The sequence below is a fragment of the Dawidia cretensis genome, assembly GCF_018598175.1.
Classification (GTDB): Bacteria; Bacteroidota; Bacteroidia; order Cytophagales; family Cyclobacteriaceae; genus Ohtaekwangia; species Ohtaekwangia cretensis.
In genome coordinates this window covers 1-47,389 of record NZ_JAHESE010000043.1, presented here as the reverse complement: position 1 = coordinate 47,389, position 47,389 = coordinate 1, and the positions used below count along the sequence as shown (strand labels likewise).

The following is a 47,389-nucleotide window of genomic DNA, read 5'->3' as shown; positions in this document are numbered from 1 at the left end:
CACATAGATCCGGCCGCGCGCATCGATGGCTACGCTTCGCACTTTTGTGCCGTTCCGCACTCCGTACGTCTGCCACTGGTCGCCGTCAAATTCCAGCAGGCCGAAGTTGTTGGCGATGTAGATCAGACCAAACCGGTTTTGGGCAATCGCCCAGTTCTGGATCCCGCCCCGGTAATCCCCCGGCTGAAAGTTGCGGGTGAATGGCAGACCAGAGAAAGGCGACTGCGCCTGGGGGTGTGCCGTGTGTGCCAATAATATAAAGAGAAGCCAGGCAAAGGCTTTCCATCCGCCGATTGCGGTGCTTTTTTGGACGCTGATGAGGTTAGGTCTCATAGGAGTAGTAGTCAAAGCTACTTCCAAAAACGTTTGAAATCCATCGAAAATTAATGTTTGTACTTACCTGATGTAGTTTTGATGTAGTCGAAAAAGGGGGGTGATGTAGTTATGTTGGGGTATTTAAATTGAACGCAAACGGTTGTTTTACAATGTTTGTAGCACGCATTCAAACGTTTCCGGTCCCAATTCGGCAGCGGTGCACCTAGTACTAAACCAAACAACAATTAACGCATGAAAGCAAATTTACTGGCGCTCTTAATGATGCTGTCGCTGGTTGGTTATGGGCAGAGTCCCGTAGGCGGCCGGGTGGTAGACGAAAATGACCAGCCGCTGCCGGGGGTGAACGTCCTTATAAAAGGGACAACCCTCGGTACGGTCACAGATGCCGGCGGCGAATTCCGCATTGATAACGCTCCGGCGGATGCAACACTACAGATCAGTTTTATCGGGTACACGTCCCAGGAAGTGACCGTCGGTACCAAGACCATGGTCACTGTCAAGCTCCTGCCTGACCTCACAAACCTGGATGAAATCGTCGTCGTCGGGTACGGCACGACTACCCAAAAGGAACTGACGGGCTCCGTGTCGGTAGTAAACGGCAAAGACCTTGCGGCCCTGAATCCACAACGCATCGAACAGGCCCTGCAGGGCCAGGTAGCAGGGGTACAGATTTCAGCAGTCTCCGGTTCGCCCGGTGGTTCGTTGAACATCCGTATTCGCGGCCTTTCCACAAACGGCGACAACGCTCCACTCATTTTGGTGGACGGCGTGCCGTACTCTGACGACGGCTTGGCAGCATTGAATCCTTCCGACGTCGAGTCGATCAACGTATTGAAAGATGCCACCGCCGCAATCTACGGTGTGCGTGCGGCGAACGGCGTGATCATCATTACCACCAAGCAAGGTAAGCGCAACGCCAAACCGGTACTCGAATTCGGCGGATACTATGGTATTCAGCAAACGTCCCGTAAACTGGACCTGCTCAACGCCAATGAGTTTGGTGTATTGAAAAATGAAGCCTACGCTTCAGGTGGACAAACGCCTCCCTACGCCAATCCCAGTATGGGGAGAGGTACAAATTGGCAAAAAGAAGTTTTTCAATCCGCGCCGATTCAAAATTACAACCTCTCCATGACCGGGGGCAGTGAGAAAAGCTCATACTCCATCGGTGGTTCATACCTTGATCAGGAAGGCATCGTCGGCGGCGACAAGTCTGGTTATCGCCGCTACAACGCGCGTATCAACTTCACCACCGAGCTGGCTCCACGGATCACCTTGCAGAGCGTGTTGCTGTATACAAACGAACGTCGCAGCACATTGAACGAAAACGGCATCTCTTCGGTGTTGTTCAATACCATCAATGCAAACCCCGCTTCGGCGCCCTTCAATCCCGACGGTACGTATGCCTACCTGGAAGATGTAAGCGAAGTGATCAACCCGCTCGCACAGATCGCCAACACGTTTAACAGGACCCGCGTCAATAAACTGGTCGGAAAACAGGAGCTTACCTATAAGATCAACGATCATTTTGAGCTGTCAGGCCGTGCCGGCTACAACTATGCCATCGTAGACGAGAAAATCTTTAATCCCCTGACATATTACGGGGCGGGCAAAGCCATGAACACGGCGCTTAACGAAAACCTCGACCCGAACATGCGCGAGCTGGCAGACAGTGTCTTCGTTCCGGTGTATAGCAATGTCGAGCAAAAACGCACAACATATTTCAACTACAACCTCGAGGCGTTCGTGAACTATAATCGCACCTTCAACGGCATACACAAGGTAAAGGCGACGCTGGGCACATCCATCTTTGCCGAGGTCAGTGAAGGCCTCACAGGTACGGGGTACAACGTTCCGTACGATTCCTGGGAATTTGCCGACATCTCCGCGACAGAGGCTGCGAACTTTCTCAACAACACGTCGTCATCGCAGGCCCGCAGCCGCATGCAGTCTTTCTTCGCGCGCGCCGAATACGGGTATGGATCAAAATACCTCGTCTCTGCCATTCTCCGCCGCGATGCCTCTACGCGCTTCGGTAAGAACTACCGCTTCGGATATTTCCCGTCTATTTCCGCGGCCTGGGTGGCATCGGAAGAGTCATTCTTTCAAGTCGACCAGATCCAGTTCCTGAAAGTGCGCGCCAGCTATGGCGTGTCAGGCAACGACCGCATCGGTGACTATAAATACCGCTCCCTGCTCGATGGCGAAGGGGTATATCCGTTCAACGACCTGCTGGGCAACGGCGTTGCCGTCGGAACCATCAGCAACCCCGACCTGAAGTGGGAAACCACGGAGCAGGCAAACTTCGGGATCGACATGGGCCTGTTCAATGACAAACTCAGCGTCACGATGGATTATTATATCAAGACCACGCGGGACCTCCTCTTTCAACCCGACATCTCCGCCATCGTCGGCGGATACGGCGCCGGCAGCCGTCCGCCGGTTGTTAACGCTGGCGACGTCCGCAACCGCGGCCTGGAGCTGCACATCGACTACCGCACGCAACTGACAAAAGACGTCAGCGTTTCCGTGGGATATAACCTGACGACCATCCACAACGAGGTCATTTCGATGCCCGTAGAGTTTCTCGAATCAGGCAACTTCAGCGTAGGCGGCGAAACCGCCACACGCATGCAGGTGGGATATCCCATCGGATATTTCTTCGGCTATAAAACCGACGGCATCTACCAGAACGCAGAAGAGATTGCAGGTCGCGGCATAACGCAGCCCGGTGCTAATCCCGGTGATCTGCGATTCGTGGATAGTGACAAGTCTGGTACCATCACATTCGGCGATGACGGCGACAAGACCATGATCGGTTCGCCCATTCCCGATGTCATCATGGGCTTGAACCTCGGTGTGAACTTCAAAGGCATCGACCTGTCGGGTATGTTTTATGCATCCTTGGGCAACGAAATCCTCCGGAATTACGAGCGTCAGGTACCGCTGTCAAACCAGCTGCGCTATAACCTCGGACGCTGGACCGGCGCTGGCTCCACAAACGAATATCCGCGCCTCACCACCGCTGCTTCCAACAACGGCGTCATCTCCGACTTTTTCGTCGAAGACGGCTCATTCCTCCGACTTAAAAACGTCCAGCTGGGCTATACGCTCCCGGCGGGTGTCGTCAACCGCATCGGTGCCACGCGCCTGCGGGTATATGTGGCGGCAAACAACTTGTTTACCTTGACGAAATACCAGGGCTATGATCCCGACTTCTCGACCGACAACCCGCTCACCTCGGGCATCGACTACGGATTCTATCCGCAAGCGAAGACATTCATGGCCGGCCTTAACCTTAACTTCTAAGTAGCATGAAGCATATATTTAAAGTAGGAACGTTGATCATCTGCGGGCTGTTCGCCGCCGTAAGCTGCGATGATTTTGTCGACATCGACCCGCGCTATACGCAGGACGGTGATAACTATTTCCTCAACCCCAACGACTACCAGCGTGCGCTCATCGGCGCCTACGACCTGATGCAGACGTCATACCTCGACCTCTGGATCGGCGAGGTCGCCTCCGACAACTCCATCGCCGGCGGCGAAAGCGTCACGGACACCCAGGGCCTGCACCAAATCGATGCTATGACCCACGGCGGCGTCAACAACGAGTTACGCGGCCTCTGGCGCTTTATGTATTCCGGCGTAGCGCGCGTCAATTTTATCTTTGTAAACAAGGACAACATTGAGTTCGCCGACAAAGCGCGCATCATGGCGGAAGCCTCCTTCTTACGCGCCTATTACTATTTCGAGCTCGTTAAATTCTTCGGCGGTGTGCCCTTGGTCATAGACAGGAACCTCGCGCCAAGGGATGTGTCGTCTATCCCGCGCGCCAGCGCACAGGAAGTATATGCGCAGATTGAAAGCGACCTGCAGGTCGCAACCGAAGTGCTGGAGTGGACCGTGCCCGTGAAAGGACGGATCACCAAAGGCGCAGCCCTTGCATTGCTGGGCAAAGTATACCTCTATCAGAATAAATTCGCAGAGTCCGCCACCGTGCTCGACCGCGTTATTACAGAGGGACCCTACGACCTTTTCGATAATTTCGAAACCATGTTCCGGGTAGCCAACGAAAGCAGTGCCGAAACAGTATTCGACATTCAGTACGTGGGCAGCGAGGGGGGTAGCTATGGATGCCTGGTTTGCCTCGAAGGTTTTGCCGCCGTCGGCTTCCACGGCATCCGCGGCTATAAGGGCCCGATCTATGGCGACGGTAACAGCTACAACCTGCCGACACAAGACCTCGTCGATGCGTTTGAAGATAACGATCCACGCCTCGGCTTCTCCGTACTCGACATCGAAGCATTCAAAGCAGAACAAACCGAAACCGTAGAATATGTACAGGGCGTCGGCGGACATACCGGCTACTACAATAGAAAATACCTCAAGCGCCTCGACGAGCTCGGCCCCGGCGACAACGACCTTACCAGCCCCGTCAACCACAAGGTTATCCGCTTTGCCGACGTACTGCTTATGGCTGCCGAAGCGCATAACCGCAAGCCTTCCGCCGACAATGCAACGGCCCTGGCCTACCTCAACCGCGTGCGTACACGCCCGAGCGTAAACATGCCGGCATTGAACGTCACCGGCACAGCGCTGACCGAGGCCATCTATCACGAACGCCGCGTAGAGTTTGCAGGCGAAGGCCTCCGCTTCTTTGACCTCGTTCGTACCGGCAAAGCCACCGACGAAATCGAAGGCTTCGTCGCGGGCAAACACGAGCTGTTTCCCATTCCCCAAGACGAGATCGACCTGGCCGGGGCAGGCTGGCTGCAAAACCCTCTATACTAATTCACCTGTTACAGAATGATCACTATGAAAAAGATATTTTTTAACATCGGCCTGCTATGCTTTGGCCTGCTGGCCCTGCTGGCGGCATGTCAGGATGACGACTTCTCGTTGAGTGCTCCGGCAACCGAAGCCGACGCAGCATTTACGTTTACACCGTCGAGCCAGACACCGAACATCATCAACTTCGCCAGCCCTTCGGATGGGTTTATCAAGCGCTGGAGCTTTGGCAACGGCGGCACCTCTGTCGGCGACAACGTCGTGGGACGATATCCCTTCAAGGGCACATACGAAGTGACACTGGTCGTCTATATGCCCGGCGGCAGCGCCACCACAACGCAAACCATCACCATCGCCAACGACGACCTCACCCTCGTCGACATCGACGAGTATAAATTCCTCAGCGGTGGTCTCGATGCGCCCGATGGCAAGACCTGGGTCGTAGACAAGGAAATGCTGGGCCATCTCGGCATAGGCCCTGCAACAGGAACCTGGCCCGAGTGGTATCAGGCCGGACCCAACGAAAAGGCAAATCGTGGCCTCTACGATGATGAGCTGACCTTCCAACTGGCCGGATCGAAGTTTACCTATAACACCGGCGAGCCGGGAACAGTATACGTGAATGCTTCGTACGGTGGTGATTTCCCCGGCGCGCCCAAAGAGCCGGACGGAAATGACTATATCGCACCCTATACCCCACCGGCAAATCAAACCTGGTCGTTGTCGCAGGATGGCGACAAGTGGTTCCTCACTATCAGCAACGGTGGGTTTATGGGCTACTATTCAGGCGCCGCGCCCGTATATGAAATCCTGCTCTTGACGCCCGACGAAATGCAGGTACGCTCCGTACAGGGTGGTGTGCCGGGCAACGTGTGGTACCAGCGCTTCATCCGCAAAGGCTTCGTCCGTCAGCCACCCGAACCCGAGCCTGAACCCGAATATAAGATCGAAGACATCTATGAAAACTTCGATGGCGCAAGCAATGTTACCTTCGTACCCAACTCGGGTGGTAGCGTAGTCACCTACGATAACCCCGCACCGGTGCCGGTCAATGAAACAGCCAAAGTAGGGAAGTATGTAAAAGCGCCCGGTGGCGGCGGTGCATTCTCTAACGTACAGATTCAACTGCCTTATAAAATGGACCTGCGCCAGCGCCACGTCTTCAAGCTGAAAGTATTCTTGCCGGGCTATAACGATTATATCACCGACAACGGCGCCGAAGCCTGGCAAAGCTACCGAACGCTGCAACACCAGGTGTCGCTCAAACTCCAGGACCGTACGCTCGGCGGCAATGCCTACACCACGCAGGTAGAAGTAGCGCAGCGTACCCTTGAAACCGACAAATGGCTCGAGTTGACCTTCGACTTTGATGCGGCTGCGAATCGTACCGACTTTGATACCATCGTCATCCAGGTCGGTGGCGAGGCGATCTATACCGGTGGCATCTTCTTCATCGACGATTTGGCCCTGCAACCAGCCGTACAATAACACGAGAACCACTGCGGCCGGGGGCCTTGATCAACAAAGCCCCCGGCGTGGTGTTAAGTACATAATCTTACGACACATGAAAAAGCATATAGCGTTCGCACTTTTCTCTTTTGCCCTGTTGGGCCTCGCCGCTTCCTGCAGCGATGACGAAGCCAGCGCCACATTGACGCTGCCGTCCAACCTCGAAGCCGCCGTCACCGTAGACGCCAAGGCCCCGTCCAAAGTATCGGTGGTGGCAACAGCCAAAGATGTTAATTTTTATACCGTCTATTTCGGCGATTCCGATACCGAAACACCTACACGCACAGCCGATGGAAAAGCCTCACATACCTATGCAAAGCTCGGAACCTATACCGTCCGCGTACAGGCCCACACCACCGTCATGGACTACGTCACTGTCGAAAAGGCCGTAGAAGTAAAAGAATTCCTCATCCCCACCTCCGGCCATCAAACCCCTGAAAGCTATGACGGCATGACCCTCGTATGGCGCGATGAGTTCAACGGCACTACCCTGAACGCCGCCGACTGGACCCACGAACTGGGCAACGGCGTGGATGGCTGGGGCAACAACGAGCTCCAATACTATCGTCCCGAAAACACCCAGGTGAAGGAAGGCGTGCTCATCATTACTGCCAAAAAAGAATCTCAACAAGGTTATGACTACACGTCGTCACGCATCGTCACCGCGGCGAAAAAAGAATTCCGTTACGGCCGTATCGACATCCGTGCCGTACTGCCGCAAGGCAAAGGCATCTGGCCCGCCCTGTGGATGCTCGGCGCGAATTACCAAACCGATCCCTGGCCCAAATGCGGCGAGATCGACATCATGGAGTTGGTGGGTGGCGGTGATGGCGATAAAACCGTTCACGGCACCGCACACTGGGAAGCCGGCGACGGTAGCAAAGCCGATTACACTGGCAGCACCTCCCTGGAAAGCGGTACCTTCGGCGATGAGTTCCACGTGTTCTCGATCGAGTGGACGCCCGAGGCCATTACCTGGTATGTCGACGATGAGCAGTTTCACGTCATTAATATCGAACCCGAAGACCTGAATGAATTCCAGAAAGAGTTTTTCTTCATCTTCAACGTGGCCGTCGGTGGCAACTGGCCCGGCTCACCCGATGCCAACACCATGTTCCCGCAACGCATGATGGTAGACTATGTGCGTGTATTTCAGCAAATGCCTTAATCCGTTAAGGCCTTAACCCTCAGAAAAAGAATATGTATTCTACGTGGAAGATAATGCTTTGTGCGCTGCTGCTAATAAGTGCGTGCAGAGAGAAAACAACCCGCGCATTGGTGTGGTCGGACGAATTCGACACCACGGGCGTGCCCGACACCACCCGCTGGGGCTACGACCTGGGCAACGCCAACGGTTGGGGTAACAACGAAAAACAATACTATACCCGCGACGCGCGCAACGCACGTGTGGAGAACGGCAAACTCATCATCGAAGCCCACCAGGACTCCGTCGAGGGCGTGCCATACTCGTCTGCCCGGTTGATCTCCAAAACGAAAGGAGACTGGACCCATGGGCGCATTGAAGTCAGCGCCCGCCTGCCTCGTGGCCGGGGCACATGGCCTGCCATCTGGATGCTGCCCACCGATTGGAAATACGGCGGATGGCCCGCCAGCGGCGAGATCGACATCATGGAGCACGTAGGCTATGACCCGGCTGTGATCCACGGCACCATCCATTGCGAATTATACAATCATGGTAAACAAACGCAAAAGGAGGGCACGATCACCATCGCCGATGCGCAGGATACCTTCCACCGCTACGCCATCGACTGGGCCAAAGACAAGATCGACTTCTACGTAGACGATACGTTGTACCACACCGTCGCGCGCGAACCCAAGGACGACTACAAAGGCTGGCCCTTCGAGGAGCGGTTCCACCTACTCATGAACCTGGCTGTTGGCGGCAACTGGGGCGGCAAAGAAGGCATCGACACCACTATCTGGCCCCAACGCATGGAAGTCGACTACGTCCGCATCTACCAATAAACAGTGTGAGTGTGGAGAGCGAGAGCGGCCTGTACGCATGTGGCGAACCCGATTAAATTAACCGTCCAATCAATACCCAAATGCAAAGAGCCAGGGAAACCTGGCTCTTTCTCGTTAATACAAGTGATATCTAATCAAGAACGATTAATCGCCGCAAGCTTATTCCGCTCATCCTGCAGCTCCCGCGAAAGCTTCGTCTGCTTGTCCATCGCCTTACGCTTGTAGTCTTCATATTCGTTGGTGACCATATTAACCGCCAGCTTTTTCTCTTGTAATGTTTTGGTCATCAGCTTCATACGGCCAATGACGGTGCCCACGACGACCGCCAGGGCGCCGAGCAGCACCGCAATCAATGTCAGGAAGGTACCTTTCTCCATATCGATCCCCAGCACGCTAATGTGTGTACTATCATACAGGATCTCTGTCATCGAAGCCTCTTTTTGCTTCAGGTTATCCTGCACGCCTCCCAATTGCCCGTTCAGGGCAGCAATATCTTGTTTCGCTTTGCGGATCGCGGCATCTTTCGCGGCGATCGAGTCGCGAATGATCTTCCACACACCATCCAGCACAGTTTCTTTAATCACCTTATACTCGCGGTAATTTTGCGATTTCGTTTTCATGATTGTGAAGCGCTCACGCAACGTGTAGCTGCCCTGGTCTTCATCAATCTGTTCGACCACGGGGGCCTGGCGGGGTTTGGTAACCGTGGTGGCTGCCGTGGTGGCAGGTGGTGGCGTGGTTTGCGCCGGTGTGGTGGCCGGCGTCGTTTGTTCGGTGGTGGCAGGGGTGTCCTGCGCGAAAGCATACTGCAAGGCCAGCAGGCACACTACCAGGGCTACAAAATTTTTCATAAGTGGTCTTTTCAGTTGTCGTGATCGTGGCGCAACATACGACACTCACGTTTTTTTTACTAACACATTTTTTTTAAGCCGTAAATTCAGTCGTTTAACGCTACACAGGGTCGATAAAACCGAAATCCGGTCATTGGGCGCATGTGCCAACGGCACACCGACCCAATTATTGTTTTTCTCTTAGAATCTTTGCATTGTCTACCGGACCACGCTAATCTTGAAAGGGATCTCGCGCAGCGGTTTATCCGTGCTGTACACTTTTTCGTTCGCAATCTTGTCCACCACTTCGATGCCTTCGATCAGCTCCCCAAACACCGTGTACTTCATGTCCAGCGTCATGTAACCGCCGTTGGCGGCGTAGGTCTCTTTCTGCTCCGAGGTAAGGGTAAGCCCCAGGTTGCGGGCCTCCATGTCGACATCCTCGGGCAGGTAACGGCCACCGTGCACAATAAAAAACTCGGCCGCCGACGACTCCAGGTCCGGATTGTTCTCGTCCACACGGGCCATCGACAGCGCGCCTTTCTTGTGAATATACTTCGGGTTAAACTCCGATGGAATGCGGTAGCCCAGGCTCTTCTTCAGGTCGCCGCCCTGGATCATAAACTCATAGACGATGCGATAAAAATCGGCATCCTCATAATATCCCTCTTTGATCAGCTTGATGAAGTTCGCGCGGTGCAAGGGCGTATCTTCGTAGAGCCGCAGGCGCATGTTGCCATGCTTCGTTTCTATCAGGACTTCCGTCTCGGGATTCTCTTTCCCATAGCGGGTTAACACGTCCCGCAGGTTGGCGGACGTAATGACTTCTCCCTCTTTTTTGCCGCATGAAAACAGTAACAGCAGGCAAAGGATATAATACAGTCTGATCATGGGGTTAATATAGTAAAAGTACCGAATACGACGTTTTCCGAACGGGGTATTTGGTTGGGCCATGAACCATGCTTATTATTAGGGATGGAAATGCTGGTACCTCCGCCCCCGGGGCGCGTATTGGTGTCTCTGGTTTACCGAACCTAACCGTATGGAAGAAACAAAACAGGAGTTCAAGCCCCGCCTGGGGTTGTTGGATGCCACGATGATTGTGGCAGGGTCGATGATCGGCTCAGGGATTTTTATTGTTAGCTCAGAGATTGCACGCAGCGTCGGCGGCGCCGGCTACCTGGTAGGAATGTGGGTGCTGACCGGTGTCATTACCGTGATTGCCGCCGTAAGCTATGGCGAGCTGTCTGCCATGTTTCCCCGCGCCGGCGGCATGTATGTATACCTGCGCGAAGCCTACGGACCCCTCATCGGCTTCTTATACGGATGGACATTTTTTACCATTATCCATACAGGCACTATCGCGGCCGTTGGTGTGGCCTTCGCCAAGTTCACCGCCTACCTGCTGCCCGCCGTGGGCGAGGAGAACATACTCTTCACCGCCGGCGATTTTCAGTTAAAAGCCTCCCAGCTGGTGGCGATCGGGGTCATTGTATTATTGACCTGGATTAATAGCCGGGGTGTAAAAGAAGGCGCTTTCCTCCAAACATTCCTGACCATCGTCAAGATCCTGTCGCTGGCAGGGTTGATTGTGTGTGGCTTTATATGGGGAGCCGACAGCGCCGTGTGGAATGCGAACTGGCAAAATGCCTGGTCGTTACATTCTTTGTCAATCGGTAACACCGACGGGATTGTCACGACCGCCCTCACCGGCCTTGCTTTTTTTGGCGCCATGGCTGTGGCCATGAAAGGTGCCCTCTTCTCGAGCGACTCGTGGCACTCCATCACGTCCATCGCTGGTGAAGTAAAAAATCCCCAACGCAACATCGGCCTGAGCCTGCTGCTGGGCACGCTTATCGTGACCGTTATTTATGTCCTCACTAACCTTATGTACCTGGCTGTGATTCCATTACCGGAAATAGCCTTTGCCAAGAGTGATCGGGTAGGGGTGGTAGCCGCCGAGTATATCTTCGGCGCAAGCGGTACGACAGTCATCGCCATCATGATCATGATCTCAACCTTTGGATGTAACAACGGCCTGATCCTCTCCGGGGCGCGCGTATTTTATACCATGGCCACCGACCAGCTCTTCTTCAAGAAAGCCGGCGTCCTCAACAAAGCCAGCGTCCCCGCCAACAGCCTCTGGATGCAGTGCACCTGGGCCTCGTTACTCTGCCTCACCGGCAAATACAACGATTTATTGGCACTGGTAATCTTCGGCGTATTGATCTTTTATGTATTAACCATCCTGGGCATCTACATCCTGCGCAAAAGCCGTCCCGACATGCCCCGTCCCTACAAAGCCTTTGGCTACCCGGTCTTACCGGCACTATACATCCTTGTAGCCTCCGCATTGGCCATACTACTTCTGATATTCGAAAGCCAATATACGCTACCCGGCCTAATCGTAATCCTTCTGGGGATCCCGGTCTACTATATGGCTATGCGAAAAGCAGCGTGAGTGTGAAGCGTGAGAGCGAAGAAGATCATTCGTATTCGCTCTCACACTCCAGTTCAAAAGTGCGCTCGGACTCCAATCCCCGCATGCAAAATCTGCCAAATATTGAGATGCCCTGTGTTCTGCACATAACTCACAAACTTAATCTCGTTCGTCCCCAACTCATAGTATAGCGAAGCCATTTTCACACTCTTCCACCGCGGCGTCGTACGACGAATATTTCCACCAATAAAAATATTCACCCGCACCGCCTCACTCCACCAGTAATACCCACTTGGATACCACCCAGGCAAATCCGATGAATACTGCCGCCCCAGCGTATAATTAAAAAACGTACCGATCGTCAACGGCCGCAGTTCCGTTCGCTCGTTAAGCCGCACCTTCCAGGGCGCCGCCGTAAATTTCAGCGTCAGCGTTTCCAGGCTTTCGCCACCTGCCTGTGAAGGCAGCACATATCCAAACAGCAAGTCGACATACGCTCTATCATGAAAGACGGAGTATCCCGCGCCTACCGAAACAAACCCGATACTACCCGCGTACTGGGCCACGGCCACATCGGGCACATACCATTTGCGGGCAGACTGTTGTGTGCTGTCCTGCGCAGAAGCTGACGGCCCGCCCACGAGGACGAACGCAGCAAAAAGAACTATAGAGAGGTGGCGCATCATTAATAGAATATCTTTTTAAAATCCACCTGATCGTCCCAGAGTTTTATCAGCAGGTACATCCGCTCGTTCATACTGGTCGAGACTAAATAGCGGATATGCCCTTCGTTGTACGTGGTATCGCGGAAGGAGTGCTGATGGCCGTGCAGCGATAAGTTCACCTTGCCCGAACTGTACAATGTTTCGTTGTACTTAGCCGCCAGTTTTTTGTCAAAGTCGTCATCAAAAGGTGGCACGTGCGAGATCACCACCGCGCGTTGGAAGTCATCACCTTCCAACTGCTCTTGCAACCAGTCCAGGTCTGGAACCTTGCCGTTAAAGGCATACTCGCGCGAGTTGGTGTTTAATAAAATAAACTTGAAGTCGCGGTACAAGAACGAGTCGTTGAGCAAGCCATACATCTTCTTATACACTTTCTCACCGTTGCCCGACAGGTCGTGGTTGCCGATCACCGCCAGGTACGGTTTGTTGAGCTTGCGCATAATGTCGTGGATCCACTCGAACTCGTCGCGTACGCCGAAGTCGGTAATGTCGCCGTCGAGCATCACAAAGTCGGCCTTCTGTTTGTTCGCGCTCGACACAAAGTCTTCAACCTCGTCGTAAAAACGTTGCGTGTCGCCCATTAAAATAAGGGTGAGCGTGTCCGTAGCAGGGGTTGTTTGCTGAATTCGGGCAATGGCCCTGGCATTCAGATTTGTTTCACTGTCAGGTATTCTGACTTCGTAAGGATGGTATTCAAAGAGGTCGCACCCGGCAAACAGGAGTGCCACGACCCCAGCATAAAAATATCGCATACACAGTTCTCCTTCTCACCGTTCTTCGCGGCGTTTAATTGTTTATAGCCACAGGGCATGAGGGGGTCTTGCCAAAGTGGTACGTGTAAATCGGGGCCAAAGATGCGTAGTTCTCTGAAATCTTTGATATGATCGGCAAAAAACTGATTAACTTGCGACACTGTTGCCCTCTACACATTCCCGGAGCCACCCTACGTACTGATATAAAACGTTTGTGATGCGTATCATCACATGACAGGAATGAACTGCAACCGTTTGTACCTCGGACGCGTACTGGCCGTGCTCGGGCTGTGCGTTTCCCTGGTTCGTTGTACGCCTTCGGCCGACCAGGCTTCTGCGGACGTGAACCTCGACTCGCTGCTGCTCGATGCCGTACGAAAGACAGAAGAGCTTAAGTTCGAAACCGCCCATGCCGAACTGGCGGAGCTGGAAATCCTCGCACGCGAACGCGGGGATGAGCTCAAACAAATCCAGGCCCTCATCAACATGGGCATTCTGTACCTGAAGTACAACGAACACGACGAGGCGCTTCGTTACCTCTTTCAATCGTTGGAGCTCGCCCAGCAATACAAACGCGAAGAGATCCTCAACACCATCTACAACGACATTGGCGTCGTATATTCTACGAACGATGCCACACCGCAAGCCATCGACTACTATAAGAAGGCATTGGCCATCAGCGAAAAGCAAGGCAACCGCCATCGCATCGCCCTGAACCTGCTCAACCTCGGCACCGAAATGCACAAGCTGGGCGACGACCGCGGTGCCCTGCAGAACCTGCATAAGGCCGAGCGTTTATTCCGCGACGACCGCGACACGGCCAACGTAGCGGTTACCGTCAACAACATCGGCGATATTGCCTACTCGGCCAAAAACTATGACAGCGCCCTGTTGCGGTATCGCCAGGCACACGAAATGTCGGTGGGCATTCGCAATCAATTCTACCAGGCCGGCTATCTGCTGTCACTCGGCAGAACATATTATTATTTCGGTCAATACGACTCTGCCGCTGCCTATATCGCCAGAAGCATCGAAGGCTTCGAACGCATGAAGGACACGGAGAACATCATCGACAGCTACCGTTGGCTCTCCAGAATTTATACAGTCCGGGGCAACATGGAACGTGCGCTTTACTTCTCCAACCTCACCCTTGCCTGGAAAGACACCTTGTCGGAAGAGAAGACAATCAAGTGGACATCGGAAGCGCAGATGAAATATGAATACGGCAAAATGGAGACCGCCGTAGAATTATTACAAGAGGAAGCCGGCCGCCAGCGCCAGTTCTGGATCGGCGTAACGCTCATCGGCATTGTCATCGGCCTGCTCGTTATTTCCGTCCTGCGCACAAAGTACATCAACCTCCAGCAGCGCAACGTAATCCTACAGAAGGAACAAGAAGTAGACCGCCTTACCCTCGAAAAGAACCGCGTTGAACGCGATCAGCTGGAACGCGACATGATCGCCACCGAGCGCCTCAACGCCCTCGAACAAGAACGCCTGCGCCAGGAATTAACCTTTAAGGACCGGGAGCTTGCCTCCAAAGCGCTACACCTTGTTAATAAGAACGAAACCTTCGCGTCCATCCACAAACTGCTGGCCACCATCGAGCTAAAAGACAATCCTATCGCCAAAACCCAACTCGACAAAGCCAAAAAGATCATCCGCGGCAACGACAACAGCGATCAGGAATGGGAGGCCTTCAAGCTCCACTTCCAGGAAGTTCACCCCCAGTTCTTCCACCAGCTCCAGGAGGCCTATCCGGATTTGTCCGCCAATGACCTCCGCCTCAGCGCCTATCTATTAATAGACCTGAACTCCAAAGAGATCGCCCAAATCTTCAACATCTCCCCCGAATCGGTAAGAAAGAAAAAGCAACGCCTTCGCGAAAAGCTAAACCTTGAAAAAGAAGAGGACATCAAAATCCTCCTCAGCCGCTACAAAAAAACAGAGCGAGTATGAGTGTGGGAGCGAACACAAATTCCCCAACGAAAATTTGCCATTTAAGCCACCCCACAACACATCCTTTAGCCCTGATCGACAAAAAACATACAACGTTTGCACTAGCCCTGCCCCCTCACGCCAGCTCAATTTTGGTTTTCCAACGGACACGGTAGAAAATTACCCTCGTCACTCCCCAAGCCGCATTTTCTCTCAAGAACACCCGCAAATACCTCCCGTTTATTTTTTTTATCGCACGTGTCACTCTTTGTCACGGTCGTTTTCCACCGGTTTGGGGGATCACAGGGTACATTTGGCCAAGAGCCTAAGTCAAATCAGTTTATCACTTTAACCGAAAACCTAATGAAGAAACTTCTACTGATGGTCCTGGTAAGCATCTCGTGCTTATCGTTGTTGCAGGCCCAGCCGAACCTTTCCATTGTGTCGCCGACCGGCATGAACGAGCCGCCCTACGAGGTAGCCGCCGGCACCGAGGTGACCTTGCGATGGTCAGAGCAGCAGGGCGCAGCGCCGCACAGATTTTTCACGTTTGCCGAAGATCCCGAAACGGGTGGATGGACGCCAGGCCCGAACCCCGCCTGGCAGTCGCTCTACAACTTCACCAACAACGGCGACGGAACCTACAATTTTAAGATCCAGATCAACGAGCCCATTTATGTATGGGCGGGCATGAGCACCGGTGGCGGCGGTGGTTTTATCTACTGGCAATACACCGATGTCTTTCGCATTGAAATCGCGTCTGGCGTAATCATCACCTCGACCGACGGCTGGGTGTGCCCCGAGCCCGCCAACAGAGAACGGTTGCAGATCACAGGATCGTACACCAGCTACCAGTGGTATCTCGATGGCGAAGCCATCCCTGGTGCCACCAGCGCAACATACGATGCCGCCGAACCCGGACAATATAAAGTACAGGTGCCGAAGAACGGCAACCTCGTTTTCTCCAACACTTTGCGCGTGAGCGAAGCCGGTGTAGCCCTCACGGGCGTGCTGGGCTCCGCCAACAAGCTCACCATGTCTGCCACCGACGGCCTGACATCATACCAATGGCTGAGTGGCACCAGCGAGGCAGCGCTGAACCTGATCGGGGCGGCCACAAACCGCACCCACCAGGTAACGGTCAATACTACAAAAACATACTATGCCGTGCGCGCCGTGCAGGCCGGCTGTGCAGTGCAATCTTCCGCACGTCCCGCGAGTACAGCCATCTTTGCTGTACCGGTCCTGACGAGCAACGCCGAAGAACAGGAAAATGAGCACGGCGTGGTGTGCAAGGGCAACATCGTGAAACTGTCTGTACAAGACAACTATACGAGCTATAAGTGGTACCGTGACGGCGAGTTATGGTTTGAAGGAACGGCTGAAAACTATGTAAGTGAGACCAGTGTATATGGCGTGGAAGGGTCGGTGCCCGAGTGGCCCGAGATCTGGCGCGCGGCCGAACCCAAAGATGTATTCTTCTATGAGCCCCAACACCCTGAGCTGTTTGGCGTAGCTAACTTTTCTTCGCATTGCCCCGGTGAGGAGCTCTCGCTTACACTGTCGGACAATGGCTATAAATATACCTGGACCAAGCAGGTGTTTGGTCAGGAACCGGAGATTGTCGCACCCGACGAAAGCTTTACCTACAGCTTTGTGTTCGAAGGTGAAATGCAAATTCTGGTAAAAGCAGAAGATGAATTGCAGGGCTGCGAGTCGCAGACACAAGTATACCTGCAATCATACGCCGGCCAGCAGTTTTCACTGTCCGTGGGCAACAACGACATTGAATATCTATGCGGCAGCCAAACGCAAGAGATCTTCCCGTCAGAAGATATGAGCGAGACTCATGACCGCTTTCAGTGGTACACACTCACGAATGGCGTATACCGTGCCCTGAGCGGCCGGACGAGCCAGCGCATCACCGTCAACACTGCTGGCAACTATGTGCTGCGTGCACACCCTATCGCCTGTGCCGACGACCTGATCGTCGAGTCGTTCCCGATGGAGATTCGTGACAACGCCTCACGCCCGCTCTATATTGAGACCGACCACAGCACACTCTGCGAAGGCGAAAAAGCAACCCTGTCGATTTCCGGCAGCGGCTGGAAAAACATTCAGTGGTTTGAAAAGACCATCGTAAACTCGGGCCCGACAGGCCACCACGTGGTATATATACCCTTGTCGGGATCAGGTTCGGGTACGACCACGCAGGTGGGCAAATTCACCACCTACCAGGTAAAGGCCAATCACGAGTCTTGTCCCTCAGGCGCAAAAGCCACCAGCGAGCCTCTGCAGATCAAGCCTACCGTCAATCCCGAGCTGACAATAGAGCCCGCTGTGAGGGTCAGTCGCTGGGTGCTCGCGCCGTACGACTCCATCGCAGATGTGATATTCTGTGGAATCTCCGATATAACTGTCAGCGCACCCGAAGGCTACGGCGGCTATACGTGGTTCAAAGGTCGCTATGATGGCGGCGGCAATTATGCTTTGGGCGAAGCGGTAGCAGGAGAGACCACAAACAAATTTACCTTTCTGCCCGAGCTTAACTGGCTCACAGCACGTGTAGTGGGAGAGAACGGCTGTGTAGGCTATTCTGTGCCGCTCCTGATCGATACCTATGTCCACAGCTCGCCCGCCGTGGCTGAGCAAGGCAACGGCGAGTTTTGCGCCGAAGGTGACTCGGTATGGCTGGCCAATGCGTTCGCCGGCAACTGGGTACGCTTCGAGTGGTTTAAAGATGGTGAACTGGTACCCAATTCCGACAACGACACCATCTGGGTAAAAGAACCGGGTGGATACAACGTCACCGGTTTCCCCGAAGAGTGCCCGACCGTCGGCTATAACTCCGGAACTCCCGCACGCATCCGCATGATGCCAAGTCCCTTCGTGATCGAAACAGACACGGCATACCTGCCCGGCGTCGAGGGTTTTGCCGGCGAGATCTATGACATCCACTGGTTTGTAGATGACGAGCAGTACGAGATACCGGAGGGCCAGCAAGCGTTCATCTATAAAAATGCGCTGGTGCCGGGCAATCATACGCTCAGGGTGGAGATCACCAACCCCACCGAATGTACACGCACATCCGATCCATACTCGACCGCCATCACCGGCATCGAGCCGGGTGAGCTCGCCGGCAGCGTCCGCGTATACCCGAACCCCACCACCGGGCGGATAAGTTTACACGGCATACACCCGCAGGCGGTAGCACAGATCAGGGTCTACAACGCACAGGGCATCGTTGTACAGCAAGCGGCCTCGTTGCCGACAGATGGTCTGCTTGACCTGACGTCCAGCCCAGCCGGTGTATACATTGTAGACGTGAAGCTCAAGGATGGTAGCTCGGTGAAGACCCGCGTCGCACGTCAATAATTCCTAACCTCAAACGAATCAACATGAAGTCTTTTCATAGCCTATATTTTATAACCCTGCTCGCCGCCGCCATTGTCCTGGGTGCTTGCGGCAGCGATGACTCCGGCGATGCCGGCTCGGTCGAAAAGGAAAAGCTCGCGCTGCTCACGCACACGTGGACAGTCGAGAGCGTCACACAAAGCGACAACCGCACGGCGGAGTTCCAGAACCCCGACTTTACGATTACGCTCGGCGGCGAATTCCGTGCCGACAGCCCCAAGGGAGCGTATACCTATGCCGTAGCGGGAACCCAGCCGGCCCTCAAGCCCTGGGCGACCAGCGGTACCTGGACCTTCGGCAGCGATGCGTCTAAAACACTCGTACGCGACGATGGTGTCAACGTAGCCTACACGCTCGATGGCAGCACGCTCACGCTGACGTTTACCTGCGCGACGTGCGATGAAGACAATGCGAAGAAAGGCTCGGCCGAAGGTCCCTGGATCTTTGTGCTGAAGGCTGACTAATCGTCACGTCTATATCCTTAAACATTAACCGCTTCTCCTGCCTCGTGCAGGAGAAGTACTCATTACCCTAGTATCAAATCTTTTTACAACATGAAAAAAACAGCATGTGGGCAGGCTTTATTGCGTCTGGCCCGGGGTGCCGTGCGGGGAACATTTGTGTTTGGGCTATTGTCCATCGCACTACCCCAAGGCACACAGGCGGCCATCGATAGTCACCCGGTCGTACAAGGCACGCCCATCAAAGGCCGTGTCATCGGCGCCGACAAACAAGGGTTGCCCGGCGTCAGTGTTTCCGTCAAGGGAACAACCGTCGGAACCATCACCGACGTTGATGGCAAGTACCAGCTCCAGGCCGCGCCCGACGCTATCCTGGTGTTCTCGTTCATCGGCTACAAGCCGATGGAAGTACCGGCGTCAAACCGCTCGGCAATCGACATTACATTAGAGGAAGATATCACCCACCTGAACGAAGTAACGGTCGTGTCTACCGGCTATCAGGAAGTGGATAAGCGGTTGTTTACAGGCTCCGTGGTGAATTTATCTGCGAACGATGTGAAGACCGATGGTACCACCGACGTGAGCCGGATGCTGCAAGGAAAGGCGGCGGGCGTGTCGGTTCAAAACGTGTCGGGAACCTTCGGCGCAGCACCCAAGATCCGTGTGCGGGGTGCTACCTCCATTACCGGCGACAACAAACCCCTGTGGGTAGTCGATGGCGTTGTGCTGGAAGACGTCGTGAACGTCTCCGCCGATCAATTAACGACCGGGGATCCCAATACACTCATTGGCTCCTCTGTCGCGGGTCTGAACAGCGACGACATCGAAAGCTTTACCATTCTGAAGGATGCATCGGCCACAGCGTTGTACGGTGCACGGGCAAAAGATGGCGTCATTGTTATCAAGACAAAGAAAGGCCGTATCGGCAAACCCGTGGTAACCTATACCGGCAATTTCTCGACATACCTCAAGCCGACGTACGACTCCTACAACATCCTCAACTCGTCCGACCAGATGGCGGTATACCGCGAGCTCGACCGCAAGGGTCTGCTCAACCACTCCGACGCATCGCGTGGCGCGAACGGTGGGGTGTTCCGCAAGATGTACGACCTGATCAATACCGACTTCAACGAAGACGACGGCACGTGGGCGTTGCCCAACACACCGGAGGCGCGCAACGCATTCCTGCGCCGGTATGCTATGGCCAACACCGATTGGTTCGACCTGCTGTTTAAGAACTCGTTTGTACAAGAGCACTCCGTGGGGGTATCCTCCGGTACAGAGACGTCGCAGCTCTATGTCTCGTCCAGCTTTTACAACGACAATGGCTGGACGTTGGCCGACAACGTGAAGCGTTACACCATCAACGCCCGCGGTACCTTCAAGATTTCGGACAAGCTCAGCCTCGGCATCCTGGCTGCCGGCGCCGTACGCGACCAGCGTGTGCCCGGTACCATCGCGCGCCAGACCAACGCCGTGCAAGGCAGCTTTAACCGCGACTTCGACATCAACCCCTTCAGCTATGCGCTCAACACCAGCCGTACGCTGACCGCTTTTGATGAAACGGGCAAACGCGAATACTTCACACGCAACTACGCGCCCTTCAACATCCTGAACGAGATCGACAACAACTACATCGCCCTCAACCAGCTTGACCTCAAGCTGCAGGGCGAAGCAAGCTATGCCATCCTGTCCAACCTCAAATACGACTTCACCGGCGCCTACCGCCAGGTGCGCACCAGCACCGAGCACAATGTCACCGAGGCGTCCAACATGGCCGACGCCTACCGCGCCGCCAATTCCCAGGTCGTAAAACAGGGCAACAAATTTTTATACTATAATCCCGACTTTCCGAATGCCGACCCTGTCATCGTGCTGCCCGAAGGTGGTTTCTACAACCGCACCGACGACCAGATGGTGAGCTACTACTTCAAGAACCAGCTTAGCTGGAATTATACCCTGAACACCGACCATGTTGTCCACGCCGTGGCCGGCCAGGAAGTACGCCAGGTAGATCGTCAGAGCGCGTTCAACAACGGCTATGGCTACCAGTTCAGCAAAGGCGGCGTGGCTTTCACAGACTACCGCATTATCAAGCAATTGCTGGAAGGCAACTTTAGTTACTTCGGCATGAACAACACGCACGACCGGTACGCCAGCTTCTATGCCTCGGGCAACTACGCCTACAAAGGCAAATACATCCTCAATGCCACTGGCCGCATGGACGGCTCGAACCGCCTGGGCGAATCGACCACGGCGCGCTGGCTGCCGACCTGGAACATCAGCGGCGCCTGGAACATCGACAGCGAGCGCTTCATGGAGAACATCCGGTATGTAGACTTCCTCACGTTGCGCGCCGGTTACGGCCTGACCGCCAATGCGGGCAACGCCACCAACTCGTCCGTGGTATACCGCAGCGGCACAACGCCGCGTCCGTCGCTCGACGAGAACGAGTCACAGATCATCATCGAAGGACTCGAAAACTCCGACCTCACGTGGGAGAAGCAATACGAGCTGAACGTCGGCGTGAACACCGGCTTCCTGAACAAATACACCGTCACGCTCGACTACTACCGTCGTAATCACTTCGACCTGATTGGCATCATCAAGACGCCCGGTGTCGGAGGTGAAGCCTATAAGGCCGTGAATTATGCCGACATGAAATCACACGGTGTAGATCTCTCGATCGGGGCGCCGGTATATGTACGCGGCAACGTGAACTGGTCCACATCGTTTATCTTCAGCCACAACAAGAGCGAGATCACCAACCTGAAGAACCAGCCACGCATCATCGACATGGTGTTCCCCGACGGCGGTGCCGTGGAGGGTTACCCGGTACGGGGCCTCTTTTCCATCGACTTCCAGGGCCTGGATCCCAAAACCGGCGTGCCGTTGTTTATCAACCACGACGGCCAGGTAAGCTCGGATGTATACATGCAGAGCCTCGGGACCCAATACCTGAAGTATGAAGGATCCGTAGACCCTACGATAACCGGTGGCTGGTCGAACACCGTGCGGTACAAAAACTTTACGCTGAATGTCTTCCTGACCTACCAGGCAGGAAACAAGATCCGCCTGAATCCGGCCTTTCAGAGCTCGTACAGCGACCTGGATGCCATGCCCCGCGAGTTCCTCGACCGTTGGGTGATGCGCGGCGACGAGCGTTACACCGAGATCCCGTCCATACCCGATGGGATCACCCTCGGCTCACTCGGTTCGGTATATCCCTATAACAGCTACAACTATTCCACGGCCCGCGTCGCCGACGGCTCGTTCGTACGCTTGCGTACCGTATCGCTGGGCTACAACCTGCCGTCGCGCATGCTGAACGGCACGGGCTTCGAAACGGCCTCGTTGACGCTCACCGGCACCAACCTCTGGTTGCTCTATGCCGATCGCGAGCTGTATGGACAAGACCCCGAGTTCTTTGGTTCGGGCGGTGTAGCCATGCCGGTAGCCAAACAGATTACAGCCTCTGTCAAACTGAGTTTTTAAATCCTTGCCATGAAGATCATGAATTATACAATGCGCTATATACAAAGAGGAGAGAAGGTCTCGATCCGCCCCGCCATATGGCTGGTGGTGATGGGCCTGCTGAGCGGCTGCGGTGACTTTCTGTCCGAGTCGCCCGACAACCGCGCCACGCTCGATTCCCAGGAGAAACTGGCCGAGCTGCTGGTAACAGCCTATCCCGAAACAAACTACGCCATGTTTTGCGAAGCCATGTCCGACAACATTGAAGACAACCCTGCGGCACCGCAAGATCCGCGCAACGCCGATCCATACTTCTGGCGTGACGGTACCTCTACCGATCAGGACACGCCGGAAGACTACTGGAACGGCTGCTACAAAGCGATCGCTTCCGCCAACCACGCATTGGAGTTCATCAACAACAGCGGTACCCCCGAGTTGTACGCGGCACAAAAAGGCGAGGCCCTTGTAGCCCGTGCATACGCGCACTTTATGATCGTAACGCTGTTTGCCAAAACGTATAACCCCAATACCGCAGCGGCTGATCCCGGCATCCCGTACGTCACCGATCCGGAAAAGCAATCGTTTAAAAACTATGAGCGGAAGACCGTCCAGTATGTATACGACATGATTGAGCAAGACCTGACCGAAGGCCTTCCGCTAATCGACGACAAGGCGTATACCAAGGGAGAAAGCGCGACCGGTGTCGTGAAGTACCACTTCACACAAATGGCGGCACACGCCTTTGCCTCGCGTTTTTACCTCTTTAAACGCAACTATGCAAAGGTCATCGAGCACGCCGACGCGGCCATCCCGGCGGCGGAGATCCGCTCTTACCTCCGCCCATGGAATACCGTCTATAAAAGCTACTCGGCCACCGAGCTGCTGATCAATTACACCAAAGCCACGGAGACTGCCAACATCTTGCTGTGCGAGACGCTGTCGGACTGGACACGTTCGTTCTCCACATTACGCTATGCCACGGGCGCGCCGCGCTACCAGGAGATTTTCAATGAAAACCCTGCCGGCGGTGAGTATGCGTATTCCGTGTTCTACCGGTCATTCGGTGTATACTTCGTCAACAAATTCCGCGAGCATTTTGTGCAGGTCGGCGTCAATGCCAATACCGGCTATGTGTATACCATCATGCCGTTGTTTACGGCCGAAGAGGTGCTGTTCAACCGGGCGGAGGCGTATGCCATGCAGAAGAACCTGGGCACTGCTGTTCAGGAGCTCGACATATGGGCCAGCACCCGCATTGTGGACTACAGTCCGCGCTACCAGATGTTGCCGGAGTGGATCGCCGACTATTACTACGGCTATGCCAAAAGCAATCAGGATGCCGTCATCATGGCAATCCTCGCATTCCGTCGGGTGGAGTTCCTGCACGAAGGCATGCGCTGGTTCGACATCGTGCGCCACAACCTGCCGGTGACACACGTAACCAACGATGGGAAAGTCCTGGAGTTGAAAGCCAACGATCCACGCCGTGTGCTGCAGTTGCCGCGCGAGGCGGTAACAACCGGTGGCCTCAGTCCCAATGCCCGCTAATCATTAATCATGACAGACTTTATGTATATGCGCTATACAAAATTTATACTTCCGATGATCGTGGCGCTGCTGACCGCAGTGTCCTGTAACGATCCCTACAACGACCAGCTTCGCGAGCCTGAGCTGGTAGACGGCGACCCGTCCGATAAGACTGCCCTCGACCACTGGCTGTTCGACACATTCACGGGGCCGTACAATATTGAAGTAAAATACAAATGGGATGCCTCCGAATCCGACATCTATAAAACGCTGGTGCCCCCGCGGGAAAACAAAGTACAGGAGGTAATGGACGTAGTCGACCAGGTGTGGATCGAGCCCTTCGTGGACATTGCCGGCGCCAACTTCATCAAGAAGCTTTGCCCCAAGCAATTTGTATTGGTGGGCAGCGCCCGGTATAACTTTGACGGTACCATTACACTGGGTACAGCCGAAGGTGGCCGCAAAGTAGTGCTGTATGTCATCAACGACTTTGTGAAGACCGACGCCTTCGAAGTAAAGCAGATGATGCATACCATCGAGCACGAGTTTACGCACATCCTGAACCAGAACGTCTCCTTTCAGCCCGAGTTCAAGGTAGTAACACCCGGTGCCTACACGGCCGCCTGGAACACCGTGCCGCTGGCAGATGCCCGCGCAGCAGGGTTTATCACCAGCTACGCCATGGCTTCGCCCGACGAGGACTTCGCCGAGATGACTTCCATGATGCTCATCGAAGGCCGCGACGCCTATGAGAACATCCTTAGCTGCGAAACCACCGCGGCATCGTACGAAGCACTTCGCCGCAAAGAGAAGCTGGTGGTAGAATACTTCCAGAAAGCGTTTAAGATCGACTTCTACGAGCTGCAAACAAAAGTGCAAGCGGCTATTACTGCCATTGCGCCCGATAATGGTAATCCCGGCGGCGAACAGCCGCCAGCGTTATTGGACGTGTGGGGCTACGGCAAACAGTATGGTACATTTACCGTGGACCTGATGACCATGATCGAGTCGGCTGAGATCACGAACCGCTATGCTGTCGACAACGACATTTTACATCGGTACAACCTGGCACTGGACTACAACTTCCGCCTGACCTTCCTGGAAGCCAATCAAATCATGTTAACCTTGTATTACTATACCACCGACTCGGAGGTACGCGAATACAAGACCGCCAACTTTGTATACGAGCTGCACGAAGATCCCGTGGACGATGCCATCGGCGAATATAGCCTGGGGCAGCCCGCCATGGACGATGCCGCCCGCGAGCTGGTAGAGAAATATGGTGCCGTCTGGATCCCCGGTTACTTTGTCGGTCCCTGCTTTTTTGATTGGGCAACCACCTGCTCCGGTTATCGCTACGCGGCCCTGTACCCGGTCTATGCGCCGAATAGCTATTGCCTCGGTGTATTAAAACCTTAACCTGTAGCCGAAACGTATGAACATGAAAACACTAAAAAGATATACGCTGGTGCTGCTGGCATCGGCAGTCACCCTCTTCTCCTGCGAGAAGGACTACGACCGTGTCTTTAGCGAGACCGCCGAAGCACGCTTGCAGAAAGCGCTCGACGAATACAACGCCCAGCTACAGGACGCTCCCTATGGCTGGAAGGCGTCGCTGATCACGGGCACGGGCATTGAATACTTTTATTACCTCGACTTTGCGACCGACGGCAAAGTAAGCATGCTGTCAGACTTCAACGTCAATACCGCGGGGACCGAGCAGGTCGCCACGTGGGAGCTGAAGGCCCTGCAAACGGCTACGCTTAGCTTCCCGACATACTCTTACATCCACATGCCCGCCGATCCCAAAGGCTCGGTAAACGGGGGGGGCGATGGAGTGGGGCAACAGTCAGACGTAGAGTTTGCCTTCGCGCGCGCCACTGCCGACAGCATCCTGCTCGAAGGCCTGCAACGCGGCTCACACCTGACGCTCGTGCAGGCAACTGCCGAAGAAAAAGAACTCGTCCGCAAAGGTCGCATCAAAGACATACTCGATTACGGCCTCAGCGGCGATGGACTGGAACTGACGCTTTCGGGCGACCGCACCATCACCTTTGTCCTGAATCCCGACGCGAAGACGCTGACTGCCCAGTATATCTCCGACGACGGCCTGCAAGTTGAAGTAACGCCGCGTGCATACTCTGTCTCGATGCAGGGCATCTTATTAAACAACCCCATCCGCGCCTATGGCGAAACCATCCAGGAGTTGTTGTGGGATGATAACGTCAAACGCTACTATGCAAAGGTTGGCAATGCATCTGTGCCCGTCGTCCAGAATCCCAACCTGCACTTTTTCCGCCCAGTCATACCCATTCAGGATATACTGGGTGCCGACTATTTTGCCGTACTGGTACCCTACGGATCGGTCAATAAACCAATAAAGGGACAGTCGCCGCTCTTTACAGAATTGTATCAGGCTGCTGCTGCCGAGCTGCAAACCTGGGAAGTCCCCATCGAGCTCTACGACATGTTCGTAGCGTTTGACATAAATACCAACACCATGTACCTGGTCGTGCGCGTCGTCCAAAGCAACACCTTGTTTACGGCCCAGTATAACTACCGTTATACGCTGTCAGGCGAGGGCGTCTACACGTTTGGGTCCGGCACTGCCGTCGACGACAACGCAAAAGCGCTTGCTGCGATCATGAGCAACATCTTTGTATACATCAACGGCGATAGTTTTAAAGCAGAATTTGTCGGTGGCACCGAAGCCCTCACGGGCGGCTTCTTCAGCCAGGAGCACCCCGAGTTCTCCTTCTCCGGCATCCTGACAAACTAAAGAACCTCATAACACGTTAGGTTGAGGATTAAGTGCATTCCTGCTCCCGGTGCGTTGACCCGCACCGGGGCAGGTTTTAAAACAGAGTGAGTGTGAGCGCGAGAGCGAACATACTCGCTCTGGTTTTATCTTCGCTCTCACACTCACCCTCACCCTGATTCACGCGTCCTCCCAAAATCCTTCGGATGACAATGAAACATCTCATTAAACGACTTATAGAAATAAGACCGGCTATTAAACCCCGTCTCATAAATAACCTCCGAAACACTCATCGTCCCGTCTTTCAATAAATCCGCTGCTTTTCGCAACCGGTACTGCTTGATCAGCCCATGCGGTGTCTGACTCGTTAATGCTTTCACTTTCTTATACAGCGAAGCCTTGCTCATCCCAATCTCATCGGACATAACATCCGCCGTAAATTCCGGATCATTCAAATGTCGCTGAATACACGCCGTAATCTTCCCAAAGAACTCATCATCCTTCTCACCAATCCCCGTAGACAGCTGCCCCAATTCTACCTCCGCCAAATTTGCGAATCGTTTCCGCGCCTGCTCCCGCGTTTTGATCAATTTCTCAATGCGAATAAACAAATGCTCTGGGTGGAATGGCTTTGGTATATACGAGTCCGCGCCAACCTGCAAACCTTCAATGCGGTCCTCGATCTCGCCTTTGGCCGTTAAGAGTATAACCGGAATGTGCGATGTCTGAATATTATCCTTGATGTTGCGACATAGGGCCAGCCCGTCCATCTCCGGCATCAGCACATCGCTTATGACGAGGTCCACCTTCTCTTCCTCCAGCAAATGCAACGCTTCGCGGCCCTGGGTGGCCGTGAGCACATGATACTTATCCGCGAGAATGTTTTGCAGTAAGATGACGATCTGCGGGTTGTCGTCCACGACCAGGATCGAGTAGGGGCGTGCCTCCGTGTCAGGTTCCTGCGGCTCCCGGGGTGCTTCTACAGGGCGATAGCCAAACTCCTGCGATACCGTTTCGGCCAGGTTCGTCACCGGCAGGAAAATGTTGTTATCGTCGGGCACCTGGTAGGCCTCCCGTGCAATGGGCAGTGTGATCGTAAACACAGAGCCCTTGCCGGGTTGCGAGCGAAGCAAGAGCTGTCCCTGGTGGATCTGCACCAGGCTGCGGGTAAGCGACAGGCCAATGCCTGTGCTCTTGGAAATGCCCGGATCGACGCTCACCGCGCCCGGATTCTGATAAAACGCATCAAATATTTTCTCTTGTGCATCCGGTGCAATGCCGATGCCGGAATCCTCGACAATAAACTGAGCCTGTCCGTCATGCTCGTGTAAGCGGACCGTCACCGCGCCGCCTTTGACGTTGTATTTAATCGCGTTAGAGACCAGGTTGATCAGGATCTTTTCCAGCTTGCGTGCATCGATCCAACCGTGCATCGCTTCGGCTGCCGGTATAAATTCCAGGTTTACGTCGTGGTCTAATGCGTGCTGGTCGAACGAAGCCACGATCTCCTGCGTGAACGCCACGAGCTCTGCCGGGGCGACGTTAACTTTTTCCTTACCGCTCTCGATCTTCCGGAATTGAATCAGCTCGTCGATGAGCTTTTGCAGCCGCAGGGAGTTGTTGTAGATTGTATTCAGCTGGTTCTTTTCCTGCACGGACGATGCTTTTTTAATCAACGTGATCACTGGCCCGAATATCAGCGTAAGCGGTGTGCGAAACTCGTGCGCGATGTTTGTGAAGAACCGAAGCTTGTAGTCGTTAAGCTCCTTCTCCTGCTGCAGGCGGAAATGGTGCATGGCGGCGGCTCGCTTCTCCCGGGCACGCCGGCGGATATACAGCACAATGCCCGCCTGTACGCCGGCCAGTAACAGGAAATATACCGCATATGCCCAGTTTGTTTTCCAGAACGGTGGAGCAATGGTAATGGCGATGCTCTTGGGCGCCGGACTCCACACACCGTTCTCGTTGGTGTAGTTAATTACAAGTGTATACTGTCCGGGCGGGATGTTCGTCAGGTTGATGACCGACTGCTGGTGAATGAGGTTCCAGTCTTTGTCGAAGTTCTCCAGCCGGTATTTATACTGGGTTCGTTGTTTGTTCCAGTAGTCCAACGTGGTGAAGTGAAAGCTCAGAAAGTTTTGGTCGTAATCGAGGTCGATGGCCGCGGTGTGGTCGATGTGTTTGCGGAGCACGGCATTGCTGTCGCCGGGCATAACCGGTACGTTGCGGAGCAGGAACTCGGCTAATGTCAAACGCGGAAAATACCGGATCGTATCGAGACGCGCGGGTTGGATGATGTCCAGGCCGTTGATGCCCCCGAAGTAAAGCGCCTCTGCGCCCGCCGCGTGGAAGGAAGCGCCGTCGGTGTACTCGTGGTTTTGCAACCCGTCGTTGGCATCGAAACTTTTGAACGAGCCCCGCACAGGGTCGAATAACACCAGGCCATTGTTGGTCGAGAGCCAGATCGCGCCGCTATAGTCTTCCTGGATACCGTGAATGGTATTGCTCGGCAAGCCGTCGTGTTGCGTGTAGTGCAGGTTGTGATACGGGCGGCGGTGCAACGAAATGCGGTTTAGGCCGCCGCTGGTGCCAATCCACAGCTCTTCTTTGCTGCCCAGAAAAAGGCTTAGCACGTCGTCGTTGCTCAGGCGATTGGGTGTACCCGAACCGGTATGGATATGTTCCTCGATCTTATCCGCCAGCGAATTGTACCGGTATACACCGGCTCCCCGCGTACCAAACCACAGAATATTAGGCGTCTCTTCCACGACGGTATACACGACGTTGCTATTAATAGTAGCCTCGTCGCCCGCGGCGTTGCCATAGGTGATCTGGCGGTGCGACTCCAGCCGGTAGGTGCCCCGTGGCGTGGCGGTAACGACGAGCTGGATCACGCCGTGGCCGCTGGTGCCGAGCCATAGCGCGCCATACGCGTCGATGCAGATGGCGTAGACGTTGCCAAAGGTCAGCCCAGTGTTGTTCTCGAAGTCTCGTGGAAAATGGCGGATGCGGCCGGTGCGTTTTTCCAGCATGTCGATGCCTTCGCCATCCGTGCCGATCCACAGGTTGCCGGTGCGATCCTTGCGTAACGACAATACCGTGTTGTTGCTCAGGCCGCGGGCCGTATTTAATACCGTCGTTTCCGGTTGGTCGGGGCGAAGGATGTTAAGCCCACCACTACGTGTGCCGACATACAACGTGCCGTCGGTATCGTGAAATACCGAGCGCACGATACTGTTCGATAAATTGCCGCCGCCGGCGGGGCCGGCTACGATGGACCGGAATGGATTGTTGCGCGTCAGAAACTTAAACAGACCGTCGCCGTCCGTGCCGATCCAGAGAAGGTCCTGCCGCGTTTCGGTAATCGTCAGGATCTTGCGCTGGGCTTGTGCAAACTGCGAAAAGTAAGCCGCCATATTCTCGGTGGTAAAAACACCGGTAGGAGAGGCGGTGACCCGGTATACGTCACCGGCTTCCGTGCCGATCCACACTGCCGTGTGGTCTTTGTTTTCGGAAATAGACGAAACAGGAAAAGCCGACAGCGGCAGCGCGTGCGGCTCACTCGCCAGGTCGGATAGATTGATCAGGAACACGCCACCTTCGCGTGTAGACAATCCGAGGTAAAATGTATTGTGCAGGCGAAAGAAACGGTGCAGGCGAATCGCGCCGGGGGCGGCCAGTGTTTTACTAAAGACAGGTTTGTTGTTGAGCGTACAAATGAGCTTTCCATCAGTACCCAGTAAATACATTAGCCCCTGATGGCTGCCCATGCCCGCAACATTCTTCAACCACTGGGAATCGATATCACGGAAGGCCACCGGTACAAAGGCATTTTGCGCGGCAGCGTACCGGCTGATGCCCTGACCGATAAAAGTCGTCCACACCGCTGAATCGGGCCCCAGGCACGCGCGCAGGCTGTATTCCTGGAAAGGCAACCCGTTCAGGCTGGTTTGATAGGATTGGAAGGTGTCGGTATCGCCATTGTACTTGTTAATACCCTTGTGCGTAACCACCCACAGGTTCCCATCCTTGTCCTCCAGGAAATCCCGGACAATATTGTTACTGATCGTGCCTTTATTAAAGGAATCGGGTTTGTAGATCTTAATGGTGGTGCCGTCGTAGCGGTTTAAGCCATCCCAGGTGCCGAACCAGACGTAATCGCTCCGGTCCATATAAATAGAGGTAATGGCGCTGTTGGAAAGACCATCGCGCTTGTCGATGTGCTGGTACGGCCAGGGGTTGGCATAGCCGGTCGCCGCGGCCAGCGAGAGAAATGCAAAAGCCAGGTACTTGATCATAATCCGCGATCCCTCGTCGATCAATCGTTTGCAAACAAACCTAAGCAATCCCGCGATCACAAACCGGACAATGTTGTCCACCCGGTACTTTTTTGTCCACCCGGTTCTCGGATCACGCTTTTTTTCCAACCTGGCGTACGGAATAAAAAAGATAGTGGACGCCCTGCACACGATTTCTGGGAACATTTGCAAACGTTTTCTGCATCCACGGATCGGGAGGCGACTAAACCAACTATGTGCAGAAGATGGACATCGCGAAGAGACTTTCACAAAATCCGCTGCTCCGGCCCCAGGACCTGAAGCCCAGCATGGCGGGGATGAGGATAGAGTGCCTGCTCAATCCAGGCGTATTTACATACGAAGGGAAATTGTGGCTGTTGTTGCGGGTGGCGGAAATGCCTGTACAAGAATTCGGCAAAGTAAGCTTCCCGGTGTACAATGCCGACGGACGCATCGAAATCCGCACGTTCGACAAGTCCGACCCCGCGCTGGATTTCTCAGACCCCCGCGTTATCCACTACCAGGGCAAGGACTATCTCACCACCCTTTCACACCTGCGCCTGGTGTGCAGCGACGATGGCGTGCGGTTCTACGAGCCCGAAGGCTATGCGCCGATCTTCGGCGAAGGCCCGCTGGAAGCGTATGGTATCGAAGACTGTCGTGTAACGCGCATCGGCCAGACCTATCACCTCACGTATACTGAAGTCTCTTCCCTGGGTGTTGGGGTCGGTCTGATGCAAACACAAGATTGGAAACATTTCGACCGCCGGGGTATGATCTTTCCGCCGCACAATAAAGACTGCGCCATTTTCGAAGACAAGATCGGCGACAAGTATTACGCATTGCACCGCCCCAGCAGTCCACAGCTCGGCGGCAACTATATCTGGCTGGCGGAGTCGCCCGATCTCATTCACTGGGGCAACCACCGGTGTATCGCCACCACCCGTCCGAGCCTGTGGGACAGCGCGCGGGTAGGAGCGGGCGCGGCGCCGATCAAAACCGAGGACGGCTGGCTGGAAATATATCACGGGGCCAACAGTGAGCACCGCTACTGCCTGGGCGCACTGCTGCTGGACCTGGAAGATCCTTCGCGTGTATTGGCCCGCAGCGAACAGCCGCTGGTGGAGCCGACGGCCCCCTACGAGCGCACCGGCTTCTTTGGCAATGTGGTGTTTACCAATGGCCACCACGTGGAAGGCGACACGATCTATCTATACTATGGCGCCAGCGACGAGGTGATCTGCGGCGCCACTTTGTCGATCTCCTCGATTCTGGATACGCTAAAACAAACGAGTTATCATGGAAAAAATATCCTCTGAGATAGAGCTGCCCGGCGTCGCGGTGCCGGCACAGCGCCGCGTGAGCCTGGTAGAGTTGATCCTGCACCCCGGCAACGAATATCGATTCTTTCTCAGCATGCCGCGCGACATGCGCGTACTGCTCGTCACCAACATGATCTATGCCTTTGTGCTGCCGGTCATCGAGATCTTTGTCGGCGCCTATATCATGCGGAGCTCCAACGACCCGACTATCGTGGCGTTGTACCAGCTCACGGTATACGCCGGCATCCCGCTCACCTTTCTCGTCAACGGTTTTCTGTTGAACCGCGTAAAGATTGCCTACCTGTACAGCTTCGGCATGTTGCTGAGTGGGTTGTCGATGCTCGTCATGATGACATTGGAAAACCTGTCGCCCGCAGGCGTGGGCCTGGCCGGAATCCTGATGGGCTGCTCCTTCGGTTTCTTCTGGGCCAACCGCGACTATCTCGCGCTTGCCACGACGAACGATGGCAATCGCAATTATTATTATGGACTGGAAACGTTTTTTTATACGCTCACCTTCATCCTAGTACCTTTCGCCGTCGGCGCATACATCGCACACGCCGAGCGCGCAGCATGGTTCAACGGTAACATCACCCGTGCCTACCAGGTCGTAACAATCGTGGTATTTATCCTCACGATCCTTTCCAGTGCCGTCATTCAGCGGGAGAAATTTCGCACCCCGACGCAGCCGCGCTTTTTATACTTCCGCTTTCACCTGCTGTGGAAGAAGATGCTGGGCCTCGCGAGCCTGAAAGGCCTGGTACAGGGGTATCTGGTCACTGCGCCCGCCATCCTGGTCATGCGGCTTGTCGGCAACGAAGGCTCGCTCGGCACCGTGCAGGCCATCAGTGGCGTGGTCACAGCGTTTATGCTGTATTTCCTCGGTCGCTTTACCGGTCCAAAACATCGCATCTTTATACTGACCATCGGGCTGGCGATATTTTTCGTGGGTACCCTCGCCAACGGCTTGCTCTTCTCCGCCCTCGGAGTGATCCTCTTTGTGCTCTGCAAGGTATTGTTCCAGCCGCTGCACGACATCGCCTACTTCCCCATCCAAATGCGCGTCATCGACGTCGTGTCGAAGATCGAAGGGCGTAACGAGTTCGCCTACATCTTTAATCATGAGTTCGGTCTTTTTCTGGGGCGTCTCTTCGGCCTGGGACTGTTCATCGTACTGGCCTCGTACGTTTCCGAAGAATTTGCACTGAAATACTCGCTCATCGTCATCGCCGTCATGCAGTTGGCCTCCATACCAGTGGCGCGCCATATAATTCGTGAATGTAATCGCTTAGACAAATGATTCGTTATACACTGCTTTTTGTTGTTGTCCTGCTCCTGGCCGCGTGCGGTCCCAGGCATACACCTGTTCCGCAACAGTCCGTGACGCGCATTGCCGCCATGCCCGACCGGCCGGAGCCCTATAAAATGCTGGACTGGTATGAGAAGGCGCACAACTTCGACCAGTACGTTTTTAACCGTACGCTCCAAGGGCAGTATCTGCCGTTTATCTGGATCGACAGCGCGCGTCATAACCTGAAGCAGACCGCTTTTGGCATGTTTACCGTGATCGGCGACGTACGCCAGGGACCCCGTGGTAACGCCGAGTTTCACGAAGCTCTCAACACCATGGGTGCGATCCTCGGCGCCGGCCTGGTAGGGATCGATAAGACAAAGCAAGACGGTATGAACTACGTGCGGATGTTGCAGGCCTACTTTAACAACGACAACGGCTGGAATATCATGATGAACAACACCAACCCCGCCGTGGCGATGTTGGGTGGAGGATACGGCCGCGATTGGTGGTACGACGTATTTCCCAACATGCTGTATTATGCCGTGTGTGACCAGTTTCCCAACGTACCCCGTGCCGACAGCCTGCAACACATCATTGCCGAGCAGTTCTATAAAGCGGACTCCGTCCTGCACGGCAACTACGACTATTCATACTTCGACTATGCCAAGATGACCGGCATGCGCAATCACATACCGTACCAGCAGGACGCTGCCGCGGGCCATGCCTATGTATTATACTGCGCCTATCAAAAGTTTGGCGACCCACGCTACCTGGCAGGCGCCAGGTCAGCCATGGATGCGCTGGTGAAACTACCCGAGAGCCGCTTCTACGAAATTTTTATGCCGTTTGGCGCCTACGTCGCGGCCAGGCTCAACGCCGAGCACGGTACGCAGTACGACGTCGGCAAAATACTCGACTGGACCTTCGACGGTTGCGTCGCCGACAACGGCCGCAAGGGCTGGGGCGTCGTGGCGGAACGCTGGGGTAACTATGATGTGCACGGGTTGCAGGGAAACATCATCGATGGCGGTGGTTATGCGTTTCTGATGAACTCCTTTGCCATGGCCTGGCCGTTGGTGCCGTTGACAAAGTATGACAGCCGGTATGCCACTGCGATTGGCAAGTGGATGCTCAACACCGCCAACGCCGCGCGCCTGTGCTATCCATACGAGATCGACGACGCGCACCAGTGGCTGCCCGGCCAAAAAGATATATCAAAAAATGTCATTGCCTACGAAGGCATTCGCAAAGCCGATGACTATGGCAACGAGCGCCTCAAGGATGTACAGCCCGTAGCACTTGGCGACGGTCCCAAATGGATAAAAGGACAACCGGAAGTGTCCATGCTGAGCCTGTATAGCTCAGCACAGGTAGGCATCTATGGCGCCATCATCCGCAAGACGAACGTGGATGGCATTTTACAATTGGATTGTAATGCTACAGATTTCTACCAGCAAGATGGCTACCCCACATACCTGTATTACAATCCATACGATTCGGCAAAAGACGTCGTGTTTTATTACGATAAACGCGAGCCCGTAGACCTGTACGACGCGCTGACGCAAGAGGTGCTGGCGGCCAACATACAGGCAGACCAAATCTTTGCTATACCCCCGAAGGCGGCCCGGCTCATTGTGGTACTGCCGGCGGGTAGCAAGGTACAGCAGGATGGAAGTATATACTCGGTGGGCAAACAGCCCGTCGCCTATACAGCGCCCGATCATCAACAACCTTAACCCATGCTTACTCTATATTTTATGCGGAATAAATATTGGTTACTTTTTCTGGCAATGTTTACGGGTATAGTCTGCAGTTACGCGCAGACGACACTTCGCGGAACGGTGCGGAGCGAGCAAAATGAGTCGCTGCCCGGTGTAAGTGTCTATATACGCGGTACCAGCACCGGCAGCTTTACCGATGCCACGGGCGCGTTTGCAATATCGTTACCGGCAGGGCTGCAAGATTCTACACTGGTGTTCTCACTCGTGGGATATGCCACCAACGAAGTGTTTATCGGCAGCCGGACGCAATTCGAGGTGGTCTTAGCCGACGACACGCGGACGCTTTCTGAAGTGGTCGTGACGGGCTATATGGTCGAAGAACGGCAGAAGATCACCGGCGCCGTAAATACAGTTGCCGGCGATCTGATCGGCAGGCTGCCGGTGCCCGGGATAGACCAGGCCTTGCAGGGACGTGCGCCCGGTGTTGTTGTATCGCAGAATACGGGCGCGCCCGGTGAAGGTGTGTCGGTACGCATTCGGGGTACCGGCTCGATCAATAGCAGTAATTCGCCGCTGTATATCGTAGACGGTGTCCCGACAATGGACATCAGTGCGCTGTCGTCGCAGGATGTCGAAAACATCTCGGTACTGAAAGATGCGGGTGCTGCGTCCGTATATGGTTCGCGTGCCACCAACGGTGTGGTGATCATTACCACCAAAGCCGGAACGTCTAAAGACGCCCGTATCCAGGTAAGTAGTCAGGTGGGCTTCCAGGAACCCAGCCGCCTGATCGACATGGCCAACACGCGGGATTACGTCACCCTGTACAACGAGGCCGCTACTAATGACAACGCCACCAAAACAAACCCGCTCTTCTTCCGGAAATTGATACCGGAAGAGATGGTCTCGACCTTGCCGGATGTAGACCAGGTCGATGCCATTCTGCGCAAAGGTGTGATCCAATCGCACAGTATTTCTGCTTCAGGTAAAGATGGGAAGACAAGCTACTTCATATCCGGTAACTACTTCGGTCAGGAGGGCATCATCAAAGGAAGCGACTATGACCGCATTTCCGGCCGCATCAATTTGAATACCGAGGTGAAGCCCTGGCTGCGTACTGGTGTGAACATAAACCTGTCCAAAGAGAAGACCGATATCATTGGCAGCTCTGGCGATGGCGCCGGCGGCAACGGTGGTAGCGTCATTCGCTATGCCTTCTTCCGCACACCGGCCATTTCGATCTATGACGCAAACGGCGACTTTGTCGACAAACCTGACGACTTTCAGTTCTTTGGCGACGGCTACAACCCCGTGGGCATGGTGGCCTATAACAATAACGAGCGCCTCATCAATCGCCTCTTCGGAAAGTTCTTTGTAGAGATCGACCTGCTGAAAGATCTGAAGTTTACCTCTAACGTCGGCGTCGACTATAGCAAACAGAACCAACGGCGCTTCGACCGTACGTGGGGCACCGGCGACCGCATCAACGGCATCAACCAGCTCTCGGTATCCGATCAGCGCAACCAGACGATGACCTATAGCAACTTCCTGACGTATTCCCGCACCCTCGGTGCACATAACCTCAATATCCTGGTAGGGGCCGAATCCATCAAGCGCGATAACTACTACCTCAATGCCAGCGAGAAGGACTTCCCCGATCAAAACCCAAACCTGGTATACCTGGGCAACGGTCTCGGCCAGCGCGTGAACAGTGAAGGTCAAACCGGCAGCGCGCTGCAATCATTTTTTGGCAAGGTAAACTATGACTACGCAGACAAGTACCTCGCGAGTGTGACACTTCGTCGGGACGGCTCCTCGCGCTTCGGTCCCGATAACCGCTGGGGCAATTTCTACGCCGGCTCGCTTGGCTGGCGTATGGACAAAGAGTCTTTTCTGGAAAACAACGATCTGATCGACCGCTTGCTGTGGCGCGTGAGCTATGGCAAAGTGGGCAACCAGGAGATCAACGACTATCCCTTTACCGACATGATTACGTCGGGCTACAATTATCCCTTGGGCAATGTATACCAAAATGGTTACGCCACATCCGTACTGGGCAACAGCGGCGTGAAGTGGGAAGCGAGCGAGCAGCTCAACGCTGGGGTAGATGTAGAGATCTGGGAAGGTAAGCTGGCGGTGTCGCTGGACTATTTCCGCAAAATCACATCCGACCTGCTGGTATCACAGCCCATTGCTTCTTCTGCCGGCACGGCGTCGGCTCCAGTCGTCAACAATGGCAAGATTTTGAATCGTGGCTTCGAGTTGGCGATGAGCTATCGTAATTCGGTGGGTGGCCTGCATTATAGTATCTCCGCGAATGCGGCCACATTATACAATGAGATCCTGGCCATGGATCCGCCTATCCGTCGCGGTCAGATCGGGTCTGATTATTTGATCTACAACGAGGTGGGGCACCCCGTGGGTTCTTTCTTCCTCTATGAAACGGAAGGCATCTTCCAGGACAAGACCCAGATCTTTACTCACGCCTACCAGGGACCAACCATTCAGCCCGGCGACGTCATGTATAAAGACCAGGACGGCAGCAATACCATTGATCCGGATGATCGTCGTCACGCCGGTAGCGCGATTCCAAAAGTAACGGCGGGCCTGAACGTAGCGCTCAACTACAAACAGTGGGATTTCTCGCTGTTCTTCCAGGGCGCCTATGGCCAAAAGATCTATTCGGTGTTGAACCGCGATATCGAAGGATTCTATCGCGCCTTCAATGTGACACGGCGATACGTCGATCATCGCTGGACGGGGCCCGGCTCTACGAACGAATATCCGCGGGCGTCGTGGGATGCGTCCGGTAACAACGCGTCGGTCTTCTCTGACCGGTTCCTGGAAGACGGCTCGTATACACGGTTGAAGAACCTGCAGCTAGGCTATACGGTGCCGGCCGCCGTGGCGGGCAAGATCGGCTTGTCGTCCGTGCGCATCTATGTCTCCGGTACGAACCTGCTCACCGTTACCAGCTACCAGGGGCTCGACCCTGAAATGACCACAAGCGACAACGCCAAAGGCCAGGGCGATAGCTCGGCCGGTATGGACTGGGGCACCTATCCCTCGGCACGTTCTTATAACCTCGGTGTCAATCTTTCATTCTAACCGCTGTATTCTATGAAACGAGTATATATCATTTTCCTGATCATGGCAGCGCTGCTGCCGACTGCCTGCTCTGATTTTCTGGATGAGCAGCTGCAGGGCACATACTCCAACGCAACCTTCTATAAAACGGAAGCGCACGCGTTGCTGGCGGTGAACGCCATCTACAATGTCGCGTCGTTTGTCTCCACCAACAACGATCTCTGGGTGTTTGGCGACGTTGCCTCCGACGATGCCGCCAAAGGCGGCCAGGCAGGCGACCAGACCGACATTCAAAACATCGACGACTTCACGTATCAGCGTAACAACAGCTACCTCGAGAAGTTTTGGAAACATTATTACGAAGGCATCTCCCGGGCGAACTACCTGCTATACTACGGCAACAACATCGACATGGACGTCGAGCTGCGAAACCGTGTACTGGGGGAGGCAAAGTTCCTGCGTGCCTATTTCTATTTCAACCTGGTCAACGTCTTTGGTGAGATTCCTCTCAAGCTCATGCCGCCTATCAACAGCGACGAGATCAATAAACCGTTGTCTTCGGTCGACGTGGTGTATACCCAGATCATCAAAGATCTGGAAGAAGCCGCGCCAGCACTGGACGATACGTATAGCGGTGCCGATGTAGGCCGTGTAACAAAGGGCGCAGCCTATGGCATGCTGGCGAAAGCACACCTGTACCGTGGCGAGTGGCAGGCGACACTGGATGCCATTGATCAGGTGGATGCATTGGGACTGTACAGCCTGCAACCGGTCTATAAGAACAACTTCCTCGATTCAACCCAAAACAACAGCGAATCGCTGTTCGAGCTGCAACACCTCAGCCGGCAAACGCCCACGCTGGGCAGCCACCTCAACCAATGGTTTGGCGAGTCGCCCGGCAATGGTTACGGCTTTAATGTTCCCATGCCGGGGTTTGTCAACGCATTTGAGCGCACCGAGGCCGAGTTGGTCGATCCACGCCTGGACTATACGGTGGGACGCGAAGGGCAGCCATGGGTATTGGGTGAAACGTTTGACCCGGAATGGTCCGCCACCGGGTACCTGGTGCGCAAACACCGCCAGTCCATTTCAAAGAACCTGATCGGCGACGCCGGGCTGAACTACGTATACCTGCGCTACGCAGATATCCTTCTGATGAAGGCCGAAGCGCTCAACGAGCTTTCGCGTCCGGCCGAGGCGTTGGATCCGCTGAACGCCGTGCGTAGGCGCGCACGCGAAAGCTACCTGTATGATGTGGACCTGCCCGGCTACGGCGCCATTCCCGACGGGCTACTGCCTGACGTAACGGCCACCGGCCAACAGGCCGTGCGCGAAGCCATTCAGCACGAGCGCCGGATAGAGTTGGGCTTTGAATTCCACCGCTACTTCGACCTTATGCGCTATGGCAGGTTTGTCGCCGAGGCCGCGCTGGAAGGCACCGGCTTTTCCTACGCGACACACCGGTATTTCCCGATCCCACAGTCGGAACGGGACACCAATACAGCCTTATGAAAAAATATATTCTTAATCCAAAATAAACTACAGAACAACTATGAGGACACTATTGAGAAAACCCTTTGCGTTTCTTATCGCTGCAGCGGTCGTTGCGGGATTTGCAGTCAGCTCGTGCTCGGACGATGACAGCGGCGACGGAAACAATGCGGATGTAATGGCAAAGAAGGCTATACTGGCCGACTCCATTAACATTGCCGACGACCTCCTAAGCAGCACTGAAGAAGGTGTGCAAGATGGCCAATATACCAATGGCTCAAAAGATATTCTGCAAGATGCTATCGACGCTGCGCAAGGTGTGCATGACAACACCGCCGCTACCGCCACACAAGTGGCAAATGCGACGGTATCGCTACACCAGGCAATGGATGCGTATCGCGGCAAAGTAATACTGCCCGTAGCCGCCGAAGCCCTCGTCGGTCACTGGTCGTTTGACGAAGGCACCGGTACTACCGCCGGCGACGAAAGCGGCCACAACTTTGCGGGTACCTTTAAGACCGGCCCTGCAAGCTGGGGCGCAGGTTTCCCCGAATGGGCGGAAGACCGTTATGGCATTGCGAAAAAAGCCATTCATTTCAACGAGGGAGCTAACATCGAGGTGCCCTACAACACTGCGCTGAATCCCAAGAAATTGACTATTGCCTTGTGGCTCAATGCCGACGAAATTAACGCGGGCAACCGCTTCATCGGCCTGCACTCCTGGCATGGCTATAAATTCCAGCTACAGGAAGCAAACCGTCCTTTCATGACCGTGGCCACGGCGGAAAAAGCGATCGACAAAGATTCCGAGCAGAATCTGCCGATTAACGAATGGCACCATGTGGCCGCGACCTTTGGCGACGGTAACATGATCTTTTATGTCGACGGTGTAAAAATCAGGGAATGGAACGATACGCCCGGCGACGCCGTATCCATCGCCAGCCAACCCTATAACCTGGTATTTGGACAGGACTTCCCCACCGATAAGTATGCCGCAGACGATTCGAACTACGACAACGACCACGTCATTCCTCTCGACTGGGGTGGATACTTCCGCGGCTACCTGGATGAAATCCGCATCTATAACACCGCCCTGTCGGGCCCGCAGATCGAAAGCATTTACAACCGTGAGAAACCATAAGGTTGGATAAGTTGGTGTGCAGCGTGCAGCCTAACGGCTGCACGCTTTTTTCAGCGTTACGATCACCCTGTATATCCTATGCTAACTATTATACGTCGGAGTCTTTTTATGCTTATTGTGCTGGCATTACCGGCCCTCCGCGCCGCCGGCCAGACAGGACAGCTGTCCGTACCGCGTGTAGAGCAAATGCCCAACCTGCCGGCACCCTATGTCATGCGCGACTGGAAAGACGTTGCCCGTCAGTATGACGCCTTTGTATTTTCACAAACCAAGACCGGTACACACTTGCCCCTGGTAGGCTTTGCGCCCGCCGGTGTAAACTACCCCGCGCTTCAACCCATTTTGCTCGACACCTATGTTGGCACCAACAGCAATGGACAGGCGGAAGCCATCAACATCCTGCCCGCCGTGGTCGGCGCGTCACTCGTCGGCATCGACAAGGTGCACCAGGACGGCATCAACTGGGTAGAAAAGATCAAAGACTTTTACAATGCCCGGAATGGCCAGGATGTATACCTCAACAGTTACTCCGCCCTGAGCGGCAACGACTGGTGGTACGACCTGATGCCCAACGTATTCTTTTACCAGCTCTATACGCTATATCCTACTACACCAGGCTTTGCCGAACAGTATACCCGCATCGCCGATCGCTGGCTGGAGGCCGTACAACAGATGGGCGGCAAGGTCGCCCCGTGGACGGTACCACAAATGAACTACCGCGGCTGGTATCTGGCAGAAAGCCTAGGCAACACCGAAGGTGTAAAAGAGCCGGAAGCCGCCGGCGCCATCGCCTGGCTTTTATACCATGCGTACCAAACCACGCAGGATAAACGATATTTGAGCGGCGCCCGCCAGGCACTGGACTTCCTGGCAAGCCTCACGTCAAATCCTTCCTACGAGCTGCAGCTACCGTATGGCGTACAGGTGGCCGCGGAGATCAACGCCAAAGAGGGCGCTTCATACGATCTCGGCAAAATGTTGAACTGGTGTTTTGACCGCGGCCCGCTGCGCGGGTGGGGCACGATCGTAGGCAAATGGAACGGACAGGACGTCTCCGGTCTCATCGGCGAAGCCAACGACCAGGGCAACGACTACGCCTTTCTCATGAACGGCTATCAACAGGCCGCCGCCCTGGTGCCGCTCACGCGTTATGATAAACGCTACGCCCGGGCCATCGCCAAATGGGTCTTGAACCTGGCCAACGCCAGCCGGCTGCTGTATCCAGCCTACCTTTCCGCCAGCCAACAAGACGATTATACCTGGAGTAATACCTATGATCCACAGTCCGTCATTGCCTACGAAGCACTCAAAGAGAACTGGCAGGGCACTGCCCTGTACGGCACCGGCGATGCCAAACGCAATGGCTGGGCGCAAACTAACCTGGGTCTTTATGGTTCTTCGCACGTAGGCTATCTTGCATCGGTGGTGGCCCTTACGGATGTCGAAGGCATCCTGGCACTTGACTTGAACAAAACCGACTTTGCCAATAACCATCCATTTTCGTCATACGTGCTTTTTAATCCACACCAGAATTCCCGCACCGTAACACTGACACTCGGCAGTGGCCACTATGATGTGTACGACGCGATTAGCGAAACGATGATCGCGCAAGGCGTAACGGGTAATACAACAATATCGATAGCTGCTGACGAGGTCATATTGCTTACCTACCTTCCGGCAGGCACGGTAACTACCGCGCGCGCCGGCAAACTATATGCCGGCGAAGTCGTCGTGGATTATCACTATGATTATGACTACGCACCGGCACTGGAGATAAAATCACTGGCTGTAGCCGAAGACAAAGTAGGCTTTAATAAAGAGGTTTCGGTCTACGTGACCCTGGAAAACCCCGTCGGAATTGGAGCATCCTGGCAGTGGACCTGACAGGGTCTGTGGCTTCTGTTAAATCCGAAGAACTGAATGCCTTTCCGACGACGAACGTAATGCAGTCGCTTTCCGGCCGTGCGGCGGGAGTGCAGATTTCGCCGAACACCGGTTCGCCCGGGGGCGCCATCAGTGTTCGCGTGCGGGGGGCGAACTCGATATTCGGTAATAACGAGCCGTTATATGTAGTAGACGGATTTCCGTATTCGGGCAACCCGACACTGCTCAACAACGCCGACATCGAGTCGATCGATATCTTGAAAGATGCTTCCGCTACTGCCATCTATGGATCCCGTGGTGCCAACGGCGTAGTGCTCATCACGACGAAACGTGGTAAAGCGGGTAAAACGGTGGTGGAATATGACGGCTACTATGGTTTTCAATCGATCCGCAACAAGCTCGATTTGATGGACGCACATGAATACGCGGCGACCATTCGGCAGCGCGACCTGAACGACGGAATTACGCCGAAGTTTACGCAGGAGGAGGTAGACGCCTTTGGCAAAGGAACGGACTGGCAAGACGAGGTCTTTCGTACCGCGCCGATTCAAAACCATGCGATCAGTGTAAAGGGTGGGACGGATAAGACCCGCTTTCTGCTGTCGGGGAGCAACTTTGACCAGGAAGGTATTATTCGCGGAAGCAATTACGTGCGAAATTCCGTCCGTGCCAACATCACAACGGAGGTCAGTCCAAAGTTTAAGTTCGATCTGAATGCTATTCTAAGTCGCATCGATTCCGACCGCAAGAACTCGGGCGGAGGCAATCGCGGCGCCTCACTCATTTCATCGATTCTTACGGCGTATCCAACATTGCCTGTGCGTACGGAAACCGGTACCCTCACCGACCTGCGCCAATATAGCTGGGCGTCCAATGTGATTGTTAATCCGCTGGATTTCATTGAAAACGAAAACGACCACATCCGCTCCAATAAGGTGTTGGCCAACGGTGCCGTTACCTATACACCGGTTCCCGGTCTGGCCATTAAGATCTCGGGCGGCATCGAAAATACAAACGACCGTACCGATATATACCGCAACAAGAAGTTCTTGAACTCGACGGGCTCTGCACAGGTCCAGACGGCGCAGACAACGACTGTGTTGAATGAAAACACAGTTACCTATACCAAGGAGTTCGGAGAGCACAATATTTCTGCCGTGGCGGGCATTACCTACCAGAATTACCAGTCCACCTCGCTGAATGCCAACGGTGCGGGCTTCATCAGCGACACGCCCGAAACGTACGATATCCAGTCTGCCGCCCAGGGTAATAGTAACTCATCCTTTCAGGAGTGGACATTGGCCTCGTACCTGGCACGTGTAAACTATTCCTTCCGGGGTAAATATCTGGCCACAGCCAGTTTCCGTACGGACGGTTCGTCGCGCTATAGCGAAGGCGAGAAATGGGGTAACTTCCCGTCTGCATCCCTGGCCTGGCGCATCAGCGAAGAGCCGTTTATGCAGGATGTAGCCGTGGTCTCTGACCTGAAGCTGCGCGCCGGCTATGGTGAGACCGGCAGCACAGCCATCGATCCCTACCAAACGCTTAATGTGTTGACGTCCGGCCGTACCGTATTCAACGATGCTATTGTTACCAGCTATGCGCCGGGCACACGCCAGGCGGGACCACTCAAGTGGGAAACGACAGCGCAGACGAATATCGGCATTGACCTGGGCTTGTTGCAGAACCGCATTGGCATTACGCTCGACTACTACGTCAAAAATACCCGTGACCTGCTCAATCCGGTGTCCCGCCCGGCATCAACAGGATACGCCAATACCATTCAGAATATTGGTAAAGTGCAGAACAAAGGCATTGAAATTGGTGCCAACGCTGTTGTGTTGGAGGGGAATTTTAAATGGAATGTATCCGGTAATATTTCTTTTAACCGTAACAAGGTTGTGAGCCTGTATGGTGGTAAAGATATATACGGCGACGTCATCGGCATTGCCGTGGTAAACGATGTTACCAATATTTTACGAGAGGGCGAACCCATGGGGATTTTCTTCGGGTATGTCGAAAGTGGCTACGATGCCAGCGGTAATCCTACCTACTACGATTATAATGATAGTAAAAACTACGATGTCGGCGACAAACGGATAACGGGCGACCCCAATCCTGATTTTATCTACGGGTTTAATTCAACCATGGCCTTCAGGAATTTCGAGCTGGGAGTTTTTATTCAGGGTTCGCAAGGCAACGATATTCTCAACCTCAGCCGCATCAACCAGGCGTATGACTATGGGCAGGGACTGAACATGCCGCGTGATGTATACCAGAATACCTGGACGGAGCAAAATCCCACGGCAGCCTATCCGAAGATGGATAAGGATATAAAAGTGCAAATGTCAGACCGCTTTGTGGAAGACGGCTCGTACATGCGCTTTAAGAACATTCAACTGGGATACAACGTACCTGTGTCTGCGTTGAATATTACCTGGCTGTCGCGGGCCAAGGTCTACGTCAGTGCGCAAAACTTAATTACCATCACAGATTACTCCTGGTATGATCCGGAAATAAGCTCTTACGGAGGCGCAAACTCTTATCGCCAGGGAATAGATCACTATAGCTATCCCACGGCAAAGACTTTTACCGTCGGCGTAAACCTTGGATTCTGATCGTCACATGATTAAACGTATTACGACTATGAAACAAACATTCTTAGCGATATTAATGCTGGCAACCCTGGGGGGATGCAGCGACATGCTGGAAGAAAAACCGAAGTCGCTGGTGGTAGAGAACTTTTACCAAACCAAAGACGAGCTCGTCGCGGCGGTAAATGCCATTTATGTGCCGATGCGGACAGACGGTGGTTTTGGGATCAATTACCCGGCGCAACAGGAAGGTATGGCAGACTACGGTTATTCCCGCGGCAGCCAGACCGATGTCAGCGGGTATCAGGGCTTGTTGCCGCAAAACGTCTCGCGTGTACAATCCGTGTGGGAAAATATCTACCAGTCGATCCGCAACGCCAACCTGGTCATCGCTAACCTTCCCAACGCCGCGCAGGTGTCGGAAGAGGACGCTGCCGCGCTGATGGCGGAAGCAAAATATCTGCGCGCCATGCTCTACTTCGTGTTGGTTCGCAATTGGAAAGGCGTGCCGCTGCGTACGGAGACCAACATGGGAGAACTGGCGCTGCCACGCGCATCGATTGAAGAAGTATATAACCTGATCCTGGCGGACGCGTTGGTGGCGGAAGCGGGGTTAACCGACAGGACATCGCCCGACCTGGCCGCCGGCCGGCCGAACAAATGGGCCGCCAAGACCTTGCTGGCGGAAATTTATATGACGCGCGCCAGCACGCCGGAGGACTTTAGCGAACTCCATGTCGAAGACGAATGGGCGCTGGCGCGTGACAAAGCGCAGGAGGTAATCAACTCGGGCAAGTATGCGTTGGTGCAGGTGAAGACGTCGGAAGATTTTCAGAATATTTTTGGCCCCGATGTGGTCTCTACGCCGGAGGAAATCTTTTACCTCAAGTATTCGCATCAACAAGGCTTCGGATTGGTAAGCTACGCGCACCGCACAAAACTATATTACGGGCCGGGTGGCGTATATGCGCAATATACCGACACCGTAGCTAATCCGATCATCGCCAATTGGGACCGTGCCGACCTGCGCCGCGAGCATATCCTGTATCCCGACGTATTTGATAAAGGGCCGACTACAGTCTTGTATCGCAAGTACCGCGACCCGCTGGCCGTCGCACCCACAGGTGGTGTGGGCGGCGCCGGGAACGATTACCCCTGGTATCGCTATGCCGACCTGCTGTTGTTTCATGCTGAAGCCGCGGCCCGTGCGGCAGGCGCGCCGACGGCCGAGGCACTGGAAAGCCTCAACCAGGTACACCGTCGTGCGTATGGCTATCCTTCCAATGCCCCTTCGCCCGTGGATTTCGACATCGCGGACTACGATCTGCAAGGATTTATCGACCAGGTGGTGGAAGAGCGCGGCTTCGAGACCATGTATGAAGGCAAACGCTGGCTGGACCTGAAACGCCTCGGCATCGCGGTACAGCGGATCAAGCAGGTAAAAAATATTGACGTGGCAGAGAAACATCTCTTCTGGCCTATACCGGACTCAGAGATGCTCTACAACGAAGCGCTGGACCCGTTGACCGACCAGAACACCGGCTATTGAGTGTCACGTAGATAGGCGTATGAACGAACCATAAGTTTATTGGATACTGCACAAATGATGAGAGTTGG

The 47,389-nt window shown here is 54.5% G+C and carries 28 protein-coding genes; 22 read left to right on the top strand and 6 right to left on the bottom strand.

The genetic code is table 11. From position 1 onward, the window contains the following. The coding region (locus KK062_RS26810) for a hypothetical protein (RefSeq protein WP_254087464.1) at positions 1-333 on the bottom strand (333 nt) is incomplete at its 3' end. 234 nt (positions 334-567) lie between these two features. Between KK062_RS26810 and KK062_RS26805 the strand changes: the two genes are divergently transcribed. The 5 genes from KK062_RS26805 (at position 568) to KK062_RS26785 (ending at position 8,621) form a co-directional block, all read left to right on the top strand. Beyond that, a complete protein-coding gene (locus KK062_RS26805) occupies positions 568-3,645 on the top strand; it encodes a SusC/RagA family TonB-linked outer membrane protein (RefSeq protein ID WP_254087463.1) in 3,078 nt (1,025 codons plus the stop codon). 5 nt (positions 3,646-3,650) lie between these two features. Next, positions 3,651-5,129, top strand: coding sequence for a RagB/SusD family nutrient uptake outer membrane protein (locus KK062_RS26800; protein ID WP_254087462.1), 1,479 nt, complete (start codon positions 3,651-3,653; stop codon positions 5,127-5,129). A 24-nt stretch (positions 5,130-5,153) separates the two neighbouring features. Further along, positions 5,154-6,614 carry a PKD domain-containing protein gene (locus KK062_RS26795; RefSeq protein WP_254087461.1) on the top strand — a complete coding sequence of 487 codons (1,461 nt, stop codon included), beginning with the start codon at positions 5,154-5,156 and terminating at the stop codon, positions 6,612-6,614. 76 nt (positions 6,615-6,690) lie between these two features. Further along, the gene (locus tag KK062_RS26790) at positions 6,691-7,803 is read left to right on the top strand and encodes a family 16 glycosylhydrolase (RefSeq protein WP_254087460.1); all 1,113 of its coding nucleotides are present in this window, start codon (positions 6,691-6,693) and stop codon (positions 7,801-7,803) included. A gap of 32 nt (positions 7,804-7,835) precedes the next feature. Next, positions 7,836-8,621 (top strand): glycoside hydrolase family 16 protein, encoded by a 786-nt coding sequence (locus KK062_RS26785; protein ID WP_254087459.1) that lies wholly within the window; start codon positions 7,836-7,838, stop codon positions 8,619-8,621. Positions 8,622-8,755: 134 nt separating this feature from the next. Here KK062_RS26785 and KK062_RS26780 read toward each other — a convergent pair whose 3' ends face one another. Further along, positions 8,756-9,472 carry a hypothetical protein gene (locus tag KK062_RS26780; protein WP_254087458.1) on the bottom strand — a complete coding sequence of 239 codons (717 nt, stop codon included), beginning with the start codon at positions 9,470-9,472 and terminating at the stop codon, positions 8,756-8,758. A 198-nt stretch (positions 9,473-9,670) separates the two neighbouring features. Next, the gene (locus tag KK062_RS26775; RefSeq protein WP_254087457.1) at positions 9,671-10,342 is read right to left on the bottom strand and encodes a peptidylprolyl isomerase; all 672 of its coding nucleotides are present in this window, start codon (positions 10,340-10,342) and stop codon (positions 9,671-9,673) included. 151 nt (positions 10,343-10,493) lie between these two features. Here KK062_RS26775 and KK062_RS26770 point away from each other — a divergent pair, with 151 nt between their 5' ends. Further along, positions 10,494-11,912 carry an APC family permease gene (locus tag KK062_RS26770; protein ID WP_254087456.1) on the top strand — a complete coding sequence of 473 codons (1,419 nt, stop codon included), beginning with the start codon at positions 10,494-10,496 and terminating at the stop codon, positions 11,910-11,912. A gap of 53 nt (positions 11,913-11,965) precedes the next feature. Here KK062_RS26770 and KK062_RS26765 read toward each other — a convergent pair whose 3' ends face one another. Beyond that, the gene (locus KK062_RS26765) at positions 11,966-12,577 is read right to left on the bottom strand and encodes an invasion associated locus B family protein (protein WP_254087455.1); all 612 of its coding nucleotides are present in this window, start codon (positions 12,575-12,577) and stop codon (positions 11,966-11,968) included. Continuing rightward, positions 12,577-13,368: a metallophosphoesterase family protein gene (locus tag KK062_RS26760; protein WP_254087454.1), complete on the bottom strand. Its 792-nt coding sequence runs from the start codon at positions 13,366-13,368 to the stop codon at positions 12,577-12,579. The genes KK062_RS26765 and KK062_RS26760 overlap by 1 nt, the downstream gene beginning before the upstream one ends. 240 nt (positions 13,369-13,608) lie before the next feature. On the opposite strand from KK062_RS26760, the gene KK062_RS26755 reads away from it, so the two are divergent. The 7 genes from KK062_RS26755 to KK062_RS26725 all read left to right on the top strand — a co-directional run bounded on the left by KK062_RS26755 (position 13,609) and on the right by KK062_RS26725 (position 26,961). Continuing rightward, entirely contained in the window at positions 13,609-15,327 is a 1,719-nt protein-coding gene (locus KK062_RS26755) for a tetratricopeptide repeat protein (RefSeq protein WP_254087453.1), read from the top strand. Between the two features lie 342 nt (positions 15,328-15,669). Beyond that, positions 15,670-18,681 (top strand): T9SS type A sorting domain-containing protein, encoded by a 3,012-nt coding sequence (locus KK062_RS26750; RefSeq protein ID WP_254087452.1) that lies wholly within the window; start codon positions 15,670-15,672, stop codon positions 18,679-18,681. A 23-nt stretch (positions 18,682-18,704) separates the two neighbouring features. Beyond that, positions 18,705-19,184, top strand: coding sequence for a hypothetical protein (locus tag KK062_RS26745; protein WP_254087451.1), 480 nt, complete (start codon positions 18,705-18,707; stop codon positions 19,182-19,184). 90 nt (positions 19,185-19,274) lie between these two features. Next, the gene (locus KK062_RS26740; RefSeq protein ID WP_254087450.1) at positions 19,275-22,676 is read left to right on the top strand and encodes a SusC/RagA family TonB-linked outer membrane protein; all 3,402 of its coding nucleotides are present in this window, start codon (positions 19,275-19,277) and stop codon (positions 22,674-22,676) included. A 9-nt stretch (positions 22,677-22,685) separates the two neighbouring features. Then, complete coding sequence (locus KK062_RS26735) at positions 22,686-24,203, top strand: RagB/SusD family nutrient uptake outer membrane protein (protein ID WP_254087449.1); 1,518 nt, start codon at positions 22,686-22,688, stop codon at positions 24,201-24,203. A 9-nt stretch (positions 24,204-24,212) separates the two neighbouring features. Further along, entirely contained in the window at positions 24,213-25,601 is a 1,389-nt protein-coding gene (locus tag KK062_RS26730) for a zinc-binding metallopeptidase (protein ID WP_254087448.1), read from the top strand. Positions 25,602-25,623: 22 nt separating this feature from the next. After that, entirely contained in the window at positions 25,624-26,961 is a 1,338-nt protein-coding gene (locus KK062_RS26725) for a DUF4302 domain-containing protein (RefSeq protein ID WP_254087447.1), read from the top strand. 149 nt (positions 26,962-27,110) lie between these two features. Here KK062_RS26725 and KK062_RS26720 read toward each other — a convergent pair whose 3' ends face one another. Beyond that, on the bottom strand, positions 27,111-31,319 hold the full coding sequence (locus tag KK062_RS26720; RefSeq protein WP_254087446.1) for a hybrid sensor histidine kinase/response regulator transcription factor: 4,209 nt from the start codon (positions 31,317-31,319) through the stop codon (positions 27,111-27,113). 164 nt (positions 31,320-31,483) lie between these two features. On the opposite strand from KK062_RS26720, the gene KK062_RS26715 reads away from it, so the two are divergent. The 9 genes from KK062_RS26715 (at position 31,484) to KK062_RS26675 (ending at position 47,321) form a co-directional block, all read left to right on the top strand. After that, positions 31,484-32,557 (top strand): glycoside hydrolase family 130 protein, encoded by a 1,074-nt coding sequence (locus KK062_RS26715; RefSeq protein WP_254087465.1) that lies wholly within the window; start codon positions 31,484-31,486, stop codon positions 32,555-32,557. After that, a complete protein-coding gene (locus KK062_RS26710; RefSeq protein ID WP_254087445.1) occupies positions 32,538-33,860 on the top strand; it encodes an MFS transporter in 1,323 nt (440 codons plus the stop codon). Before KK062_RS26715 ends, KK062_RS26710 begins: the two co-directional genes overlap by 20 nt. Beyond that, complete coding sequence (locus tag KK062_RS26705; RefSeq protein ID WP_254087444.1) at positions 33,857-35,590, top strand: hypothetical protein; 1,734 nt, start codon at positions 33,857-33,859, stop codon at positions 35,588-35,590. The genes KK062_RS26710 and KK062_RS26705 overlap by 4 nt, the downstream gene beginning before the upstream one ends. A 3-nt stretch (positions 35,591-35,593) precedes the next feature. Next, positions 35,594-38,683 (top strand): SusC/RagA family TonB-linked outer membrane protein, encoded by a 3,090-nt coding sequence (locus KK062_RS26700; protein WP_254087443.1) that lies wholly within the window; start codon positions 35,594-35,596, stop codon positions 38,681-38,683. 12 nt (positions 38,684-38,695) lie between these two features. Beyond that, positions 38,696-40,174: a RagB/SusD family nutrient uptake outer membrane protein gene (locus tag KK062_RS26695; protein WP_254087442.1), complete on the top strand. Its 1,479-nt coding sequence runs from the start codon at positions 38,696-38,698 to the stop codon at positions 40,172-40,174. A gap of 40 nt (positions 40,175-40,214) precedes the next feature. Then, on the top strand, positions 40,215-41,294 hold the full coding sequence (locus KK062_RS26690) for a LamG-like jellyroll fold domain-containing protein (protein WP_254087441.1): 1,080 nt from the start codon (positions 40,215-40,217) through the stop codon (positions 41,292-41,294). Between the two features lie 78 nt (positions 41,295-41,372). Continuing rightward, the gene (locus KK062_RS26685) at positions 41,373-43,178 is read left to right on the top strand and encodes a glycoside hydrolase family protein (RefSeq protein ID WP_254087440.1); all 1,806 of its coding nucleotides are present in this window, start codon (positions 41,373-41,375) and stop codon (positions 43,176-43,178) included. Positions 43,179-43,186: 8 nt separating this feature from the next. Beyond that, positions 43,187-45,796 carry a SusC/RagA family TonB-linked outer membrane protein gene (locus tag KK062_RS26680; protein ID WP_254087439.1) on the top strand — a complete coding sequence of 870 codons (2,610 nt, stop codon included), beginning with the start codon at positions 43,187-43,189 and terminating at the stop codon, positions 45,794-45,796. 28 nt (positions 45,797-45,824) lie between these two features. Beyond that, the gene (locus KK062_RS26675) at positions 45,825-47,321 is read left to right on the top strand and encodes a RagB/SusD family nutrient uptake outer membrane protein (protein WP_254087438.1); all 1,497 of its coding nucleotides are present in this window, start codon (positions 45,825-45,827) and stop codon (positions 47,319-47,321) included. Positions 47,322-47,389: the final 68 nt, after the last annotated feature.

What these genes read in the sequence shown, in the direction of transcription:
- KK062_RS26765 (WP_254087455.1), bottom strand. Translation starts at nt 12,577, where the DNA reads ATGATGCGCCACCTCTCTATAGTTCTTTTTGCTGCGTTCGTCCTCGTG.
- KK062_RS26700 (WP_254087443.1), top strand. Translation starts at nt 35,594, where the DNA reads ATGCTTACTCTATATTTTATGCGGAATAAATATTGGTTACTTTTTCTG.
- KK062_RS26780 (WP_254087458.1), bottom strand. Translation starts at nt 9,472, where the DNA reads ATGAAAAATTTTGTAGCCCTGGTAGTGTGCCTGCTGGCCTTGCAGTAT.
- KK062_RS26725 (WP_254087447.1), top strand. Translation starts at nt 25,624, where the DNA reads ATGAAAACACTAAAAAGATATACGCTGGTGCTGCTGGCATCGGCAGTC.
- KK062_RS26690 (WP_254087441.1), top strand. Translation starts at nt 40,215, where the DNA reads ATGAGGACACTATTGAGAAAACCCTTTGCGTTTCTTATCGCTGCAGCG.
- KK062_RS26775 (WP_254087457.1), bottom strand. Translation starts at nt 10,342, where the DNA reads ATGATCAGACTGTATTATATCCTTTGCCTGCTGTTACTGTTTTCATGC.
- KK062_RS26740 (WP_254087450.1), top strand. Translation starts at nt 19,275, where the DNA reads ATGAAAAAAACAGCATGTGGGCAGGCTTTATTGCGTCTGGCCCGGGGT.
- KK062_RS26770 (WP_254087456.1), top strand. Translation starts at nt 10,494, where the DNA reads ATGGAAGAAACAAAACAGGAGTTCAAGCCCCGCCTGGGGTTGTTGGAT.
- KK062_RS26800 (WP_254087462.1), top strand. Translation starts at nt 3,651, where the DNA reads ATGAAGCATATATTTAAAGTAGGAACGTTGATCATCTGCGGGCTGTTC.
- KK062_RS26715 (WP_254087465.1), top strand. Translation starts at nt 31,484, where the DNA reads ATGGACATCGCGAAGAGACTTTCACAAAATCCGCTGCTCCGGCCCCAG.
- KK062_RS26730 (WP_254087448.1), top strand. Translation starts at nt 24,213, where the DNA reads ATGACAGACTTTATGTATATGCGCTATACAAAATTTATACTTCCGATG.
- KK062_RS26805 (WP_254087463.1), top strand. Translation starts at nt 568, where the DNA reads ATGAAAGCAAATTTACTGGCGCTCTTAATGATGCTGTCGCTGGTTGGT.
- KK062_RS26695 (WP_254087442.1), top strand. Translation starts at nt 38,696, where the DNA reads ATGAAACGAGTATATATCATTTTCCTGATCATGGCAGCGCTGCTGCCG.
- KK062_RS26745 (WP_254087451.1), top strand. Translation starts at nt 18,705, where the DNA reads ATGAAGTCTTTTCATAGCCTATATTTTATAACCCTGCTCGCCGCCGCC.
- KK062_RS26755 (WP_254087453.1), top strand. Translation starts at nt 13,609, where the DNA reads ATGAACTGCAACCGTTTGTACCTCGGACGCGTACTGGCCGTGCTCGGG.
- KK062_RS26685 (WP_254087440.1), top strand. Translation starts at nt 41,373, where the DNA reads ATGCTAACTATTATACGTCGGAGTCTTTTTATGCTTATTGTGCTGGCA.
- KK062_RS26760 (WP_254087454.1), bottom strand. Translation starts at nt 13,368, where the DNA reads ATGCGATATTTTTATGCTGGGGTCGTGGCACTCCTGTTTGCCGGGTGC.
- KK062_RS26710 (WP_254087445.1), top strand. Translation starts at nt 32,538, where the DNA reads ATGGAAAAAATATCCTCTGAGATAGAGCTGCCCGGCGTCGCGGTGCCG.
- KK062_RS26795 (WP_254087461.1), top strand. Translation starts at nt 5,154, where the DNA reads ATGAAAAAGATATTTTTTAACATCGGCCTGCTATGCTTTGGCCTGCTG.
- KK062_RS26705 (WP_254087444.1), top strand. Translation starts at nt 33,857, where the DNA reads ATGATTCGTTATACACTGCTTTTTGTTGTTGTCCTGCTCCTGGCCGCG.
- KK062_RS26750 (WP_254087452.1), top strand. Translation starts at nt 15,670, where the DNA reads ATGAAGAAACTTCTACTGATGGTCCTGGTAAGCATCTCGTGCTTATCG.
- KK062_RS26785 (WP_254087459.1), top strand. Translation starts at nt 7,836, where the DNA reads ATGTATTCTACGTGGAAGATAATGCTTTGTGCGCTGCTGCTAATAAGT.
- KK062_RS26790 (WP_254087460.1), top strand. Translation starts at nt 6,691, where the DNA reads ATGAAAAAGCATATAGCGTTCGCACTTTTCTCTTTTGCCCTGTTGGGC.
- KK062_RS26675 (WP_254087438.1), top strand. Translation starts at nt 45,825, where the DNA reads ATGAAACAAACATTCTTAGCGATATTAATGCTGGCAACCCTGGGGGGA.
- KK062_RS26735 (WP_254087449.1), top strand. Translation starts at nt 22,686, where the DNA reads ATGAAGATCATGAATTATACAATGCGCTATATACAAAGAGGAGAGAAG.